The organism is Novosphingobium sp. (assembly GCF_965228995.1).
GTDB lineage: Bacteria > Pseudomonadota > Alphaproteobacteria > Sphingomonadales > Sphingomonadaceae > Novosphingobium.
In genome coordinates this window covers 3197783-3253311 of record NZ_OZ245852.1, presented here as the reverse complement: position 1 = coordinate 3253311, position 55529 = coordinate 3197783, and the positions used below count along the sequence as shown (strand labels likewise).

Annotated in this window: 58 protein-coding genes; 36 read left to right on the top strand and 22 right to left on the bottom strand. The window is 65.0% G+C overall.

Annotated features, from left to right (window positions below):
* The first annotated feature begins 14 nt into the window (after positions 1 to 14).
* The 5 genes from cysD to ACO056_RS14820 all read left to right on the top strand — a co-directional run bounded on the left by cysD (position 15) and on the right by ACO056_RS14820 (position 5273).
* Positions 15 to 959 (top strand): sulfate adenylyltransferase subunit CysD, encoded by a 945-nt coding sequence (cysD, locus tag ACO056_RS14840; RefSeq protein WP_421848066.1) that lies wholly within the window; start codon positions 15 to 17, stop codon positions 957 to 959.
* Positions 959 to 2884: a sulfate adenylyltransferase subunit CysN gene (cysN, locus tag ACO056_RS14835; RefSeq protein WP_421848064.1), complete on the top strand. Its 1926-nt coding sequence runs from the start codon at positions 959 to 961 to the stop codon at positions 2882 to 2884. The genes cysD and cysN overlap by 1 nt, the downstream gene beginning before the upstream one ends.
* A 157-nt stretch (positions 2885 to 3041) precedes the next feature.
* Positions 3042 to 3791: a 3'(2'),5'-bisphosphate nucleotidase CysQ gene (locus ACO056_RS14830; RefSeq protein WP_421848062.1), complete on the top strand. Its 750-nt coding sequence runs from the start codon at positions 3042 to 3044 to the stop codon at positions 3789 to 3791.
* A 34-nt stretch (positions 3792 to 3825) separates the two neighbouring features.
* Positions 3826 to 4311, top strand: coding sequence for a flavin reductase family protein (locus tag ACO056_RS14825; RefSeq protein ID WP_421848060.1), 486 nt, complete (start codon positions 3826 to 3828; stop codon positions 4309 to 4311).
* A gap of 266 nt (positions 4312 to 4577) precedes the next feature.
* Positions 4578 to 5273 (top strand): Crp/Fnr family transcriptional regulator, encoded by a 696-nt coding sequence (locus ACO056_RS14820; protein WP_421848058.1) that lies wholly within the window; start codon positions 4578 to 4580, stop codon positions 5271 to 5273.
* On the opposite strand, the gene ACO056_RS14815 is transcribed toward ACO056_RS14820, so the two are convergent.
* Both ACO056_RS14815 and ACO056_RS14810 read right to left on the bottom strand, forming a co-directional pair.
* Positions 5270 to 6274 (bottom strand): proline iminopeptidase-family hydrolase, encoded by a 1005-nt coding sequence (locus tag ACO056_RS14815; RefSeq protein ID WP_421848056.1) that lies wholly within the window; start codon positions 6272 to 6274, stop codon positions 5270 to 5272. The two genes, ACO056_RS14820 and ACO056_RS14815, sit on opposite strands and share 4 nt — an antisense overlap.
* Positions 6275 to 6446: 172 nt before the next feature.
* Complete coding sequence (locus tag ACO056_RS14810) at positions 6447 to 7133, bottom strand: OmpW/AlkL family protein (protein WP_421848054.1); 687 nt, start codon at positions 7131 to 7133, stop codon at positions 6447 to 6449.
* Positions 7134 to 7413: 280 nt separating this feature from the next.
* Here ACO056_RS14810 and ccoN point away from each other — a divergent pair, with 280 nt between their 5' ends.
* The 12 genes from ccoN (at position 7414) to ACO056_RS14750 (ending at position 20450) form a co-directional block, all read left to right on the top strand.
* Entirely contained in the window at positions 7414 to 9057 is a 1644-nt protein-coding gene (gene ccoN / locus ACO056_RS14805; protein WP_421848052.1) for a cytochrome-c oxidase, cbb3-type subunit I, read from the top strand.
* 24 nt (positions 9058 to 9081) lie between these two features.
* The gene (gene ccoO, locus ACO056_RS14800; RefSeq protein ID WP_421848050.1) at positions 9082 to 9831 is read left to right on the top strand and encodes a cytochrome-c oxidase, cbb3-type subunit II; all 750 of its coding nucleotides are present in this window, start codon (positions 9082 to 9084) and stop codon (positions 9829 to 9831) included.
* Entirely contained in the window at positions 9828 to 10016 is a 189-nt protein-coding gene (locus ACO056_RS14795; protein WP_421848048.1) for a cbb3-type cytochrome c oxidase subunit 3, read from the top strand. The genes ccoO and ACO056_RS14795 overlap by 4 nt, the downstream gene beginning before the upstream one ends.
* On the top strand, positions 10006 to 10950 hold the full coding sequence (ccoP, locus tag ACO056_RS14790) for a cytochrome-c oxidase, cbb3-type subunit III (protein WP_421848046.1): 945 nt from the start codon (positions 10006 to 10008) through the stop codon (positions 10948 to 10950). Before ACO056_RS14795 ends, ccoP begins: the two co-directional genes overlap by 11 nt.
* Positions 10951 to 10954: 4 nt before the next feature.
* The gene (ccoG, locus tag ACO056_RS14785; protein ID WP_421848044.1) at positions 10955 to 12424 is read left to right on the top strand and encodes a cytochrome c oxidase accessory protein CcoG; all 1470 of its coding nucleotides are present in this window, start codon (positions 10955 to 10957) and stop codon (positions 12422 to 12424) included.
* Positions 12424 to 12888, top strand: a complete 465-nt coding sequence (locus ACO056_RS14780; RefSeq protein WP_421848042.1) for a FixH family protein — start codon at positions 12424 to 12426, stop codon at positions 12886 to 12888. The genes ccoG and ACO056_RS14780 overlap by 1 nt, the downstream gene beginning before the upstream one ends.
* Positions 12885 to 15002, top strand: coding sequence for a heavy metal translocating P-type ATPase (locus ACO056_RS14775; protein WP_421848040.1), 2118 nt, complete (start codon positions 12885 to 12887; stop codon positions 15000 to 15002). Before ACO056_RS14780 ends, ACO056_RS14775 begins: the two co-directional genes overlap by 4 nt.
* A complete protein-coding gene (gene ccoS / locus ACO056_RS14770; RefSeq protein WP_421848038.1) occupies positions 14999 to 15148 on the top strand; it encodes a cbb3-type cytochrome oxidase assembly protein CcoS in 150 nt (49 codons plus the stop codon). Before ACO056_RS14775 ends, ccoS begins: the two co-directional genes overlap by 4 nt.
* The gene (locus ACO056_RS14765; protein WP_421848036.1) at positions 15145 to 15387 is read left to right on the top strand and encodes a hypothetical protein; all 243 of its coding nucleotides are present in this window, start codon (positions 15145 to 15147) and stop codon (positions 15385 to 15387) included. Before ccoS ends, ACO056_RS14765 begins: the two co-directional genes overlap by 4 nt.
* Positions 15384 to 16727: an oxygen-independent coproporphyrinogen III oxidase gene (hemN, locus tag ACO056_RS14760; RefSeq protein ID WP_421848034.1), complete on the top strand. Its 1344-nt coding sequence runs from the start codon at positions 15384 to 15386 to the stop codon at positions 16725 to 16727. Before ACO056_RS14765 ends, hemN begins: the two co-directional genes overlap by 4 nt.
* Before the next feature lie 237 nt (positions 16728 to 16964).
* Positions 16965 to 17576 (top strand): bifunctional 4-hydroxy-2-oxoglutarate aldolase/2-dehydro-3-deoxy-phosphogluconate aldolase, encoded by a 612-nt coding sequence (gene eda / locus ACO056_RS14755; protein WP_421848032.1) that lies wholly within the window; start codon positions 16965 to 16967, stop codon positions 17574 to 17576.
* Between the two features lie 81 nt (positions 17577 to 17657).
* Complete coding sequence (locus ACO056_RS14750) at positions 17658 to 20450, top strand: phosphoenolpyruvate carboxylase (RefSeq protein WP_421848030.1); 2793 nt, start codon at positions 17658 to 17660, stop codon at positions 20448 to 20450.
* Positions 20451 to 20458: 8 nt separating this feature from the next.
* Here the strand turns inward: ACO056_RS14750 and ACO056_RS14745 are convergent, their stop codons facing one another.
* The 6 genes from ACO056_RS14745 to pdeM form a co-directional block, all read right to left on the bottom strand.
* Positions 20459 to 20776, bottom strand: a complete 318-nt coding sequence (locus ACO056_RS14745; RefSeq protein WP_421848028.1) for a type II toxin-antitoxin system RelE/ParE family toxin — start codon at positions 20774 to 20776, stop codon at positions 20459 to 20461.
* Positions 20776 to 21042, bottom strand: a complete 267-nt coding sequence (locus ACO056_RS14740) for a type II toxin-antitoxin system ParD family antitoxin (RefSeq protein ID WP_421848026.1) — start codon at positions 21040 to 21042, stop codon at positions 20776 to 20778. The genes ACO056_RS14745 and ACO056_RS14740 overlap by 1 nt, the downstream gene beginning before the upstream one ends.
* A gap of 73 nt (positions 21043 to 21115) precedes the next feature.
* Complete coding sequence (locus ACO056_RS14735; RefSeq protein ID WP_421848024.1) at positions 21116 to 22216, bottom strand: potassium channel family protein; 1101 nt, start codon at positions 22214 to 22216, stop codon at positions 21116 to 21118.
* A gap of 8 nt (positions 22217 to 22224) precedes the next feature.
* Positions 22225 to 23643 (bottom strand): SLC13 family permease, encoded by a 1419-nt coding sequence (locus tag ACO056_RS14730; protein ID WP_421848022.1) that lies wholly within the window; start codon positions 23641 to 23643, stop codon positions 22225 to 22227.
* A 545-nt stretch (positions 23644 to 24188) separates the two neighbouring features.
* Positions 24189 to 24710, bottom strand: coding sequence for a translation initiation factor IF-3 (gene infC, locus ACO056_RS14725; protein WP_421848020.1), 522 nt, complete (start codon positions 24708 to 24710; stop codon positions 24189 to 24191).
* A 387-nt stretch (positions 24711 to 25097) separates the two neighbouring features.
* Positions 25098 to 25808, bottom strand: a complete 711-nt coding sequence (pdeM, locus tag ACO056_RS14720; RefSeq protein ID WP_421848018.1) for a ligase-associated DNA damage response endonuclease PdeM — start codon at positions 25806 to 25808, stop codon at positions 25098 to 25100.
* Positions 25809 to 25852: 44 nt separating this feature from the next.
* Between pdeM and hemF the strand changes: the two genes are divergently transcribed.
* From hemF to ACO056_RS14705, 3 genes are all read left to right on the top strand, one after another.
* On the top strand, positions 25853 to 26752 hold the full coding sequence (hemF, locus tag ACO056_RS14715) for an oxygen-dependent coproporphyrinogen oxidase (protein WP_421848016.1): 900 nt from the start codon (positions 25853 to 25855) through the stop codon (positions 26750 to 26752).
* A 381-nt stretch (positions 26753 to 27133) separates the two neighbouring features.
* Positions 27134 to 27319 carry a hypothetical protein gene (locus ACO056_RS14710; protein WP_421848014.1) on the top strand — a complete coding sequence of 62 codons (186 nt, stop codon included), beginning with the start codon at positions 27134 to 27136 and terminating at the stop codon, positions 27317 to 27319.
* 511 nt (positions 27320 to 27830) lie between these two features.
* Positions 27831 to 28919: an IS5 family transposase gene (locus ACO056_RS14705; protein WP_421855528.1), complete on the top strand. Its 1089-nt coding sequence runs from the start codon at positions 27831 to 27833 to the stop codon at positions 28917 to 28919.
* A gap of 314 nt (positions 28920 to 29233) precedes the next feature.
* Here ACO056_RS14705 and ACO056_RS14700 read toward each other — a convergent pair whose 3' ends face one another.
* Both ACO056_RS14700 and ACO056_RS14695 read right to left on the bottom strand, forming a co-directional pair.
* Positions 29234 to 30469 (bottom strand): glycosyltransferase family 87 protein, encoded by a 1236-nt coding sequence (locus tag ACO056_RS14700; protein ID WP_421848012.1) that lies wholly within the window; start codon positions 30467 to 30469, stop codon positions 29234 to 29236.
* A 23-nt stretch (positions 30470 to 30492) separates the two neighbouring features.
* Positions 30493 to 30618 (bottom strand): hypothetical protein, encoded by a 126-nt coding sequence (locus tag ACO056_RS14695; protein WP_421848010.1) that lies wholly within the window; start codon positions 30616 to 30618, stop codon positions 30493 to 30495.
* Positions 30619 to 30753: 135 nt separating this feature from the next.
* On the opposite strand from ACO056_RS14695, the gene ACO056_RS14690 reads away from it, so the two are divergent.
* From ACO056_RS14690 to ACO056_RS14680, 3 genes are all read left to right on the top strand, one after another.
* Positions 30754 to 32844 carry a RelA/SpoT family protein gene (locus ACO056_RS14690; RefSeq protein WP_421848008.1) on the top strand — a complete coding sequence of 697 codons (2091 nt, stop codon included), beginning with the start codon at positions 30754 to 30756 and terminating at the stop codon, positions 32842 to 32844.
* On the top strand, positions 32841 to 33257 hold the full coding sequence (locus ACO056_RS14685) for an ester cyclase (protein WP_421848006.1): 417 nt from the start codon (positions 32841 to 32843) through the stop codon (positions 33255 to 33257). The genes ACO056_RS14690 and ACO056_RS14685 overlap by 4 nt, the downstream gene beginning before the upstream one ends.
* 249 nt (positions 33258 to 33506) lie before the next feature.
* Positions 33507 to 33716: a hypothetical protein gene (locus tag ACO056_RS14680; protein WP_421848004.1), complete on the top strand. Its 210-nt coding sequence runs from the start codon at positions 33507 to 33509 to the stop codon at positions 33714 to 33716.
* A 65-nt stretch (positions 33717 to 33781) separates the two neighbouring features.
* Here ACO056_RS14680 and ACO056_RS14675 read toward each other — a convergent pair whose 3' ends face one another.
* Entirely contained in the window at positions 33782 to 33961 is a 180-nt protein-coding gene (locus ACO056_RS14675) for an SRPBCC family protein (RefSeq protein WP_421848002.1), read from the bottom strand.
* 119 nt (positions 33962 to 34080) lie between these two features.
* Here ACO056_RS14675 and ACO056_RS14670 point away from each other — a divergent pair, with 119 nt between their 5' ends.
* Positions 34081 to 35610 (top strand): M28 family peptidase, encoded by a 1530-nt coding sequence (locus tag ACO056_RS14670; protein WP_421848000.1) that lies wholly within the window; start codon positions 34081 to 34083, stop codon positions 35608 to 35610.
* Positions 35611 to 35631: 21 nt separating this feature from the next.
* Here ACO056_RS14670 and ACO056_RS14665 read toward each other — a convergent pair whose 3' ends face one another.
* The 6 genes from ACO056_RS14665 to ACO056_RS14640 all read right to left on the bottom strand — a co-directional run bounded on the left by ACO056_RS14665 (position 35632) and on the right by ACO056_RS14640 (position 41479).
* The gene (locus ACO056_RS14665; RefSeq protein ID WP_421847998.1) at positions 35632 to 36675 is read right to left on the bottom strand and encodes an RcnB family protein; all 1044 of its coding nucleotides are present in this window, start codon (positions 36673 to 36675) and stop codon (positions 35632 to 35634) included.
* 144 nt (positions 36676 to 36819) lie between these two features.
* The gene (gene ettA, locus ACO056_RS14660) at positions 36820 to 38493 is read right to left on the bottom strand and encodes an energy-dependent translational throttle protein EttA (protein ID WP_421847996.1); all 1674 of its coding nucleotides are present in this window, start codon (positions 38491 to 38493) and stop codon (positions 36820 to 36822) included.
* Positions 38494 to 38767: 274 nt separating this feature from the next.
* A complete protein-coding gene (locus tag ACO056_RS14655; RefSeq protein WP_421847994.1) occupies positions 38768 to 39559 on the bottom strand; it encodes a dienelactone hydrolase family protein in 792 nt (263 codons plus the stop codon).
* A gap of 54 nt (positions 39560 to 39613) precedes the next feature.
* Positions 39614 to 40864 (bottom strand): acetyl-CoA C-acetyltransferase, encoded by a 1251-nt coding sequence (locus tag ACO056_RS14650; protein ID WP_421847992.1) that lies wholly within the window; start codon positions 40862 to 40864, stop codon positions 39614 to 39616.
* A gap of 63 nt (positions 40865 to 40927) precedes the next feature.
* Positions 40928 to 41233: a type II toxin-antitoxin system RelE/ParE family toxin gene (locus ACO056_RS14645; RefSeq protein ID WP_421847990.1), complete on the bottom strand. Its 306-nt coding sequence runs from the start codon at positions 41231 to 41233 to the stop codon at positions 40928 to 40930.
* Entirely contained in the window at positions 41234 to 41479 is a 246-nt protein-coding gene (locus ACO056_RS14640; RefSeq protein ID WP_421847988.1) for a type II toxin-antitoxin system ParD family antitoxin, read from the bottom strand.
* Between the two features lie 198 nt (positions 41480 to 41677).
* On the opposite strand from ACO056_RS14640, the gene ACO056_RS14635 reads away from it, so the two are divergent.
* Entirely contained in the window at positions 41678 to 42877 is a 1200-nt protein-coding gene (locus ACO056_RS14635) for a M20 metallopeptidase family protein (protein ID WP_421847986.1), read from the top strand.
* A gap of 140 nt (positions 42878 to 43017) precedes the next feature.
* Complete coding sequence (locus tag ACO056_RS14630; RefSeq protein WP_421847984.1) at positions 43018 to 43800, top strand: tyrosine-protein phosphatase; 783 nt, start codon at positions 43018 to 43020, stop codon at positions 43798 to 43800.
* A 15-nt stretch (positions 43801 to 43815) separates the two neighbouring features.
* Here the strand turns inward: ACO056_RS14630 and ACO056_RS14625 are convergent, their stop codons facing one another.
* Positions 43816 to 45345, bottom strand: a complete 1530-nt coding sequence (locus tag ACO056_RS14625) for a DUF1963 domain-containing protein (RefSeq protein WP_421847982.1) — start codon at positions 45343 to 45345, stop codon at positions 43816 to 43818.
* 186 nt (positions 45346 to 45531) lie between these two features.
* Complete coding sequence (locus ACO056_RS14620) at positions 45532 to 46755, bottom strand: NADP-dependent isocitrate dehydrogenase (protein ID WP_421847980.1); 1224 nt, start codon at positions 46753 to 46755, stop codon at positions 45532 to 45534.
* Between the two features lie 199 nt (positions 46756 to 46954).
* On the opposite strand from ACO056_RS14620, the gene ACO056_RS14615 reads away from it, so the two are divergent.
* The 4 genes from ACO056_RS14615 to ACO056_RS14600 all read left to right on the top strand — a co-directional run bounded on the left by ACO056_RS14615 (position 46955) and on the right by ACO056_RS14600 (position 50886).
* Positions 46955 to 47722, top strand: coding sequence for a crotonase/enoyl-CoA hydratase family protein (locus ACO056_RS14615; RefSeq protein WP_421847978.1), 768 nt, complete (start codon positions 46955 to 46957; stop codon positions 47720 to 47722).
* Between the two features lie 485 nt (positions 47723 to 48207).
* Positions 48208 to 48540 carry a hypothetical protein gene (locus tag ACO056_RS14610; RefSeq protein ID WP_421847976.1) on the top strand — a complete coding sequence of 111 codons (333 nt, stop codon included), beginning with the start codon at positions 48208 to 48210 and terminating at the stop codon, positions 48538 to 48540.
* A 477-nt stretch (positions 48541 to 49017) separates the two neighbouring features.
* Positions 49018 to 50168, top strand: a protein-coding gene (locus ACO056_RS14605; protein ID WP_421846432.1) for an IS3 family transposase whose coding sequence is annotated in 2 segments (ribosomal slippage) — positions 49018 to 49270 and positions 49270 to 50168 — 1152 coding nt in all. Because the reading frame shifts where the segments join, the coding sequence is not laid out codon by codon here.
* A gap of 307 nt (positions 50169 to 50475) precedes the next feature.
* Positions 50476 to 50886 carry a hypothetical protein gene (locus ACO056_RS14600; protein WP_421847974.1) on the top strand — a complete coding sequence of 137 codons (411 nt, stop codon included), beginning with the start codon at positions 50476 to 50478 and terminating at the stop codon, positions 50884 to 50886.
* A gap of 63 nt (positions 50887 to 50949) precedes the next feature.
* Here ACO056_RS14600 and ACO056_RS14595 read toward each other — a convergent pair whose 3' ends face one another.
* A complete protein-coding gene (locus ACO056_RS14595; protein ID WP_421847972.1) occupies positions 50950 to 51165 on the bottom strand; it encodes a hypothetical protein in 216 nt (71 codons plus the stop codon).
* A 23-nt stretch (positions 51166 to 51188) separates the two neighbouring features.
* On the opposite strand from ACO056_RS14595, the gene ACO056_RS14590 reads away from it, so the two are divergent.
* Together ACO056_RS14590 and ACO056_RS14585 are read left to right on the top strand one after the other, a co-directional pair.
* Positions 51189 to 51920, top strand: a complete 732-nt coding sequence (locus tag ACO056_RS14590; RefSeq protein ID WP_421847970.1) for a hypothetical protein — start codon at positions 51189 to 51191, stop codon at positions 51918 to 51920.
* Between the two features lie 52 nt (positions 51921 to 51972).
* Entirely contained in the window at positions 51973 to 52194 is a 222-nt protein-coding gene (locus ACO056_RS14585; RefSeq protein WP_421847968.1) for a hypothetical protein, read from the top strand.
* Between the two features lie 190 nt (positions 52195 to 52384).
* Here ACO056_RS14585 and ACO056_RS14580 read toward each other — a convergent pair whose 3' ends face one another.
* Both ACO056_RS14580 and ACO056_RS14575 read right to left on the bottom strand, forming a co-directional pair.
* Positions 52385 to 52645 carry a hypothetical protein gene (locus ACO056_RS14580; RefSeq protein WP_421847966.1) on the bottom strand — a complete coding sequence of 87 codons (261 nt, stop codon included), beginning with the start codon at positions 52643 to 52645 and terminating at the stop codon, positions 52385 to 52387.
* A 183-nt stretch (positions 52646 to 52828) separates the two neighbouring features.
* Positions 52829 to 53086, bottom strand: a complete 258-nt coding sequence (locus tag ACO056_RS14575; protein WP_421855525.1) for a group I truncated hemoglobin — start codon at positions 53084 to 53086, stop codon at positions 52829 to 52831.
* Positions 53087 to 53123: 37 nt separating this feature from the next.
* On the opposite strand from ACO056_RS14575, the gene ACO056_RS14570 reads away from it, so the two are divergent.
* The 4 genes from ACO056_RS14570 to ACO056_RS14555 all read left to right on the top strand — a co-directional run bounded on the left by ACO056_RS14570 (position 53124) and on the right by ACO056_RS14555 (position 55431).
* Positions 53124 to 53462, top strand: a complete 339-nt coding sequence (locus ACO056_RS14570; protein ID WP_421847964.1) for a hypothetical protein — start codon at positions 53124 to 53126, stop codon at positions 53460 to 53462.
* Positions 53462 to 54151: a PRTRC system protein A gene (locus ACO056_RS14565; RefSeq protein ID WP_421847962.1), complete on the top strand. Its 690-nt coding sequence runs from the start codon at positions 53462 to 53464 to the stop codon at positions 54149 to 54151. Before ACO056_RS14570 ends, ACO056_RS14565 begins: the two co-directional genes overlap by 1 nt.
* The gene (locus ACO056_RS14560; RefSeq protein ID WP_421847960.1) at positions 54141 to 54938 is read left to right on the top strand and encodes a PRTRC system ThiF family protein; all 798 of its coding nucleotides are present in this window, start codon (positions 54141 to 54143) and stop codon (positions 54936 to 54938) included. Before ACO056_RS14565 ends, ACO056_RS14560 begins: the two co-directional genes overlap by 11 nt.
* 121 nt (positions 54939 to 55059) lie before the next feature.
* Positions 55060 to 55431, top strand: a complete 372-nt coding sequence (locus ACO056_RS14555) for a thermonuclease family protein (protein ID WP_421847958.1) — start codon at positions 55060 to 55062, stop codon at positions 55429 to 55431.
* Positions 55432 to 55529 lie beyond the last annotated feature (98 nt).

The following is a 55529-nucleotide window of genomic DNA, read 5'->3' as shown; positions in this document are numbered from 1 at the left end:
GCGCGAGAACGCAAGTGTCCGATCCTGTCAGCAAATCCACGCTCACCCATATCCAGCGGCTCGAAGCCGAGGCGATCCACATCATGCGCGAGGTGGTGGCCGAGGCGACCAATCCGGTGATGCTCTATTCGGTGGGCAAGGACAGCGCAGTGATGCTGCACCTCGCGCGAAAGGCGTTTTACCCGAGCCCGCCGCCGTTCCCGCTGCTCCATGTGGACACCACGTGGAAGTTTCAGGCGATGTACGAACTGCGCGAGCGGATGGCGAAGGAGAGCGGCATGGAGCTGCTCGTCTACCAGAACCCGGAAGCGGCGGAGCGGGGCATCAATCCGTTCGACCACGGCGCGCTCCACACCGATATGTGGAAGACCGAGGGGCTCAAGCAGGCGCTCGACAAATACGGCTTCGACGCGGCTTTCGGCGGCGCGCGGCGCGACGAGGAAAAGAGCCGCGCCAAGGAGCGCATCTTCAGCTTCCGCACCGCCAGCCATGGGTGGGACCCCAAGAACCAGCGCCCCGAACTGTGGAACATCTACAACGCGCGGAAAAACACCAGGGTTGGTGGAGGGGGCGAGAGCATCCGCGTGTTCCCGATCTCGAACTGGACCGAGCTCGATATCTGGCAGTACATCCGCCTCAACGATGTGCCGATCGTGCCGCTCTATTTCGCGGCGCCGCGCCCCACTTTCGAGTGGGAAGGCGGCCTGTTCATGGCCGACGACTTGCCGCGGCTTGAGAAGGTTCTGGGCTATCGTCCTGAAATCACCGAACGTTCGATCCGCTTCCGCACGCTGGGCTGCTTCCCGCTCACGGGCGCGGTCGAAAGCAAAGCGACCACGCTCAACGAAGTGATTCAGGAAACGCTGCTCACCACCACCAGCGAGCGGCAGGGCCGCGTGATCGACAAGGATGCCGGCGGCGCGGGCATGGAAGTCAAGAAGCAGCAGGGGTATTTCTGATGTCCGGTACTGACGTGATCTATCAGACCGAAGCCCTCATCGGCGAGGACATCGAGGCCTATCTCGATCTGCATCAGCACAAGTCGATGCTGCGTTTCATCACCTGCGGTAGCGTCGATGACGGCAAATCGACGCTGATCGGTCGGCTGCTCTATGATTCCAAGATGATCTTCGAGGATCAGCTGGCGGCGCTGGAAAGCGACAGCAAGAAGGTGGGCACCCAGGGGCAGGAAATCGATTTCGCCCTCCTCGTCGATGGCCTCGCGGCCGAGCGTGAGCAGGGCATCACCATCGACGTCGCCTACCGCTTCTTCAGCACCGAGAAGCGCAAGTTCATCGTGGCGGACTGCCCGGGGCACGAGCAGTATACCCGCAACATGGTGACCGGCGCCTCGACCGCCGATCTCGCCGTCATCCTGATCGACGCGCGCAAGGGCGTGCTCACGCAGACGCGGCGGCACAGCTACCTCTGCCATCTCATCGGCATCCGCCACATCGTGCTCGCGGTGAACAAGATGGACCTGATCGGCTATGATCAGGCACGCTACGATGCGATCGTGGCAGACTATGCCGCGTTTGCCGCCAGCATTGGCATCGAGCGCTTCACCGCGATGCCGATCTCGGGCTTCAAGGGCGACAACATCACCGCGCCGAGCGACAATACGCCGTGGTATTCCGGCCCGACGCTGATGGGCCATCTCGAGAGCGTGGACGTCAATACGGCGGCCGAAGCTGCGGGCGTTTTCCGCATGCCGGTGCAATGGGTGAACCGCCCGAACCTCGATTTTCGGGGCTTCTCCGGCCTGATATCCAACGGCACCGTGAAGCCGGGCGATGCGGTGCGCGTGCTGCCTTCGGGCAAGACGAGCACTGTCACACGCATCGTCACGCTTGATGGCGATCTGGATGAAGCCGTGGCGGGCCAGTCGGTCACGCTGTGCCTTGCCGACGAGATCGATTGCTCGCGCGGCGACGTGCTCGCGGCATCGGATGCGCCGCCGCAAGTGGCCGACCAGTTCGAGGCGAACCTCGTGTGGATGGCGGATGAGCCGCTGGTGCCGGGCCGTGCCTACTGGCTCAAGCTCGCGAGCCAGACCGTCTCGGTCACCGTTTCGCAGCCCAAGTGCACCATCAATGTCAACACGATGGAGCGGCTTGCGGCCAAGACGCTTGAGCTCAACGCCATTGGTCTCGCCGAGATCACCACCGATCGCGCCATCGTGTTCGAGCCTTATACCGAGAGCCGCACGCTCGGCGGGTTCATCCTGATCGACAAGATCAGCAACGCGACTGTCGCGGCGGGCATGCTCAACTTCAGCCTGCGGCGCGCGCAGAACGTGCACTGGCAGGCGCTCGACGTGACGCGTGAGGCACATGCGCGGATGAAGGGGCAGAGCCCCGCCGTGCTGTGGTTCACCGGCCTCTCGGGTTCGGGCAAGTCGACAATTGCCAATCTGGTCGAGAAGAAGCTCCATGCGCTCGGCAAGCACACGTTCCTCCTTGATGGCGACAATGTGCGCCACGGGCTCAACAAGGACCTGGGCTTCACCGAGGCTGATCGCATCGAAAACATCCGCCGCGTGGCAGAAGTGGCGAAGCTGATGACCGATGCGGGGCTCATCGTGCTCACCGCCTTCATCAGCCCGTTCCGCGCGGAACGCGACATGGTGCGTGCCCTGCTGCGAGACGGCGAGTTCTTCGAGATCTTCGTCGATACGCCGCTGGAGGAAGCCGAGCGGCGCGATGTGAAGGGCCTTTACAAGAAGGCCCGGAGCGGCGCGCTCAAGAACTTCACCGGGATCGACAGCCCCTACGAAGCGCCGGAAAAACCCGAAATCCGCGTGGACACTATGCGCGAAACCCCCGAAGAGGCGGCGGAGCGCATCGTGGCGCTGATCATCGGTGACTGGATGCCGGTGATTTGATGGCGCGATCAGAGGGGCGGGCGGAGTCCCCTCCTTTGATGCCCCCGCTTCGTTCGTGTCGAGCGAAGTCGAGACACCATGCGCGGTGGCTGGTGTCTCGACTTCGCTCGACACGAACGGGTAGGGTTGGTGTTGAGCATTTCTTGGCGGGGCGTTGATGGACGATATCGAACTGGCGCGGCATCTGGCAGCGGGCGCGGCGCGGATCCTGATGGATCTGCGTGCGGCTGGCACGCATGAGGGCCCAATCCTTGACCAGAAGGCGCTTGGGGCCGAGGGTGACCTGCGCGCCAATGCCTGGCTGATGGCGGAGATTGCTGCGCACCGGCCCGATGACGGCGTCCTTTCGGAAGAGACGCAGGATACCCCCGAGCGCCTCGGCAAGTCGCGCGTGTGGATCATCGATCCGCTTGATGGCACGCGCGAATATGGCGAGGGGCGCAGCGACTGGGCGGTGCATGTCGGCCTCGCGGTGGACGGCACCGCCGCGCTGGGGGCGGTTGCGCTGCCGGGAATGGACCTGCTGCTCGATAGCTGGGCGCCGCTGCCGCTGCCGGCGATGGCTGCGGTGCCGCGCCTGCTGGTCAGCCGTACGCGGCCTGCGCACGAGGCGGTCGAAGTCGCCAAGGTGCTGGGCGGCGAGCTTGTGCCGATGGGGTCTGCGGGCGCGAAGGCCATGGCCGTCGTGCGCGGGGAGGCGGAGATTTACCTCCATTCGGGCGGGCAGTACGAGTGGGACAACTGCGCACCGGTGGCGGTCGCAGCGGCGGCGGGCCTCCATGTCTCGCGCATCGACGGGTCGCCGCTCGTCTACAACAACCGCGATACGTACCTTCCGGACCTCCTTATCTGCCGGCGTGAATGGGCAAGCCGTGTCCTTGGGGCGGTGGCGGCAATCGAGGCTTGACCGGTTGCGGCTTTGCCGACACGTGGGAGGAGCAATGATCGATTCCCGCTTGTTCCGTGATGTTCTTGGCGCCTACCCCACCGGCGTCTGCGTGGTGACTGCGCTTGCCGAAGACGGCGAGCGGTACGGCCTCGTGGTCGGCTCGTTCACATCGATCTCGCTCGATCCCCCGCTCGTCGGTTTCTTCCCGGACAAGCGTTCGGGCACCTGGCCACGGATCGAGGCGACGGGGCGGTTCTGCGTCAATGTGCTCGGCTCGGACCAGCTTTCGCTGTGCCGCCGCTTTGCCGCGCGCAGCCAGGACAAGTTTGCCGAGCTTGCGCACGGGCAAAGCCCCGCCGGGCTCCCGGTGCTCGACAACGCGATCGCGTGGATCGATTGCACGATCGAGCGGGTGACCGAAGTGGGCGATCACTGGCTTGTGGTCGGCGCGGTGGAAGCGCTGGGCAAGAAGGGTGAGGGCAACCCGCTGCTGTTCTTCCGCGGGCAATATCACGACCTTGCGCTTCTGTCCGACTGAGCCCGTCCCCGACGGGGATTTTTCTACCAATTGGTAGATTATTTTCGCCAGACCGTGCTGGTTTGATCTCGGTCAAGGTTCGCCGCTTTCAGCGCTGCCAGAGGGATGGGGCGCGGAAGGACCGGCTGTCATTCCCCCTTCCGCCGATTTCTCCCCGACTTCGGGCGGCGAGCACGCCTCGCCGCCCACTTTTCGTGGTGTTTTGTAGCGGGTGAGGTTGGATGCACGATTGCCGCGGCCCTTTCCGGCTGGTAGACCCGGAGAGGATGAGCGCCTGTGATACTTGCATAGTCCGAAATCGGGCGATTTGCGCCGGTCTCGATCACCCCGAGATTACGGCCCTCAGCACCATGGGCCGCCGCCGCTCCGTTTCCGCCGGTGAACCGCTGATCTGGGAGGACGACGACTCGCTGCTCGTCGCCAACGTGATCGAAGGCGTGCTCAAGCTCACCACCAGCACTGCCGACGGGCGCGAGCAGATCGTGGGCGTGGCTTATCCTTCGGATTTCATCGGCCGCCCGTTTGGCCAGACAAGCGCCGCCAGCGTCGTCGCGCTCACCGACGCACGCGTCTGCGTGTTCGCGCGCAATGATTTCGACCGCTTCGCCCGCGAACATCCCGAGCTGGAGCACAAGCTGCTCGAACGCACGCTGGCCGAGCTTGACCGCACCCGGGCGTGGATGATGCTGCTCGGCCGCAAGAGCGCGCCCGAAAAGATCGCGACGTTTCTGCTCGATATGTCCGAACGCCTCGCGGACAATGGCTGCATGGCGCACACCGGCCCGGCGCGGCTGTTCACGCTGCCCTTCTCGCGCCAGCAGGTGGCGGACCTGCTGGGCCTGACGATCGAGACGGTGAGCCGCCAGTTCACCAAGCTCAAGGCTGATGGCGTGGTTGCGTTGCCCGGGCGGCGCGATGTCGAGATCCTCGACCGGGGCGCATTGGAAGTCCTGGCGGGTTAGCCGCCTTCGTTTCGGCGGCACCAATCGCGGATGACGGGCAGGTAGCTTTCCGGCTTGTCGCGCAGGATCGCATGCGCTGAACCGGCAATCGTGCGGTACTGCGCATGCGCCACGCGCCGGGCAAAGCCGGCGACGGTTTGCGGCCGCGCTTCGTCATATTCCCCGGCCACGAACAAAGTATGCCGCCCATCGAGGCGCGCCAGCAGCGGTTCGCCGTCGTAATCACGCAAAGTGCCGGTAGCGCGAAATTCGACCGGGCCCCACATGCCGTTATAGACCTTGTCGCCCGCATGGGCAGGCAGCGCGGCGCGATAGGCAGCCACGCGCGGATCGCCCGGCGTGCGCCAGACATGGCTGCCGAGATAGGCTTCGTCCGCCGCCGCGCATTGCTCGGCGCCGGGCGGTGATGCGCTCTCGCAGGCATCGAGCGTGGCGCGCCACTGTGCGGGAAGCGCGCGGCGCAGCGCGGCGGCATCGGCAATCCAGCTGCGAGTAGAAACCAGCGGGGACTGGATGATCAGCCCTGCGAGTGCCGCCGGACGGCGCGCTCCGTATTCCAGCGCGAGCGTTCCGCCCCAGCTGCCGCCGCCCAGATGCCAGCGTGCGACGCCCAGCGCGCGGCGGACCGCCTCGATTTCGTCGACAAAGCGCTCGACCCGCCAATTGCGGGGATCGCCGGGGGCATCGGAGCGGCCGCTGTCGAGCTGGTCGTAAAGGATCACCGCGCGCTCGTCCGCCAGCGCGGTGAGCGCAAGAAGGCCGGCATGGTCGCTGCCGGGGCCGCCGTGCAGGTAAACCAGCGGCAAGCGCGGACTGGAAAGGTCGCCGTTGACCCGGACATAGAGCCGCCCGCCTTCGACCGGGACCATGAGTTCGCGGTCGGGCGTGACACGCATGGGCAGGGCAGGCGGCGCTTCGGCGCGGACGGCAGGCGCGGCGAAAGTGGCAAGGCCGGCGCCAATAAAGCCGCGGCGGGTCCAGTTCGGAACAAAGTCGACCATGCGCGGCATGGTATCGGGGAGCGACCGGGAAGCAAGCGCCGTAAAAGCGGCTCAGCGACGGGCGGCAAGGCACGACCAAGGCCAGCCTGACACCCGCCGCCCCTCCGCTCGGGAGGTATGCAGGGCCGGTGCAGCAAGCGTCGGAGGCCTTGCGCACCGGCCGTGCAATCCTTCAGAACCGGTAGGATACGCCCGCGCTGAGGATCCAGGCGTTGATCTTGTGGCGCGTTGTCAGCGCCTCGACCCCGCCGGCAGTGGTGAAGTGCGCGGTGGTGTTTACCCAATACTTCTTGGCATCGAGGGTGAGCCCATAGCCCGACTTGCCGAGCGCGATGTCCACGCCGCCCTGGACCGCGGCGCCGACCTCGTTGGAGAGGTGGACGCGGGAAGCGCCCAGCGCTGCGGCGCCTGCACCGGGCCGCTCACCCAGCCAGAGGTAAAGCGCCGGGCCTGCGCCGATGTAGGGTTTGATTCCGCCAGCCAGCGGGAGGTGATACTTGATCGTGAGTGTCGCGGGGATCAGCACCGCGTGATCGACGATTCCCGCGCCTGCGAGCGGACCTGCGCCCGTGACATGGTGCGAGCTGGTGCAGCAGATCGTCTCGGCCGAAATGTTTTTCGTGAAGAAATATTCGACTGCGAGCGTCGGCACACCGTTGTTGCTCGCCTTGGTCTGCGAACCGGCGGGCAGGCCGATAAGATCCTTGTCGACGCGGCTGATCTTGCCATCGGGCAGGACGGCCGAACCGAGCACCTTGATCTGCCACTTGCCATCAGTGGAGCCGGCATGGGCGGGGGCAGCGACGAGCGCGGTGGAGGCGAGCGCCGCGCCAATGGCTGCAGCATACAGAGTTTTCATGAGCTGGGGCTCCTTCAAGCTGCGGATGTCCTACCCCTCGCAGGACGATGTTTGAGCCGCAGCACGCCTGATCCATGGCGTGATCACGCAGGTGCAACATTGATGGAGCGCAAATCACAGCAACTAAATATAACCGTTTCGGCAAAACAATATCGGCCGAGCAGGAAACACCTCGCGCAAATTGACACCGGTCAATGTTGCGGGGGCGAAGGGCGGGCAGGGACAGTTCAGGACTTGATCCAGCATCGGGTCCAGCAATCTGCTTGGAAGGGCGCTTCCCATGGACTCCGTACTCCCGCGCACCGGCCTATGGCTTGGCGCGTTGCTATTTGCGGTGATTGCCACCGCGCTGGCGGCCGACGTCGGCTTTGCCGTCCACATGATGATCTGCGGCCTCGCCGCGTTTATCGGTCTTGTCGTCACGGTGCGCGGCTGGGATCCGGCTGCGGCGATTCGCCCGGTTGATACAGGACGTTATGATGACGACCTGATCCGTCTCGGCGTGATCGCCACGGTGTTCTGGGGCATGGCAGGGTTCCTGGCGGGGCTCTACATCGCGCTCGAGCTGGCCTTCCCGCAGATGAATCTGGGGCTGCAGTGGATCAATTTCGGGAGGCTCCGGCCGCTCCATACCTCCGCTGTGATCTTTGCGTTCGGCGGCAATGCGCTGATCGCGACTTCGTTCTATGTCGTCCAGCGCACATGCCGGACGCGGCTCGCCTTTCCAGGCCTCGCGACGTTCGTGTTCTGGGGATACCAGCTTTTCATCGTGCTGGCGGCAACCGGCTATCTCATGGGGATCACGCAGGGCAAGGAGTATGCTGAACCAGAATGGTACGTAGACTTGTGGCTGACGGTGGTCTGGGTTTCCTATCTCGCGGTCTTCGTCGGCACGCTGCTGAAGCGCTCCGAGCCGCACATCTACGTCGCCAACTGGTTCTACCTCGCGTTCATCCTGACCGTGGCGATGCTCCACCTCGTCAACAACATCAACGTGCCGGTGAGCTGGTTCGGATCGCGCAGCTATCCGCTGTTCGGCGGGGTGCAGGGCGCGTTGGTCGAGTGGTGGTACGGTCACAACGCGGTGGGCTTCTTCCTCACCGCCGGCTTCCTAGCGATGATGTACTACTTCGTGCCCAAGCAGGCCGAACGCCCGGTCTATTCCTACCGGCTCTCGATCATCCATTTCTGGGCGCTGATCTTCCTCTACATCTGGGCGGGCCCGCACCACCTTCACTACACCGCGCTGCCTGATTGGGCGCAGACGCTGGGCATGGTCTTCTCGGTCATGCTGTGGATGCCGAGCTGGGGCGGGATGATCAACGGCCTGATGACGCTCAACGGCGCGTGGGACAAGATCCGCACCGACCCGATCCTGCGCATGATGGTCCTCGCGCTCGCCTTCTATGGCATGAGCACATTCGAGGGCCCGATGATGAGCATCAAGTCGGTCAACTCCTTGAGCCACTACACCGACTGGACCATCGGCCACGTGCATTCGGGCGCGCTGGGCTGGAACGGCATGATCACCTTCAGCTGCCTCTACTACCTCGCGCCGCGCCTGTGGGGCCGGGAACGCCTCTACAGCCTGCGCATGGTGAACTGGCACTTCTGGCTCGCGACGCTGGGGATCGTTTTCTACACCGCCTCGATGTGGGTGGCGGGGATCACGCAAGGGTTGATGTGGCGCGAATACGGGCCGGACGGCTACCTGGTGAACTCCTTCGCCGATACCGTCGCCGCGCTCCACCCGATGTACACGCTGCGGGTCTTTGGCGGGCTGCTCTACCTCTCGGGCGCCACGGTGATGACGATCAACATCACCCGCACCATCCTCGGCCACTACCGCCAGGAAGCGCCGCTGCATTCGGCCGCCTTCGATCCGGCGCGCGACGTGCCGCTCGTCCCCGCGACCGCCATCTGATCCGGCCTGACAGGAGATACCGACATGGCCACTTTCATGGAACGCCACCGCAAGCTGGAACGCAACGTCACCCTGCTGGCGGTGCTCGCCTTCGCAGCGGTGACGGTGGGCGGGATCGTCGAGATCGCGCCGCTGTTCTGGATCGATAACACCATCGAGAAGGTGCAGGGGATGCGCCCCTACACCCCGCTCGAGCAGGCCGGGCGCGACATCTATGTGCGCGAGGGCTGCTACGTCTGCCACAGCCAGATGATCCGCCCCTTCCGCGACGAGGTGGAGCGCTACGGTCACTACAGCCTCGCGGCGGAATCGATGTACGACCATCCCTTCCAGTGGGGCTCCAAGCGGACGGGCCCGGATCTGGCCCGCGTGGGCGGCAAGTATTCGGATGAATGGCACGTCCAGCACCTGACCGATCCCCGCTCGGTCGTGCCGGAATCGATCATGCCGACGTACGGCTTCCTCAAGGAGCAGGAGCTCAACCAGGGCGACATGGTGCCTGCGCTGCAGACGCTGGAGCGGGTCGGCGTGCCTTATACCAAGGACGAGATCGCCGCTGCCAACGATGACCTCAAGGCGCAGGCCGATCCCGATGCCGATCATGCCGCGCTTCTCAAGCACTACCCGGGTGCGACGGTGCGCGACTTTGACGGTGATCCGGGGCGGCTGACCGAAATGGATGCGCTCGTTGCCTATCTCCAGGTGCTCGGCACGATGGTCGATGTGAATGCGCCGGCGGCGCAGGAGCATCTCGCGAAGGAGAAGGGCCGGTGACCTTCCTCCAGCTTTCCACCCACTCGACTTACGACCTGCTGCGGCATCTGGCCGATAGCTGGGGCCTGATGATCATGGCGCTGGTGTTCCTCGCGCTGTGCCTCTGGCCGTTCCGCCCCGGCGGAAATGCCGCGAGCCGCGATGCGGCGCTCTCGATCTTCGAGGATGACAGCGATGACGCATGACAACACACATGCCGGAAAAGTGATCGATCACGCGACGGGCACGGCCAAGGTCGGGCACGAATGGGACGGGATCGAGGAACTCGATACGCCGCTGCCGCGCTGGTGGCTGTGGACCTTCTACGCGACGATTGTCTTCGCGCTGGTCTATGTTGTGCTCTATCCGGCGATCCCGATGCTCCATTCGGCCAGCACCGGCACCTTGGGCTGGACGAGCCGGGGCGCACTGGCGAGCGATCTGGCGCACGAAAAGGCCGAACATCAGGCAGTGCGCAACGCCATTGCCGCGACCCCGATCGAAGCGCTGGCCGCCGATCCGGCGCTGCAGCGCGCCGCCATCGAAGGCGGGCACGCGGCGTTCAAGGTGAACTGCGTGCAGTGCCACGGCGCGGGCGCGGCTGGCGCGAAAGGCTATCCCAACCTCAACGATGACGACTGGCTGTGGGGCGGTGATCTCGCCACCATCCAGCAGACCTTGATCAACGGGGTGCGCTATCCCGGCAACGACCAGACCCGCACCAGCCTGATGCCAAGCTTCGGGCGCGACGGGATCCTGACGGCCGCCCAGGTGCAGGATGTGGTGAGCTACGTGCGGGTGCTGAGCAAGCAGGATCCGGCAAGCGCGGGCTCTACGCGCGGGGCGCAGATTTTCGCCGATAACTGCGCGGTCTGCCACGGGGCAAACGGTGAGGGGAACCGCAGCGTCGGTGCGCCAAGGCTCAGCGACAAGATCTGGCTCTATGGCGGTGACCGGGCCTCGCTTGTGAGCACTGTCACCAATGCCCATGCCGGGGTCATGCCGGCCTGGACCGGGCGGCTCGATCCGGTGACGATCAAGATGCTCGCCGTCTACGTCCACTCACTGGGCGGCGGTGAGGCGACGCCTGCTCCTGCGGCATCTGCGCCTGCCGCTCCCACTGCGGGGGCGGCGCAGTAAGGCCATGAACGCGCTCGATCCCATCACTTCCGCGCCGCTCTATGCGAAGCGCACGGCGGTGTTTCCGAAGAAGGTCGACGGGCCGTTCCGCCGCTTCAAGTGGTTCGTCATGGTGGTGTGCCTCGCCGTCTATTGGGGCACGCCGTGGATCCGCTGGAACCGGGGGCCGCATGCCCCCGGCCAGGCGGTGCTGGTCGATCTGGCACACCGCCGGTTCTACATGTTCGCGATCGAGATCTGGCCGCAGGAGTTCTACTTCGTGGCGGGGCTCCTGATCATGGCGGGGATCGGGCTGTTCCTCGTCACCAGTGCGGTGGGGCGCGCGTGGTGCGGCTATGCCTGCCCGCAGACGGTGTGGACCGACCTTTACCAGCACGTCGACCGGCTGATCGACGGCGATCGCAATGCGCAGCTGCGGCTGAATGCCGCGCCCTGGACCCCGGCGAAGTTTGCCCGGCGCCTGTTCAAGTGGGGCATCTACCTCGGCATTGCCTTCGTCACCGGCGGCGCGTGGATCTTCTATTTCGCCGACGCGCCGACGCTGCAGCGCGAATTCTGGACCGGTACGGCAGCCCCGGTGGCCTATGCCTCTACCGGCATTCTCACGTTCACGACATTCTGGCTCGGCGGCTTCATGCGCGAGCAGGTGTGCATCTACATGTGCCCCTGGCCGCGCATCCAGACCGCGATGCTGGACGAAAACTCGCTCACCGTCACGTACAAGCACTGGCGGGGCGAGCCGCGTGGGTCCTTAAAGGAAGCGAAGGGCGCGGCCAGCCCGCTGGGCGACTGCATCGACTGCAAGCAGTGCGTGGCGGTGTGCCCGACCGGCATCGACATCCGCGAAGGGCCGCAGATCGGCTGCATCACCTGCGCGCTGTGCGTCGATGCTTGTGACCGGGCGATGGCTTCGGTCGGCCGCGCGCGGGGCCTCATCGACTATTGCACGCTCATCGATGCCGAGCGCGAGATCAAGGGCGAGCCGGCACGGCCAGTGGTGAAAGTGCTCTTCCGTCCGCGCCTGATCGCCTACTTTGCGGTGTGGGGCGGGATCGGCCTTGCGCTGCTGTTCATGCTGGGCGCGCGTGAGCGGCTGACGCTTTCGGTCGCGCGCGAGCGCAATCCGGAGTTCGTGCAGCTATCGGGCGGCGCGGTGCGCAATGCCTTCACGCTGGCGCTGCGCAATATGGAAGACCGCCCGCGCACCCTGCGGATTGCCGCCGAAGGGCTGCCGGGCGCGGCGCTCTATACGGACGAAATGGCGCCGGGCGCGGCGCGGGCGACGCTTGATGTGGCGGTTCCGGCGGACAGCACGGCCAAGGTGCGGCTCTATGCCGTAGTTCCCGCAGCACATGCGCGGCAGCAGGACTTCGTGCTGACCGCAACGCCGCTCGACAAGGAAGGTCGCACGCCCCGCCGCGAGACGCACTTCGCGGCGCCTGAACATGAACACGAAGAAGAGGAGCACGATTGATGGCACAGCTTTCGGCACGTCCCTTCACCGGGCGGCACATGGCGCTCGTGATGGCCGGCTTCTTCGGCGTGGTGATCGCGGTCAACATCCTGCTCGCCAACCTCGCAGTTTCGACCTTCAGCGGGACGGTGGTCGATAACTCCTACGTCGCGAGCCAGGAGTTCAATGGCTGGCTGGGCGCGGCGAAGGCCGACAAGGCGCTGGGGTGGCACATGGCACTGCGGCGCAGCGAGCCTGGCACTGTGCGCTTCACGCTCACCGATGCGAGCGGGCACCCGCTGACAGGTGCGGGCGTGCGCGCGCAGGCGGATCATCCGCTGGGGGCAAGGGCGCCGGTGGTGATGACCCCGCGTGAGGTGGCGCCGGGCATCTACGAGGCGGCGCTTCCGGCCGGGCGCTGGCATGTGGGCATGGAAGTGCGTTCACGCGGCCATGTCTGGCATGCCGAGGATGATGCGCTGTGAACGCGGCCTTGGTCCGCCTCGCGCCCGAGATCAGCCGGACCGTGCTGGCAGTGCCAAGCATGCACTGCGCCGGCTGCATGGGCAAAGTCGAGCGCGCGCTGGGCGCGGTGCCGGGTGTCGCATCGGCGCGGGCCAATCTCACCGCGCGGACCATTGCCGTTGATCATACCGGCGCGGTGGAAATCCCCGAGCTTGTCGCAGCGCTTGCCGGTGCAGGCTTTGCCGCGCAGCCGCGCGAAGATGCGCTGGAGCCGCCTTCCGCCTCGCGCGAATTGCTTGCGCCGCTAGCGGTGGCCGCCTTTGCCTGCATGAACGTGATGCTGCTCTCGGTCAGTGTGTGGTCGGGCGCGGATGGCAGCACGCGCGATCTGTTCCACTGGCTTTCGGCCGCCATCGGCGTGCCCGCGATCCTCTATGCCGGGCAGCCGTTCTTCCGCTCGGCGCTGGGCGCGCTGAAGCGGGGGCGCACCAATATGGACGTGCCGATCTCGATCGGCGTGACGCTGGCGACGGGCCTTTCCTGCTACGAGACGCTGACCGGCGGCAAGGAAGCCTGGTTCGACGGCACCTTGATGCTGCTGCTGTTCCTCCTCGCGGGCCGCGTGCTCGATGCGATGATGCGCGACCGGGCGCGGGCCGGGGTGGCCGCGCTGCTGCGGCAGGCGGCAAGCGGCGCCATGCTGGTCGGCGCGGACGGCGCGCTGCACTGGACCACGGCGGCAGCCCTTGCACCGGGCATGCTGATGCGCGTGGCGGCGGGCGAGCGGCTGGCGGCGGACGGCGCAATCGCCAGCGGCACAAGCCGGTTCGACCAATCCCTGCTGACGGGCGAAACCGCGCCGGTGCCGGCGGGCCTTGGCCAGCGCGTGCTGGCGGGCATGCTGAACCTCGATGCGCCGGTTGACGTGGTCGTCACGGCAGCCGGGCAGGGGACTGCGCTTGCCGAAATCGCGCAGGCGATGGAATCGGCGGGGCAGGCCAAGAGCACATTCGTGCGCATCGCCGACCGCGCCTCGCGTCTCTATGCGCCCGCGGTCCATACCCTTGCGGCGCTGAGCTTTGCCGGCTGGCTGATCGCCGGGGCGGGTTTCCATCAGGCGCTGGTGGTGGGCATCGCCGTCCTCATCATCACGTGCCCCTGCGCGCTGGGGCTGGCGGTGCCGGTGGCGCAAGTCGTCGCGGCGGGCGCGCTCCTGCGCCGGGGGATCATGGTCAAGGACGGCTCGGCCATCGAACGCCTCGCCAAAGTCGACCGCGTGCTGCTCGACAAGACCGGGACGCTGACGATGGGCCGCCCGGTTCCCGATACCGCAGTGCTGGACGCGCTGGGCGAGGAGGAAGCCGCCGTGGCACTCGCTCTCGCCAGCCACAGCCGCCACCCGCTTTCGCAGGCATTGGCGCTTGCTCTTGCCGCAAGGGGTGTGCGCGCAGCGAGTGTGGAAGAGGTACACGAAGCGGCGGGGCGAGGGGTTTCCGGCACTTGGCGCGGCCTTTCCGTTTCGCTCGGGCGGCCTTCGCAGAGCGGCGGCACGGCGGCGGCGCTGGCCATCGGTGCGGGGCCGGTGCGGGTGATCGGCTTTGCCGACCGCTTGCGGCCCGACGCGCGCGAAGCGCTGGCGGACCTTGCCGCGCTGGGCATCCAGGCGTCGATCCTCTCGGGCGACAATGCCGCCGCCGTCCGCATGACGGCGCGCGAGACGGGCCTCACCGGGCAGGCCGGCGCACAGCCGGGGGACAAGCTCGACGCGATCCGGCGGCTGCAGCGCACCGGCAAGTGCGTGCTGATGGTGGGTGACGGGATCAACGACGGCCCCGCGCTCGCCGCCGCCGACGCTTCGATCGCGCCGGGCAGCGCGAGCGATGTGGGGCGGCAGGCGGCAGACTTCGTGTTCACCGGCGATTCGCTGCTCGCCCTGCCGCGCGCGGTGCGCGCCAGCCGGCGGACGATGCGCGTGGTGCGCGAAAACTTCGCGGCGGCGATCCTCTACAATGCGTTTGCCGTGCCGCTCGCGATGGCGGGCCTCGTTACGCCGCTGATGGCAGCGATCGCCATGGCGACGTCCTCGCTGATCGTGGTGGGCAATTCGCTCCGTCTGGTGAGGGCTTCACAATGACCTCGATCCTGATCCTCATCCCCATCGCGCTCGGCATGGGACTTCTTGGTCTGGCAGCCTTTTTCTGGGCGCTGCGCGGCGGGCAGTTCAGCGATCTCGATGGCGCTGCGGCGCGTATCCTGATCGACGAGGACAAGCCGCTATGAAGCGCCTGTTCGCCCTGTTCAGCGCGCTGGCCGCGGTGCAGCTGGCGATTCCGGCGCAGGCAGCACACCCCACCATGATCGCGCTGTGCGGCGGCGGTGCGCCGATTCCGCTGCCCATGAAAAATCACGAACCGGACAAGCAGTGTTGCAAGATTTGCCATAGCGCAATGCGCAAGCGTTCGGCCGGTGGCACCTGTTGCGGAGAGAACGACGACGACGAAGAGGATTCCGGGCTATGAGCGGGCCATCCACAGCGGAGCAGTTTGCCGACTGGACTTACCATCCCGAGCTGCTCGCGCGGCCGGTGCCGCGCTACACCAGCTATCCCACGGCGGCGGAGTTCGTCGAGGAGAGCTTCGAGATGCGCCAGCGCATCTCGCTGGCCAGCCTGACCGGGCCGGTCTCGATCTACCTCCACATCCCCTATTGCGAAGAAATCTGCTGGTACTGCGGTTGCAACACCGGCGCTGCCAACAAACGCCACCGGCTGACCGCCTATCTCGAGGCGCTGCACCGCGAGATCGCGCTGGTGGCCGACATGCTTGATCCTTCGGTGCATATCGAGCACATCGCATTCGGCGGCGGTAGCCCTAATGCCGTGCCGCCAACCGAGTTCGTGCGGCTGATCGATGCGCTGGTGCTGGCCTTCCGCTTCGTGCGGCCGGCGCTTTCGGTCGAGCTCGATCCGCGCACCCTGACGCGCGATTGGCTGACTGCGATCCGCGGCATCGGTGTGACCCGGGTCAGCCTTGGCGTGCAGACGCTGAACCCGGCGGTGCAGGAGGCCATCGGGCGCGTCCAGCCGATCGAGATGATCGAACGCGCGGTCTCGGGCCTGCGCGCGGCGGGGGTCGGCTCGATCAACTTCGACCTCATGTACGGATTGCCGCATCAGGACGATGCCGTGCTCGCCGAAACGCTGGCGCAGAGCGTGGCGATGGGGCCTAACCGCATCGCGCTGTTCGGTTATGCGCACGTGCCGCACATGATCCCGCGCCAGCGCCGGATCGATGGATCGGACCTGCCAGACCAGCGCGGGCGTTTCCGCATGGCGGTGATGGGCGCGCGGCAGCTGATGGATGCGGGCTACCATGCGGTCGGCTTCGATCACTTCGCGCTGCCCGGCGATCCGCTCGCGCGGGCGGCGCTGAACGGGACGCTGCGGCGGAACTTTCAGGGCTTTACCGAGGACTCCGCAAGCGTGCTGATCGGTTTGGGTGCCTCGGCGATCAGTGAGCTGCCCGGGCTCAAGGTCCAGAACGAGAAGAACCCGGGGCGTTACCGCATGCTGATCGGCGCGGACAAACTCGCGGGACGCAAGGGCATCGAAACCGGCCCCGACGACGAGCGCCGCGCCGCGCTGATCGAGGCGCTGCTGTGCAAGGGTGCGGCGAAGATCGACGCCGATCTGCTCGGCCCCGCGCGGCAAAGGCTGGAGCCCTTCGCAGCGGCGGGGCTGGTCTCGCTGGATCGCGGCTGGCTGCGGCTGGAGCCGGGCGCGGCGCCTTATGCGCGGGCGATTGCTGCGGTGTTTGACGCCTATCGTACCGAGGAGCGCAGCTTCAGTTCGGCGATTTGAAGGGGCGCCAGCCTGCCCTGTCCCGCCCCGGACACCAACTCCGCTCATGCTGAGCTTGTCGAAGCATGTTGGCGCGGCCGTTGTGCATGATGCTTCGACAAGCTCAGCATGAGCGGTTGGGGGGCAGCCGCTTGGTCGTTGCCGAAGAATAGCTATGCGCATGCCCGATTGCAGGCTGCATGGCGCGGCCCCGCGCGTTAGGTCAGGGCACAACCCACACAGACCCAGCGAGTTCCCATGAAGCCCATCGAAACCATCATGCGCACGGCCCCGGTCATTCCGGTGCTGGTGATCGAGGACGTGGCCCACGCCGTGCCCGTGGCGCGCGCGCTGGTCGCGGGCGGCCTGCGCGTGCTCGAAGTCACGCTGCGCACCCCCGTCGCGCTCGATGTGATCCGGGCGATGCGCTCCGTCGAAGGCGCCATCGTCGGCGCGGGTACGGTGACCGACCCCGCCACGCTCAAGGCCTCGATCGATGCGGGCGCCGAGTTCATCGTCTCGCCCGGCCTCACTGAGCGGCTTGGCGGGGCGGCGGTATCTTCGGGCATTCCCTATCTGCCGGGCGTCGCCAATGCGGGTGATATCATGCGCGGGCTCGATCTGGGGCTGACGCACTTCAAGTTCTTCCCGGCCGCGACCTCGGGCGGTCTGCCCGCGCTCAAGGCGCTTGCGGCGCCGTTCCATCAGTGCCAGTTTTGCCCGACGGGAGGGATCACGCTGGAAAGCGCGCCGGAATGGCTGGGCTTTGGCCCGGTGCTATGCGTCGGCGGCTCCTGGGTGGTGGGTAAGGGTACGCCCGATGTGCTGGCAATCGAGGCGGCAGCGCGCGAGGCAGCAGCGCTGGCCTGATTCTCCGGGGCTTCTGGCCCTGACGCAGCCTGCAGGCGGTGGTCCTGCAGGCCGATCCACTTGGCAGGAGGTGCGGCGCGCATGGATACGGTCGATACGCTGAGGAACCGCCTGCAGGAACTTCATACGCGGACGGCGGAAACCCCGCTGTTCAATCCGGTGTTCCAGCTGAGCCACGATCTTTCGCGTCAGCTTGAAAGCGGTGCGCTCGATTTGTCGGCGATGGAGGGGCTCGTCGCGGCGCTGGAATGCGAAGGGCTGCAGGCCCGCGCCGCGCGGCTGCGCCATCTGATCGCGCCGACCGATCCGGCGGAGAACCTCGTGCGGCTGGCGGCGCTGCTCAACGAGGAGGACGGCTTCTCCGAGTTCCGCCGCCGCTGGGAACGGCCACTGCTCCACGCCGTGTTCACCGCGCACCCGACCTTCCTGTTGAGCCCCGCCGAATCCGATGCCGTTGCCGAGGCGGCGCTGGCCGAGGACCCGATGGCGGCGACGGTTTGCCAGGTGCCTGGCACCGGCCCCAAGGTGACGCTCGATTACGAGCATGCCGAAGCGTTGGCCGCCATCGAGCGCGCGGGCGCCGCGCGCGACCGGATCAACGCTGCACTGCTCGCTCATGCCCGCGCGCGCTGGCCGGGGCGCTGGCTCGATTTCCGTCCGCTGCCGTTCCGCTTCGCGAGCTGGGTCGGCTATGACATGGATGGCCGGACCGATATCTCGTGGTCCACATCGGTCGCCTATCGGCTGCAGGAGAAGGCGCGGCGGCTCGGAGGCTATGCGGCGCAGCTCGCGGCAGTGGTGCCGGATCACGCGCTGCTCGTGGGCCTGCGCGGCGCGGCGGCTCATGCGGCCGAGATGGCGGCGCTGTTCACCGGGCTCGGCGCGGAGCCGGAGGCGCTGGCCGCGGCGGCCAATGCCCTGACGGCGGAGCATCCTGACAAGCTGCTTTCGCTCGCCCCGGTGATCGCGGCGCTTGAGGCCGAGGCCAAGGGTGCCGAGGGCGAAGCCGCGATTGCGCTCGCCGTACTGGCAGGCGCGATGCGTGCGGACGGGCTCGGCATGGGCTGGATCCACTTCCGGGTGAACGCCTCGCAGCTGCTGAACGCGCTGCGGCGGCGCATCGATCCCGAAGGCACGCTCGATCTCGCCAGCAAAGGCGCGCTCTCAAAGCTGCGCGAGCTGCTGGCCGATGTGAAGCCGCTGCGCGCCAATTTTGCCGCGCTCGCCATCGAGACCTCGACCGCGATGCGCCAGTTCCTCGTGATGGCGCAGATCCTTCATCACATCGATGCCGATGCGCCAATCCGCATGCTGATCGCCGAATGCGAACAGCCGCAGACGGTGCTCGCCGCGCTCTATTTCGCGCGGTTGCTGGGCATCGAGGGCAAGGTTGACGTCTCTCCGCTGTTCGAGACCGAGGCTGCGCTCGAGCATGGCGGGCGGTTCCTCGAAGCGCTGCTCGCCGAGGAATCCTACAGCGATTACGTGCGGCTGCGCGGACGCCTATCGATCCAGACGGGCTTTTCGGATGCGGGGCGCTTCATGGGGCAGATCCCGGCGGCGCTAGCCATCGAGCGGCTGCAGGGCCGTCTCGCGGCGGCGATGAAGGCGGCGGGGCTGACCGATGTCGCCGCGCTGGTGTTCAACACCCACGGCGAAAGCATGGGCCGCGGCGCGCATCCTTCCGGCTTTGCCGATAGGCTGACCTGGCCGCTGAGCCGCTGGGCGCGTGGGCGCTTTGCCAAGGCCGAGATCGTGCTCGAGCCCGAAGCGAGCTTTCAGGGCGGCGATGGCTATCTCTTCTTCCGCAGCGACGAGCTTGCTCTCGCCACGCTGACGCGGATCATCGAGGCAGAAGAAGCGCTGCGCGGGGACAGCGAGCCTGATCCGTTCTACGATCGCACCGATCTCAGCCTCGATTTCTACCGCGCGATCCGGCGGGTGCAGCGCGAGCAGCTGGAAAGCCAGACTTATGCGCGCGCTGTCACCGCGTTCGGTCTCGGCATGCTCAAGAGCACCGGCAGCCGCGTTTCGCGCCGGCAATCGGATATCGCCAGCGACCGCACGATGAGCCTCCGGCAAATCCGCGCGATCCCCCACAACGCGATCCTGCAGCAGATCGGTTACCCTGTGAACGTGATCGCGGGCGCTGGCATCGCAGCGGGGGAGGAGACCGAGGCGGTTGCCGAATTGCTCGGCCGTTCGGCGCGCGGGCGGCAACTGGTGCGGCTGCTGCGCGCGGCCAATGGCCTCGCCTCGATCAAGACGGTGGCCTGCTTCGGCGAGCTGTTCAATTCGGCCTACTGGGCGAGCCGGCCCTATCGCGGCACCGAGACCGCGCTTGAGGATGCCTGCCTGGCGCTGGCGGAATACCTCACCAAGGACGACCGCGCCGGGGTGTTCCGGCGGCTCGCCTCACGCCTCCGGGTGGATTGGATGAAGCTCCACCGGCTGCTCGGCATGGTGCCGCAAGGGCAGGGCCTCGATGGTGGGCGCAACCCCGCGCAGGACGAGCAGCGCCGCACCATCGCGCTGCTGCAGGCGCTGCGGCTGGCGCTGCTGATGCACATGTTCCTCCGCGCCGTGCAAGTGCCCCCGTTCTCGCGCTCCAACGACGTGAGCCGCGAGGACGTGCTCGAAATGGTCCTCTCGCTGCGGGTGGATGAAGCGCTGGCGCAGCTGCGCCGGGCTTATCCGGTGGTCGAGCCCGGACTCGAGGACTTCCCGGTGAGCGAACCGACCGACTACCCCGACAACCGCGCCGAAGGCTACGGCGTGATCCGCACGCGGTTTATCGATCCGATCGAGCGCGCGCATGCGCTGAACCTGCGGATTTCAGCGGCGATTGCGAACCACTTCGGGGCGCATGGGTAGACCGGCATTCAGAGACGCGGCGGCTTGGTCCTGAACAGCATTTCCAGATCACGCGAGGCATGCAGTACGCGCGCGATGCCGATAGGTTGCGTCGACGGATCATAGACTATCAGGTAACCGAGAACTGGCCAGAACCGGACGTGCGCGTCCGTAAGGTCGTCGCGCCAGTGACCTGCGTTTGGCGTTGAACCCAGAAAGCTGAATGCCCTCTTGAATTGCCCAAGCACATGGCGCGCCACACGGACGTCTGCCTGGTCGATATAGTATTCACGGATCAGCTGGATATCCTGCTCCGCTTCGTGCGTGATCGCGTAGCGCGCCGCCACTAGTTGGAGTTTGCCTCAACCGCAGCCAGCTCGGCATCGAGCCTGTCCATGAAGGCTTCTCCGTCGATAACGCGTCCGGCGCGGAGCGAGGCCACTCCGGCCGCGATCTTTTCGCGCATCGACGCCTTGTGCAGTTCCTGCAATTGATCGCGCTCTTCCATAAGGCGCAGTGCTTCTCGCACGACTTCGCTGGCTGAATTGTAGCGTCCGGCTTTGACCTTGTTGTGGACCAGAGTTTCAAGCTCCGGCGTCAGACTTACATTCATGGGGCATTCCTTAGCGGTCCGAAGGATCCAATAACAGTTTTTGTCAAAGCTTGCTATCCAATCGCAATGCGCTTCACCCCACATACGTCCTTCCATGCTTCACCGGTTTCGCCGGCATCCCGAAGATCGCGCCTGCCGATAGCCGCGTCCCCCGCACCACCAGCACCAGTGTATCGCCCGGCTCGATGTTGACGTCCTCGCCGGGGTGCTGGATCGACTGGCCGTTTACGCGGTCGATCTGGACGATGAAGAAGGCGCCGGCGCTGCGGCGTTCGGCTTCGCCGACGGTCGCGCCCGTCAGCGCGCCCTTGGGGACGGCGGTGACGACTTCGACGTCGAGGCCGAGATCGTGGAGGAAACGGCGCGCGTCCGCCATGTGTTCGGCGTCCTGGATGCGGCTGTCGGTCGCGGGATAGAGGATCAGTTCGACAATGCGTTCCGCGCCGATGTGGGTGGGGAGCACGACTTTGTCGGCGCCTGCGTGGAACAGCTTGCGCTCGGTGGTCGGCGCCTCCCCGCGCGCGATGATCTGGACGGCTGGGTTGAGGCTGCGCGCCGAGAGCGTGATAAACACGTTGGCAGCATCATCGGGCAGCACCGAGGCGAGCACGCGGGCGTGCATGATCCCGGCGGCGCGCAGCGTTTCCTCCTGCGTCGCTTCTCCCACCATCACGAGCCAGCCGGCAGCGCGGGCTTCCTCGGCCTTTTCGGGGCTGCGTTCGATGATCACGAACGGGTGGCGCGCGTCGGTCAGCGCCCTGGCAAGCTGGAGCCCGATGCGGCCCATGCCGCAAATCACGGCGTGGTCTTTCAGGCGGTCGATCTCGGTCTGCATCTTGCCTACCCCCAGGAGTTGGCGGAACTGGAACAGGGTGAATACCTGCACGAGCGCGGAGGTCAGCACGATCATGCCGGTGCAGCCGAGCACGATGGTGGCGGTGGTCCACAAGCGCAGGAAGGACGTGTCGATCGGGCGGACTTCGCCGTAGCCGACCGAGAAGATGGTGAGCAGCACCATATAGGCGGCATCGCCCACCGGCCAGCCGCAGGCGATGTAACCGAGTGTGGAGACCGCAAAGACGATCCCGACATAAAGCAGCGTGCCCGTGAGCAGCCGCAGCGGCGAGCCGAGCACGCGGCCCGCGCCCTGGGTGAAGGCGGAAGGCTGGTCCATCCCCGCGCTCAGCTTCCGGCCAGCCGCATCAGACCGGCGATGCCCCAGACCACGCCGACGATGAGGAGCACGCCGGCAAGATCGAGCATGAACCCGGCACGCAGCACGCGCGGCATGGCAATGTGGCCGGTGCCCCAGGCCAGCGCGTTGGGCCCGGTGCCGGCAGGGAGCATGAAGCCCCAGCTGGCCGCCAGTGCAGCGGGGAGGGCGAGCAGGATCGGATCGGCTCCCAGCGCGCCGCACAGCGCGGCAACGACGGGCATGATCCCGCTGGCAGCGGCGATGTTGCTGGCAAATTCGGTAACGATGACGACAAAGCCGACCAGCACCAGCGCCACCACCGGCAGAGGCACGGTGCGCAGCGGGAGCATCGCGGTGCCGAGCCAATCGCTCAACCCCGAGGCGTCCATCCCCATGGCGAGGCTGAGGCCGCCGCCGAACATGAGGATCACGTCCCAGGGAATGCGGTTCGCTTCCTTCCACGTCAGCATCGCGCGGCCGGTGCCATCGGGGAAGACGAAGAGCGTGAGGCCAGCGATGGCCGCGATGGTGCCATCGGTCAGCCCGCCTTTTGGGAACAGGCCTTCAGTAAGCGGGAGCGTGACCCAGGCCAGAACAGTGAGGAGGAATAGCGGAACGAGGCGGCGTTCGGGTACCGTCCAGTGCACCGAATGCTCGATGGCATCGCGCGCGGCGGCGGGATCAAAGCTGCCCGGGCCGATCTTGTGGACCCGCGCGATAATGAACGCGGCGAGCGGCACGCCGATGATGACGATGGGCAGGCCGAACGCGGACCATTCGATGAAGGTGATCTTCACGCCGAGGGTGCGGTCCAGCAGCCCGGCCGCGATGGCATTGGTGGGGGTGCCGACAATGGTGCCATAGCCGCCGAGCGTGGCGGCGAAAGCGACGCCCATCGGGAGCGCGCCTGCCATGCCGTCCGTCTCGCCCGGTTTCACCCCGCCCGAGGTGAGGATGGCGAGCGCCATCGGCATCATGATCAGCGCGGTCGAGGTGTTCGAGATGAACATCGAGATCGAGGCGGTGGCGGCCATGACCGCGAGGAGCAGGCGCACCGGGCTGGTCCCGGCATGGGCCAGCATGGTGAGCGCAAGGCGGCGATGGAGACCGGTGCGTTCGATGGCAAGCGCAAGGAATGCGCCGCCGACGAAGAGGAACATGATCGGCGAGTAATAGGCCGCCGCGGTCTTATTCGCATCGACCACGCCGGTGAGCGGGAGAACGATGAAGGGAAGCATGGCGGTGGCAGACAGCGGCATCGCCTCGGTCATCCACCAGACCGCCATCCACCAGACCAGTCCGGCGGTGTGCCACGCGGAGGGCGGCATGCCCGCAGGCGCTGCAAGGAGCAGCGTGGCGAGAAGGCCGAGCGGTCCGGTGATGAGAGCGATGGCGCGTGCGTTCATGTGCCGTAACGCGCGCAAGTTGACACAGTTGACACTGTCCTGAGGATTAACTCGGATCGATCAGTGCGGGACTTTTGATCGATCGGGCCGATTAATCCGCAATACGCTGTAGTGAATTCGCCCATGTGCCCCGCCGTTCTGCCCTGAGGCCTGCATAGGGCATGGGGGGCGGGGTAGGAAAATGGTTTTACTGGGCTTCGTTGCTTTGCGGCGGCGGGGAGGGAGGGTTTCGCGCGGAGGCGCGGAGAAGGGAGGAAGGGGGTTTCGCGCAGAGGCGCAGAGGCGCGGAGAGGTCGCGCTGTTGGCGAAGCCGATCTCTTATTGGGCTGGTTGCGGTGATGTGGAAGGCCTGCTGCGCGCGGGGCCTCTTTGCGCCTCTGCGCCTCTGCGCGAACAAAACATCGTCTCTGCGCACTCTGCGCGAAACTTTTGAATGGGGTGCGTGCCCCTCCACCACCGTGAGGGTGGTCCCTCTCCCAGCATCGGGGAGGAACTGTGGTGGCGCCCCCTCCCGCGCAGGGGAGGGGTTCGCCTTGCCGCCGCCGTTACTTCGGCGCGAGGACCATTAGCATCTGGCGGCCTTCCATGCGGGGGAAGGCTTCGACCTTGGCGATTTCGGTGACATCATCCTGCACCTTGCGCAGGAGATTCATGCCGATCTGCTGGTGCGAAAGCTCGCGGCCGCGGAAGCGGAGGGTGATCTTGACCTTGTCGCCTTCCTCGATGAACTTCACCACGCTCCGCATCTTGGTGTCGTAATCGTGGTCATCGATGTTCGGACGCATCTTGATCTCCTTGATCTCCTGCGTCTTCTGGCTCTTGCGGGCGAGGTTGGCCTTCTTCTGCGCTTCGTAGCGGAACTTGCCGACATCGAGGAACTTGCAGACCGGCGGATCGGCGTTGGGCGAGACTTCGACCAGATCGAGGCCGACTTCGGCTGCCTGATCGATCGCTTCGCGGGTGTACATGACGCCCAGATTCTCGCCGTTCTCATCAATCACGCGCACCTTGGGCGAACTGATGAGCTGGTTGTAGCGGGGGCCGGTCTTTACAGGGGGCGCCATCATGCGCCGGGGTGGGGGGGCTATAGTGCTTGCTCCTGATGTTTCAAAAATGGGGGAGGGCTATGCGCCGGCCCCCGCGCGCTCATATCACAATGCGGCGGCAGATAAAGCGGGAAGGTTGGTTTGGGGTTAAGCGGTTTTGGGAGGGCGGTTTGATCCGGTTTTACGCGGGGGATGGGAATGGGGAAGAAAGCAGGGTTCACGCGGAGACGCGGAGGCGCGGAGAAGGAAGAAGCAAGCAGGGTTCACGCGGAGACGCAAAGGCGCAGAGCAATGAGGAGATAGAACCGAAGGCGGCTGCGCCGCAGGCTTTTCCTATTCTTCTCCGCGCCTCCGCGTCTCCGCGTGAAACATGTCTTTTACGCTCCCCTACCCGTATCGGGGAGCAACTCAGGCGCTCCGCCAGAGGGGGAAGCGGGCGAGTTTGCCGGCGGCGGGGATCAGCGCATCGATTGCGCGGGCGGGCTGGAGGGCGCCGAGGATGGCGGGATCGGCGGCATTGAGGCCGCCGGTAAGGGCACCGAACGCGGGCAGGATCAGGCGGCGTTCGCTGGCGACGGCGCAAGGACGCGCGACGCGGCGGCCGCGCGCGGTGACGGCGAACTTGGGATGGAAGTGGCCGGAAAGCTCGGGCCCGGTTTCGCCGGGGCGGGCTTCGTGGCGCAAGGCGATGCCGCGCACGGTGAGTTCGGGCAGGCCCTGCGCCTCGGCGGCGGCGTCCCTGGTATCGTGCCCAAGGTCATGATTCCCGGTGATCCACACCCAGTCCACCGCGCGCATCAGCGCATCGAGCATGCCTGCGGCGTGGGGTTCGAGCCGGGCGGGGCCGTGGCTGTCGTGGAAATTGTCGCCGAGGCAGAGGACACGGCGCGCGCCGGTCTCGCGGATCGCTTCGGCGACTCGGCCAAGGGTTTCGCGGCTATCATAAGGAGGGAGCATCTGGCCGCGCGCCGCGTACCAGCTGGCCTTCTCGAGGTGGAGATCGGCGACGATCAGTGCGCGTTCCTCAGCCCAGTAGAGCGCGCGCGACGGGGCGAGCGCAAATTCCTGCCCGGCAAAGGCGAAAGGGGCGCCAAATCGGTTGAACATAACGGGAACCATGTACGGGCCTTGCCGGATTGCGTTTGGCTTGGCAAGACTTGCGCATGAGCACTGCACAAGAGGCCCACAAGGCCGTCGCCAAAGAGGATTGGAGCGCGGAAACTGGCCGCGCCCGCGCATGGTTCGAAAGCCTGCGGGACCGGATCTGCGCGGAGTTCGAGGCGATCGAGCGCGAGGCGGGGAGCGACGCCAGCTTCACTTACACGCCGTGGAAGCGCGAGCATCACGGCGAGCCGGTGCCTGATGGCGGCGGCGGCGTGCAGGGGCTGATGAAGGGCAAGGTGTTCGAGAAGGTCGGCGTCAACGTCTCGACCGTGGGCGGTGCCTTCAGCCCGGATTTTGCGAAGACGATGCACGGTGCCGACCCGGAGAACCCGGCGTTCACCGCGACGGGGATCAGTCTGGTGGCGCATATGGCGAACCCGCATGTGCCCGCGGTCCACATGAACACCCGCTTTTTGACAACGCGCAAGGCGTGGTTCGGCGGCGGCGGCGATCTCAATCCGCCGATCCCCTATGACGAGGACACGGCCGATTTCCACGCCAGCTACAAAGCGGCCTGCGATGCGCATGATCCGGCCTATTATGGCAGGTTCAAGGCCTGGGCGGACGAGTATTTCTACATTCCCCACCGCAAGGTGCACCGGGGCGTGGGCGGCATTTTCTATGACCACCTAGAATGCCCGGACGAGGCGGGGTTCGAGGCGAACTTTGCCTTTACCCGCGATGTGGGCGATGCGTTTCTGAATGTGTACCCGGCGCTGGTGCGGCGGCGGATGAACATGGAATGGAACGCGGACGACAAGCTCAAGCAGCTGATCTGGCGTGGGCGCTATGCGGAGTTCAATCTGGTCTATGACCGGGGCACGCTGTTCGGCCTCAAGACGGGCGGGAATATCGACGCGATCCTGATGAGCCTGCCGCCTGAGGCGGTTTGGGAATAGGGTTCACGCGGAGTCGCGGAGTCGCGGAGAAGGGATGAAGTGGGTTTCGCGCTGAGACGCGAAAACACGAAGGTGCCCTTTCCGCCGGCGGCTTCGTTCAACCCTGCGGCCGCTCCTTGTAGGCAAGGCGGAGTCACCAAAAGCTAGATATCCTTCTTTCTTCGCTGGAAAGATATGGACCGCTCATAGCGATTTGACGCCAGTTCGCCGCAAAGCTGTCAGCTGGGCGTACTCGTTTGGTATAAACCACCTAAACAAAAAGAGATGCCAAACTACCTAGCGCATTAGGTTCATTTTGGTAGGAAGTCGATAGTAACACTAACAAATATCGGAGCCGCGGGTGTTCGCGACGATCCAAAAACAAATGAGAGGACGCGAAAGGTGGCCAAAGATAACACCAATGCGGAGACGTTGGCGGTCTATCCAGTCATTGCTAACGAGCTTGAAGCCTTGACTGCACAAGCGGCAGAGTGCGGTGATTTGCTTCTTGCAGCACGCATACAAGCTGCTCACGATCTGGTAATCGAGCGGATCGCAACGCAAAAAATAATGTCACCATTAGACTGAAACGGATTTTTTGTTTCGTGATGATGAATTCCAGAATGACGTAAGACCTTAGTGTATATCCGTATTATCTCGTATCTGATACTATGTCGGAATTGGATTAAGCTGCCTCTGAATTTCCGATGCAGGGGCTACCGTGAATCAGAACGAAATGCTTCAACTGCGCGCCCGAAAGCTGATGGCTTATGCAAATGGCCTGTTGGCGGTCGCGCGGGATCTGGAACGGCTTGCCGTGGCGCCTTCGCTACAGGCGAATGAAAATGACGATGAGGCGCCGCTGTTCGACAACGCAGACTTGTTGGAATTAGCCCGCAAAGACTACCGTGATAGGCGACGACGCGAAAAAGTGTTTGACCCCGCAATATTCGGCGAACCGTCTTGGGACCTTCTACTGGACCTTTTTATCTCTGCCAAAGAAGGCAAGCATGTTTCTGTTACAAGTGGACACCTCGAAAAACTCTGGCCTTTGAGTGGCGGATTTGATTCACTTCGCCGACGAGTGGCGGAGGTGGTGATGGCGGGGCAGCCAGGTTTCTTCGATCTTTCGGACCGATATGATGCTTTGAGCGCGGCGGGTGATCCGCTTGAGCGGCTCGCGGCGGTCGTCGACTTTGAGGTGTTCCGCGGACCGTTGATAGCAGCGCTGCGACGGAGCGCTCGCGGCAAGGGCGGTCGCCCGCCGTTCGATCCGGTGCTCATGTTCAAGGTCCTGGTGCTGCAGGCGCTTTACTCGTTGTCGGACGAGGCAGCCGAGTTCCAGATCAAGGATCGCCTCTCGTTCCAGCGCTTCCTGGGGCTTGGGCTCGATGGCACGGTGCCCGATGCGACGACCGTGTGGCTGTTCCGCGAGCGCCTGGTGCAGGCCAAGGCGATCGACAAGCTCTTCGCCCGCTTTGATGCGGCGCTGACCGACCGGGGCTATCTCGCCATGGGCGGACAGATCATCGACGCCACGGTTGTGCCGGCACCCAAGCAGCGCAACACCGAGGACGAGAAGGCGGCGATCAGGGAAGGCCGGATCCCGGAGCGCTGGAAGGCAAAGCCTGCCATGCTACGCCAGAAAGATCGCGATGCGCGCTGGAGCGTGAAGTACACCAAGGCCAAGGTGAAGGAGGGCGCCGATCCCAAGGCGTTCAAACCGGTCGACCTCGCCATCCCGATGTTCGGCTACAAGAACCACATCGGCATCGACCGGGCGCATGGGCTGATCCGCACTTGGGACACCAGCGCCGCCAATGCCCATGATGGCGCGAGGCTGCCCGACGTGGTCAGCAGCAACAACACTGGCTCGGGCGTATGGGCCGATACCGCCTACCGATCGAAGAAGAACGAGGCGTTCCTCGCCAAGTGCATGTTCACCAGCCACATCCATCAGAAAAAGCCGCCACGCCGGCCGATGCCCGAGCGCATCGCCAGAGCCAATGCCAAACGCTCCGCCATACGCTCGGCGGTCGAGCATGTGTTCGCCGGCCAGAAACACCGGATGGGCCTGATCGTCCGCACTATCGGAATCGCGCGGGCTCGCATCAAGATCGGCATGGCGAACCTGGCCTATAACTTCCAACGCCTCGCCTGGCTTGAAGGGCGTACTGCGCCCGCATGACGCGAAAACCGGCCCCGGAAGGGCAGTCCAGCACGGAAGTCAGCGATAAAGACCAGGAGAACGGTGCTCCGCACGCTCAAATCTGGCCTCTCTTCGCCTCCACGCCGAAATCAGCCGGTTCTTCGAAGTGTCCAAGTGCATGTATTGCATCAAACGTGCCGCTCACAACTGCCTTGAGGTGGATCGCCTTGCTTGAAGACATGGGGCTTGTCAGGCGCGTGAGCGATCAAAAGGACCGTCGCAGGACATGGCTGGTTCTGACTGTCGAAGCGTATGGCAAAATGGTAAAGTATTTTTCGCACGAGACGACCGCACTAGTCGATGAAAGCGCTATCAAATTCGGATAAGCTCGGCGACTTCTTGGCTGGCAACCAGGTGCTCCACACCAGCCAGAACAGCACCGCCGCCGCGAGCGGCATCAGGTTCAGCCCCAGCGGCAGCGCGGCGGCGCGGGTGGCGAGGGGGGCGAGCCAGATCAGCACCAGCAGGGATTTCTCCCAGGGCCGCCAGCCCATGCTGCGGCCCATGCCGATGAGGAAGAACACCGGCATGGCGAGGAACGGCAGATCGTAGCTGAACAGGTAGGGCGAGGCGAGCGCGGTGGCGGCGAGGAGCATGGCGCCGGCGGCTTCGTCTGACGGGGCGCGGCGCCAGTAGAGGCAGGCGAGCGCGCCGGTGACGAGCGTGATGGCGGCTTGCCCTGCCATGGCGGCGGTCGGGCCGAACAGGACGTGCAGGGCCGCATAGGGCGTGCACATGCGCAGGAAGAACTCGCCCGAAGTCTGGCTCATCAGGATCTGGCTGACTTCGAAGCTCTGCGGATAGGCACGCCAGGTATCGAGGCCGAAGACGGTGAGCGAGGCGAGGCAGAGCAGCGCGGCCGAAGCGGCGGCGGCGGCGATGGCGGTCCATTTGCGCCCGGCGGCGAGCCAGAAGGGGACGAGCAGCGCAAGGTGCGGCTTGATCACGAGCAGGCCGAACAATGCGCCCGAAAGCGCCTGCGAGCGGCGCAGGGTGAGGACCGCGGCGATCAGGATGGCGCCGGTGATGAAGCCGTTCTGCGCGTGGCTCGCGGCAAGGTAAGCGGCAGGGAAGGCAAGCACGGCGAGGGTGCCCGCCCAGTCCCTGGTGCCGCCGGTATCCGGCAGCGCGCGGCGGGCGACGAGGAACCAGATGGCCCATCCCGCCAGCGCCCAGACCACCCATGCCACCGCATAAGGCATAAGGCCGAGCGGCGCGGCGAGAAACAGGAACGGCGGCGGATTGACATAGGCGACCATCTGGCCGGTGCCGGCGGCCATCTGCGCGGCATGTTCGGCGGCCAGATCGTAGACGCGCGGCGCGGGGCCGGAGAGGAGCAGGCGGCCCGTGCCCCAGAAGGCGAGGAAATCGCTGCCCACGGTGCCGGTCGCCTCGCGGAACACCTTCACCATCATCGGGATGTAGGCGACCAGCACCATCGCGGCATAGACGCGCACGCGGGCGGCATCGAGCCAGGTGAGGGTGCGCAGATTGGCCTTGAGCCTGTCGCTGAAGTCTGACTTGGCCATTTCCTCTACCATCCCGCCTGCTTTCAATTCCCGTTCGTGTCGAGCGAAGTCGAGACACTGCGCGCGGCGACTGGTGTCTCGACTTCGCTCGACACGAACGGGGTGGGATAATGTCCGTTTCTCACGAACGGATCTTGGGGGGAGGTCATGTCTGGCGGTGCGTCCCTCATCGGCCCCTTAAGTGCCGCTGCGGGCTCGCTATGGCAACACAGGCGTGAAAGATTTGCGCATCGGCGGCATTTTCCCTTGTCGGGGGCGCCGGGCAAAGGCCATCTAGGGTTGAGATGCTGCGTCAGTACGAACTTGTCGAACGCGTGCTCGCCTATGATCCGGATGCGGATGAGGCGATGCTTAACCGCGCCTATGTCTATACCGTGCAGAAACACGGCTCGCAAAAGCGCGCCTCGGGCGATCCGTACTTCTCGCATCCGGTCGAAGTCGCGGGCCTGATGACCGAGCTGAAGCTCGATCAGGAAACGATCATTACCGCGCTGCTCCACGATACGGTGGAGGATACGCTGGCCACTGTGGAGGAAGTCGAGCGCCTGTTCGGCCCTGAAGTTGCGCGGCTGGTCGATGGGGTGACCAAGCTCTCCAAGATCGAGACGATGAGCGACAAGGAGCGCGCGGCGGAAAACCTGCGCAAGTTCCTGCTCGCGATGTCCGAGGACTTGCGCGTGCTGCTGGTGAAGCTGGCGGACCGGCTCCACAACATGCGCACGCTCCACTACATCAAGAGCGAGGAAAAGCGCCGCCGCATCGCGCGCGAGACGATGGAGATCTACGCGCCGCTGGCCGAACGCGTGGGCATGTACGAATACATGCGCGAGATGCAGCTGCTGGCGTTCGAGCAGCTCGAGCCGGAGGCTTATGCCACGATCACCGGGCGGCTGACCGCGATCCGCAACGACGAGGGCGCGCAAGTCGATTCCATTGCGCTCGCGATCAAGCAGACGCTGGCGGAAGCGGGGCTGAAAGTGGAGGTTTCGGGGCGCGAGAAGCACCCGTTCTCGATCTGGCGCAAGATGGCGGAGCGCCACGTGAGCTTCGAGCAGATCACCGACATCATGGCCTTTCGCGTGCTGACCGATAGCGCGGAGGACTGCTACATCGCGCTCGGGCTGCTGCACCGGACTTGGCAGATGATTCCGGGGCGGTTCAAGGACTACATCTCGACCCCGAAGATGAACGGCTACAAGGGCCTGCACACTTCGCTGATCTACAACAACGCGATGCGCGTGGAAGTGCAGATCAAGACGCACGAGATGCACCGGATCAACGAATTCGGCCTTGCCGCGCACTGGGCCTACAAGCAGGGCGCGCTGCCCGATGGGCAAGTCGGCTGGGTGCGCGATCTGGTCGAGATTCTCGAGGCGAGCCACGATCCGGACGAGCTGCTCGAAAACACCAAGATGGCGATCTATCAGGACCGCATCTTCGCGTTTACCCCCAAGGGCGCGCTGTATCAGTTGCCCAAGGGCGCGACGCCGATCGATTTTGCCTTTGCCGTGCACACCAATCTCGGCGCGCAGGCGGTGGGGGCGAAGATCAACGGGCGGCACGTGCCGCTGCGCACGCCGCTGGGCAACGGCGATGTGGTCGAGATCATCAAGAGCCGCAGCAGCGAACCGCAGCTTTCGTGGCTCGCCTTCGTGGTGACGGGCAAGGCGCGCGCCGCGATCCGCCGCGCAGTGCGCCAGAAGGAGCGCGCCGAAATCGCCGAGATCGGGCGCAAGCTCTATGACGAAATTGCCGAGCGGCTGCCGAGCAAGATCGGCAAGAAGGCGTTGGCGGACGCGATCAAGCGGCTGAAATACACCAATGAGGAAGAGCTGATGGTCGCCATCGGCAGCGCCAAGATCGACGACCGGCAGGTGATGGAAGCACTGGTGCCGGGAAGCGCCAAGAACCTGCCGCAAAGCGAGAACTGGCCGAGCCAGCAGCGCGCGATTGCGGTGCGCGGCCTGACCCCGGGCATGGCCTTCAAGCTGGCCGATTGCTGCCATCCGGTGCCGGGCGACCGTATTGTCGGCCTGAGGCGCTTGGGCAAAGGCGTCGAAGTCCACGCGATCGACTGCCTGAGCCTTGCCAATGGCATCGATGCCGACTGGATCGACCTTTCATGGGACGCGCGCACCGATGGCGCGGTCGGCCGGATCCGCGCGGAGCTATACAACCGGCCGGGTACGCTCGCCGAAATGGCTGGTGTTTTTGCCAAAAACCACGCCAATGTGGTTAATCTCGAAATGACCCAGCGCGAGAACCCGTTCCATACCTATGAAGTGGATCTCGAGGTGCGCGATCTGGCGCATCTGACGCGTATCGTCAGCGCATTGCGGGCAAGCGATGCCGTGGCGCAGGCGGATCGGATTTGACTCCGACGCGGCTGATCGAACGGTTCTACCATGAGGTGTGGAACCTGGCTGACGAAGCGGTGGCGCGCGAGATCCTTGCACCCGATTTCCGGTTTCGCGGCTCGCTGGGGCCGGAGAAGCGCGGGGTGGACGGGTTCATCGACTACACGCGCCAGATTCACGCGGCGCTGGGCGGCTATACCTGCACGATCTTTGAGATCATCGAACAGGGCGAGCGCGCTGCGGTGCGGCTGCGCTTTGCGGGGGTGCACCGGGGGCCGTTCTTTGGCGTGGAGGCAACCGGGCGGGAGATCGCGTGGCCAGGTGCGGCGTTCTTCCGCTTTGCGGACGGTCGGATCGCCGAGCTGTGGGTGTTGGGCGATGTTGAGGCGGTGAAGGCGCAATTGGGGGCGGCGGTCGGCGCTGGGCTTTAGGGCTGGCGGGCAAGTTTGGACGTCGGTTTTCGCCCACGCTCTTCCGCTTCGTCATTGCGAGCGTAGCGAAGCAATCCAGAGCCGCGCAGAACCGCTCTGGATTGCTTCGCTGCGCTCGCAATGACGAAGGGTGATGGTGATACGCTTCGGGCACTTACCGGTTCGGGAAGGCACTCCGGCGAGTGAGTATATTTAAACGACGGTTTCCGCCGACTTGTAGACCTTCCCGCGGCTTGATAAGGCGTCGGCATGCCGGTGGTAGAAGCTTTTGACCACGTAGACGCCTTGGAACCGCTGTTTATGGCGGAGTTCGAGTTTTTGCCCCGCATCGGCGAATATCTCTCAATCGATACCCCGCCCGGCTATTTCAGGTATTACAAGGTCGTTGAGCTTTGGCACCGGCAAGACAAAGAAGGTGGTGCTTTCCGCGCATGCTTACGCCTTGAAGAGGACGATTGAAGAACGTCTCCTCCCCACCCATTCTCAGCCTCGCCCCTTACGGCTGAAATCACCCACGCAGCCCATCAGTCTCCAGCCAGCGCCGCATCCAGCGCATTGTGGAAGTGCTGGACGCGGGCTTCCTCATCGCTGAGCCAGACGGACTGGAAGCCGCTGGATGCCATGCCCTGCTGGACGCGGGCGAGGAGGGAGATGTCGTCGTGGGTGAAGCTGTCGCGCGGGGGCTGCGGGCTGGCTTTCGGCATCGGCACTCCCGGCGCTGGGCTGCGATAGGGCAAGTATGGACGCGATGCGTGTGGACAGAACTAGCCATTCTCTTAGGCTGCAGGCATGAGCCGATGATGGGCGCGAAGGAACGAGAGGAATGGCAATGCGCGGGGCGGGTCTGAAGAGGCTGGGGCTGGCGGCTGCCGCCTTGTTGGCGTTGCCGGGCGGTGCGGCACGGGCCGAGGGGCCGGCACCTGATGCGCAGACGCGCGCGTGGTGGGCGCTGACGCGGGAGCTTTCGTCCGATGCGATGGAGGGGCGCGATACCGGGTCGCGGGGCTATGACCGTGCGGCGGCGATCGTGGCGAAGCGGTTTGCGGCGGCCGGGCTCAAGCCGGTCGGTACGGGCGGAGGCTGGTTCCAGCCGATCACGTTCGAGGATCTGCGGCTGGATGAGGCGCGTTCGCGGTTGCTGATTGGCGGGCAGCGGCTGCGCTTCAACCGCGATGTGCAGCTTTCGCCCTCTGCGGCGACGCCCAAGGCGCTCATGGCACCCGCGACATTCCGCGGGTATTGCAGCGCGGCCGAGATTGCCGAGGTGAAGGGGCAGGTGGTGGTCTGCTATGGTCGCCCGGCGCCGGCACGGGTCAAGGGGTTCGACCGGGCGAAGGCCCTGCGCGAGGCGGGTGCGGCAGGGATGCTGCTGATTGCCGCGCCGGGGCTGCCGGGCGAGCCGATCCGCTGGCCTTTCGCCTATTCACGCAGCGTCACGCCGCTCGAAGACAGCGTGAAAGCGGCTGGCGGCGCGTCGTTCTTGCAAGGCACGCTCAATCCTGACGCGCTGGCGCGGCTGACCGCGCAGGCGGGTGAAATCCTGCGCAGCGGCGCGGCGGGCGCAGACTTGCCGCGAGCGGAATTGGGCCAGGCGAGCGCGGCGCTGACGGTGACGCGGCGGGTGACGCGCTCTGCCAATGTGCTGGGGCTGCTGCCGGGCACCGATCCGGCGCTGGCGGATCAGGCCATCGTGATCGCGGCGCACCTTGATGGCTATGGCCGGGGCGAGCCGGTGGCGGGCGGTGCGATCTACAACGGCACGCTCGACGATGCGGCCTATGTCGCGTTGCTGGAGCAATTTGCCGCGATGCGCGCGGGCAAGGGGCTGAAGCGGCCGGTGCTTTTCGCGGTGTTCACCGGCGAGGAGAAGGGGCTGTGGGGCTCGCGCTGGTTCGTGAAGCATCCGACCGTGCCGATCGCCAGCCTTGCGGCGGTGATCAACCTCGATCAGGTGCGGCCGCTCTATCCGCTGAAGCTGCTGACGGTGCATGGCCTCAAGGAAAGTTCGCTGGGCGATCTGGTGCGGCAAGTGGCCACGGCGCGCGGGATTGCGGTACAGGAGGACCCGGAACCGGAGCGCGATCTGCTGCGCCGGTCGGACAACTGGCCGCTGATGGAAGCGGGCGTGCCTGGGGCGAGCTTCGTCTTTGCGACCTATGATGCGGCTTCGCGCGCGGCGTATCGGGATTGGTACGAGCGGCGCTATCACCACCCGGCGGACGATCTTTCGACGCCGCTTGATTGGCAGGCGGCGGCCGATTTCAACCGCTTCTTCACGGCCCTGACGGAGGCGGCAGCCGAAGTGCCGGAGCGCATGGCGTGGGCGCCGGGAGCCAGACCGGGGACGCGCTAGGCGCGCCCCCGGCAAGCCCGGTCAGTAGAAGATGTCGTAGATCACGTCGACCACTTCGCCCGAATAGACATCCACGAGCAGTGCGTCGTCATAGTAGCGGACCCAGCGATAGGGGCCGTCTGCCGGGGGCAGGCGATAGGCCCAGGGATCGGCGATCCAGTAGCGCTGATCGTAGAACGGAGCGCCGATGACCACGCCGATGCCGAGGCGGCTGTAGGAGTAATCCCGCCACGGCGCCGAGTAGAACCCGAGGCTGAAGATCGAGCGGTGCTGGTTGCGCCAGCCGTACCAGTTGTACCGATTGTCGCGCCGCCAGCCATCACGGTCCCACGAGCGCCCGCCGTTGTTGTAGCCCCGGCTGTTGCCGCGCCAGCCTTCGCGGTCGCGGTCGCGATCACGGTTCCAGTTCTGCTGGTTGTTCGAGCCCCAGCCGCTGCGGTTCCACTGGCCGTTGCCATCGCGGTGCCATTGGGCGCTGCGGTCGCCGTCGCGGCCATCGCGGTTCTGGCCGTCGCGGTTCTGCCCATCGCGGTTCTGGCCGTCGCGGTCACGGCCCTGCCAGCCATTGTTGCCGCGATTGGGATCGACATAGGTGGGGTTGCGGGTGCCCCATGCGGGAGGCTGGGTACGCGGCTGCTGAACCTGGCCGCCCTGTCCCTGTCCCCAGGCCGGACGACCATAGGCGGGCTGGCCAACGGGGTTGCCCGCGCCGCCGCGATCACCGCGGTCACCGCCGCCGCCGTTCTGCCACGCGGGTCGGCCGTTCCAGCCGCCGGGGTTGGCGGGCTGTGCCGGGCGTGCGGGCTGGCCGCCGTTGGAAGACCACGCCGGGCGGCCCTGCCATGCAGGGGCGGAGCTGGCGGCAGGGGCGCGGTTCTGCCAGGCGGGAGCCTGAGCAGGTGCCGGAGCGGGGGCAGGGGCGGAACGCTCCATGCGTCCGCCACCGCGCTCACCGTGATCGCGCTGTTCCTGCGCGTTGGCAGTGGCAGGCAATAACGCCGCCGTGCCGAGGAGGACGGCAAGAAGGGCGGAAGCGCTGGTTTGCAATACGGACTTGGTGGCCATGGTCCTGGCTCCGGTTACATGGGGCAGCGACTCGCTCGCGGCCTCCCATATGTCCGGTCTATAACACGCGCCCTGTCCTATGGCTGAACCATGACAGTGGTTTCAGTTCATGTTGGGGATTGCCAACATGAACGGATCGGATCATCAGCGTGTCAGCTTCTTGTAGGCGAGGCGCGTCGGGCGGTCGGCTGCATCGCCGAGGCGGCGGCGCTTGTCTTCCTCGTAGGCTTCGAAGTTGCCTTCAAACCATTCGACGTGGCTGTCACCCTCGAACGCGAGGATGTGGGTGGCGAGGCGATCAAGGAAGAAGCGGTCGTGGCTGATGACCACGGCGCAGCCAGCGAAGTTCTCGATGGCTTCTTCGAGCGCGCGCAGGGTTTCGACGTCGAGATCGTTGGTCGGTTCGTCGAGCAGGAGGACGTTGCCGCCCTGCTTGAGCATCTTGGCGATGTGCACGCGGTTGCGTTCACCGCCCGAGAGCTTGCCGACGTTCTTTTGCTGGTCCTGGCCCTTGAAGTTGAACGCGCCGACATAAGCGCGCGTGCTCATGTCCTGCTTGTTGACCTTCATGTAATCGAGCCCGTCGGAGATTTCCTCCCAGACGTTCTTCTTGGGATCGAGGTGGTCGCGGCTCTGGTCGACATAGCCGAGACGGACGGTCTGGCCGATCTCGATCGTGCCGCTGTCGGGCTTTTCCTGGCCGGTGATGAGCTTGAACAGCGTGGACTTGCCCGCTCCGTTGGGCCCGATCACGCCGACAATGCCGCCGGGGGGAAGCAGGAACGAGAGGTTCTCGAACAACAGCTTGTCACCATAGGCCTTCGAGATGTTTTTGGCCTCGATCACCTTGCCGCCAAGGCGCTCTGGCACCTGGATGACGATCTGGGCCTTGTTGATCACGCGGTTTTCGGTCGATTCCACCAGCTGGTCGAACGCCTTGATGCGGGCCTTGCTCTTGGTCTGGCGGCCCTTGGTGCCGGCGCGGATCCAGTCGAGCTCGTCCTTGATCGCCTTCTGCTTGCTGGTGTCCTCCCGCTCTTCCTGCTCGAGCCGCTTGGCCTTGGCTTCGAGGTAGGTCGAGTAGTTGCCCTCGTAAGGGAAGTACTTGCCGCGATCGAGTTCAAGGATCCAGCCGACGACGTTATCGAGGAAGTAGCGGTCGTGGGTGATCATCAGCACCGCGCCGGCATATTCCTTGAGGTGGTTTTCCAGCCAGTTGACGCTTTCGGCATCGAGGTGGTTGGTCGGCTCGTCGAGCAGCAGGATCGAGGGCTTCTGGATCAGCAGACGGGTGAGCGCGATGCGGCGCTTTTCACCGCCGGAGAGGTTGTCCACCGGCCAATCGCCGGGCGGGCAGCGCAGGGCCTCCATCGCGATTTCGAGCTGGTTGTCGAGCGTCCAGCCGTCGACCGCGTCGATCTTGTCCTGAAGTTCGGCCATCTCGGCGCCGAGCGCGTCGAAATCGGCGTCCTCCTCGCCCATCTCCATGCCGATCTGGTTGAAGCGCTCGACCATGTCCGCCGTGGCGCGCGCGCCGTCCTTGACGTTTTCGAGCACGGTCTTGGTGTTGTCGAGCTGCGGCTCCTGCTCAAGGTAGCCTACCGTGATGTTCTCGCCCGGCCAGGCCTCGCCCGTATAGTCCTTGTCGATGCCGGCCATGATCTTGATCAGCGTGGACTTGCCCGCGCCGTTGGGGCCAACGATGCCGATCTTGGCGCCCTGATAGAATTGCAGGCTGATATTGCTCAGCACCGGCTTGGGCGCGCCGGGGAAGGTCTTGGTCATGTTCTTCATGACGTAGGCGTACTGGGCGGCCATCGGTGGTCCTTGATATGCAAAACTTGAGGGTTGCGGCGCGCTCTACAGGGGCGCGGGGCCATGGGCAAGCGGCGGCGCTTGGAAGAAGAAGGGGTTTCGCGCAGAGGCGCAGAGGCGCGGAGAGCAAGAAGGAAGATGGTTCGCGCGGTGAGCGCAAAGACCGCAAAGAATGCGAGAGTGTCTGCGGCGCAGCCGCCTTCCAGTCCCTTTCTTCCTATCTCTGCGCCTCTGCGCCTCTGCGCGAACCTGTTCGGCTTCAAAGCGGTGAGCCGCTTCAGGCCGCCGTACGCTGCTTGAAGAAGGCGATGACGTCCGCTTCGACTTGCTTCGTGGCGCTGCCCGGTTCGTCGATCAGGTGCCAGGTCAGCACCGAATGCGGGGCGATGGGCGCGTTCGGATTAGCATCGGCATCGGGCAGCTCGACCGTTACGCAGCGCTCGCCGAAGCTGTCCTTGAGCATGGCAAAGCGCGCATCGGGGACGAAGCCGTCGCTCGGGAAGCGCAGGGCCATGAGGTGCAAGTCTTCCTCAGCGAACCGGCGCTTGGCACAGGCGATCTCCGCCTCGCTCGCATCGATCCGCGCGGCGCCCTTTTTGCCCAGCGGGAGTGAGGGCTGCGAGAGGACGGGGGCGACAACCGCGGGCTCGGTCATCATCGCGAGGGCGAAGCCGCCGGTGAAGCACATGCCCACCGCGCCGACCCCGCGCCCGCCGCATGTCGCATGGGCATGGCGGGCGAGCGCGCGCAGCCAATCGACGATGGGGCTCGACTTGCCATTGGCCCAGACATTGAATTCGCGGCGCACGCAGATTGCCCAGAGCATCTGGCCGACGGTGTAGGCCTTGGTTGGCTTGCGTCCGTCCTCACCGAACAGGCTGGGGCAATAGACGGTCATCCCCTGCGCGGCGACGCGATCAGCGAAGCGCAGCACTTGCGGGTGGAGATTGGGCATTTCGTGCATGACGATGACCGCGGGGCCGCTGCCCTTGCGCCAGACGCGGCGCGTAAAGGGGCCATCGGTGAAATCGAAGGCTTCGTAGCCTGCGAAGGCTTCGGGATTCTTCATGCGCTCCCCTCTCCGGGCCCTCTCCCCTGAAGGGGAGAGGGCTTACTAGTCGGATCAGAGGCGTTCGATGATGATTGCAGGGGCCATGCCGCCCGCTGCGCACATCGTGACGAGGCCGTAGCGGCCGCCCGAGCGTTCGAGTTCATCGAGGGCGGTGCCGATGAGGATCGAGCCGGTCGCGCCGATTGGATGGCCGAGCGCCATGGCGCCGCCGTTGATGTTCACCTTGGCGCGATCGAGTTCGAGATCGCGGATGAACTTTTCGGCGACGACGGCGAAAGCCTCGTTGATTTCCCAGACGTCGATGTCGTCCTTGGTGAGGCCCGCCTTGGCGAGCACTTTCTTCGCGGCGGGGACCGGGGCGTTGAGCATCAGCGTGGGATCATCGCCCTGGTTGGCATAAGCGACGATGCGGGCGCGCGGCTTGAGGCCGTGCTTCTCCGCATAGGCGGGGGAGGTGATGAGGAGCGCGGCGGCGCCATCGACCACGCCCGAGGAATTGCCGGCGTGGTGGACGGGCTTGATGTCCACGTCCGGATAGCGGCGGTTGATCTGCTTGCGGAAGGTGACGCCGCCGCCAAGGTCGAAGTCCATCATCCCGGCGAAGGCGGGCTTGAGGCTGGCGAGCCCTTCGGCGGTGGTTTCGGGGCGGGGGAATTCCTCGTGGTCCAGAGCGACGGAGCCATCCTCGTTCAGCACGGGAATCAGCGACTTGTCGAAGCGGCCTTCCTTGATCGCCATGTCAGCGCGCTGCTGGCTGACGAGGGCGAGCGCATCGAGTGCTTCGCGGCTGATGCCTTCGATGGTGGCGATGGCATCGCCGCAGATGCCCTGGTGCGACTGCGGGTGGATCTCGTCGAGCGCCTTGTTGCCCGAGCCCATCAGGCGCGGCGGGAAGCCGGCGTTGGCTTCGGCGGCGGCGTTGGCGGCGGTAAAGCTCATCATCTCGGTGCCGCCGGCGATGACGCAGTCTTCCATGCCCGACATGACGGTGGCCGCGGCAAGGTTCACCGAAGTGATGCCGCCGCCGCAGAAGCGGTCGAGCGTGGTGCCGCTGGCGGTGATGTTGTAGCCGGCTGCCAGCGCGGCCATGCGGCCGAGATCGCCGCCCTGCTTGCCGACTTGCGACGAGGTCGACCAGATGATGTCGTCAACCGTGCCGGTATCGAGATGGTTACGCTCGGCAATGGCCTTCATGACCGTGGCGGCGAGGTGCTGCGGGTGCAGGTGCGACAGCGCGCCCTTGCCCGGCTTGCCCACCCCGCGCGGGGTGCGGACGGCATCGATGATATAGGCTTCAGCCATTGTGACTCTCCCAAGTGCGTTAATCGAGCGATTAAACCGCCGCGCGTGCCTGCGCAAGGGGGATCAGTGCGGATCGAAGTGAGTGGTGATGTCGCGGCTGCCGTGGAGGATGTTGATGATCTCGACGGTGCTTTCGAGGTAGCGGAAGAAGATGACGTAGCCTTCTGCAGGCGTGCTACGCACTTCGGCGCCCAGTTCGGGGCGGGCGGTGCCGAGCGTGGCGTCGAGCCTGGCGAGCTTCCCGCATTTGGCGCGGAGTTTGGCAACGAAGGCGGCGCCGATCTTGCGGTCACCAGACTCGCGGGTGATGTAGTGAATGATCAACCTTAGATCGTCGGTCGCCTCGTCGTTATAGGTAACCCGGCGCACTCAGAAGCCCTCGGCAGCGAGCTTTGCCAATTCCCCCTCAAGGTAGGAGTCGACTTCCTCTTCGGTGTGCGTACCGCCTCGAGCAAGCGAAGCCTGGATCGTCTCGCGCAGGGAAATCAGCTTCGCCTCGCGCTCCTCGACGAGGCGCAGGCCTTCGCGGACGACTTCGCTGGCCGAGCTGTAGCGGCCGGCCTTGACGACCGAGTCGACGAAGCTTTCCCAGCGCTCTCCGATGGATACGTTCATGGCGGTGCTCCTGTGCGGGTTATGTGTGCAATATGGTGCGATAACAGCAAATGCGCAATTTGTGTTATCCCTTACGCAAAACCGCTATGGCGCTGGTGCGGCACGGCTTGCCCTTTGTTCACGCCCTCGCCCCAACTGGCCCCTCGACTTCGTTCGGAACCAACGGGATAAGAGTAGCGTGTGAAGAAGGAGCCTCCGATGCTGCATGCCGACCTCTTGGAGCAGGCGCGAACCCTCGAGCCGCAGATCACCGCGCTCAGGCGTGCGATCCATGCGGAGCCGGAGCTGGGCCTGCACACGCCGCTTACCGCGAGCAAGGTGCGCGCGGCGCTGGCGCATCTGCCGCTGACCTGGCGCGAGGGGCCGTCGACGACCGGGCTGGTTGCCACGCTCAAGGGCGGCGCTGGTGCGCGCAGGCGCGTGCTGCTGCGCGGCGACATGGACGCGCTGGAAATGCCCGAGGAGACGGGCCTCGCGTTTGCCTCGCAGTTTGCCGGGCGGATGCACGCCTGCGGGCACGATGCGCATACCGCGATGCTGGCCGGGGCGGCGGAACTGCTCTGCGCGCGAGCGGACAAGCTGGCAGGCGAAGTGCAGTTCATGTTTCAGCCGGGCGAGGAAGGGCATCACGGCGCGCGCTTCATGATTGATGACGGGCTGCTGGAACCCAAGGCGGACGCCGCCTTTGCGCTCCATATCATGCCCAACAGCCCGCACGGGATCGTGGCGGGGCGGGCCGGGCCGCTGCTCGCTTCGGCGGACCGCTTCGAGATCACGATCAAGGGCGATGGCGGGCACGCCTCGATGCCGCACGATACGCTCGATCCGGTGCCGGTCGCTTGCGAGATCGTCAGCGCGATCCAGACGATGGTGACGCGCAAGTTTTCGGTGGCCGATCCTGTGGTGGCGACGGTCTCCAAGATCGAGGCGGGCACGGCCTACAACGTGATCCCGGACAGCGCCCACCTGCTCGGCACCTTGCGCACGCTTTCACCCGGCGCGCGGGCGCGGCTGCATGAAGCGCTGCCCAAGCTGGTGAGCCATATCGCGGCAGCGCACGGGCTGACCGCTGAAACGGCGATCATTCCGGGCTTTCCGGTGACGATCTGCGATCCGCGCGCAGTCGATCTGGGCGCGAAAGTGGCGGAGGAGATTGCCGGAGAAGGTAAATTTCTCCGGCTGTCGCACCCGATCATGGGGGCGGAGGACTTCTCCTACGTGCTGGAGCAGACGCCCGGCGCGATGTTCTTCCTCGGCGTCGCGCCGCAGGGGGCTGACTGGAAGAGCTGCTGCTCGATCCATTCGACGCGGATGATGCTGGATGAAAGCGTGATGCCGCTGGGCGCTGCGGTGCTGGCCGGGTGTGCGGAGCGGTTTCTGACGGAAGGCTTTGCCTGAGGGTCGCACCGCTGTGCGGCCAGTCTCGACTTTGCTCGACACGAACGGATCCTTGGGCGAGTCCATCTGATTGCGTGCGGTGCAATGCTGCAGTCTTGAAGGGCTGGCATCGCTGGCGGTGATCTGACAGGGATAACGCAATGCAAGACCGGGTTCTGCCGCTGGACGGCATTCACAATTTTCGCGACTATGGCGGCTATCAGGCGCGCGGCGGCTTGGTGCGTAAGGGGCATCTGTGGCGTTCGGGCCATCACTTCGGGGCGACTCCGGATGACCTCGATGTGGTGCACCGGATCGGCATTGCGCGGGTGATCGACTTGCGCGGCGATAGCGAGCGCGCGCAGTTTCCCTGCCTGCGCCATGAAGAGTGGGCGGGGCAGGTGGTTTACTACCCCGGCGAGACGGCGGGCGATCATGGCAGGGCCGTGCACGACGAGGCCGCTGCGGGCGTACGCACGGCGGACGATGCGCGGGCCGCGATGGTCAAGCTTTATGACAAGCTGCCGTTCCGCCCGGTGCTGGTGGGCACGTTCCGGCTCTATCTGCAGACGTTGGCCGAAGATCATGGGCCGAGCCTGCTGCACTGCTTTGCCGGCAAGGACCGCACCGGCGTGGGCGCTGCGATTGTCCACCGGCTGCTGGGTGTGCATCCTGACGACGTGATGGCGGATTACCTCCTGACGAACACGGCTGGCAATTCCGAAGCGAGGATCGCGGCGGCGGCGACCAATGTGCGCGCGAGCTTTGGTCCGATGATGACGGACGATGCGCTGCGCACGATCATGTCGGTGCAGCCGGAGTTTCTGGACAGCGCCTTCGCTGCGATGGAGCGCGAGCACGGGACGTTCGAGGCCTATGCCGAGGCGGTGCTGGGCGCGGATGCGGCGCTGGTGGCGCGGTTGGAGGAGCGGCTGGTGGTGTGAGGGGTTTTGGCGGCTTCAGCCGCCCGCCCTTGTCATCACCACAGCCTCAAACCGCCGATCCGCCAGGTCTTCCGGCGTGATCCACCATTGCAGCGCGCCGCCGCCGAAGTGGTGGCCGATGGCGGGGTTGTCGGGCAGTTCGAGCAGCAGCAGATGCGTCGCGGCGAGGTCCGCATCGCCGGAGGCCTGGGCGAGGAGGCGTGCGGGCGGCGGGGCGATCACGCCGTCCGGAGTGCGCCGCGCCAAGGCGTGGCGGTAGGCCACGCGCGCGGTGACCTCTTCGGGGAACTTGGCGGCCTCTTCGGGCGAGGCGTGGAGCGTCGTCTCGATCGCGGCCTCGACGGCTGCGGGGATCACCCGTTCGGCCAGCGCGCGGTGGGTCGCGAGCCAGTCCCAGAAAGCCTTGCGCACCGCCGGGGCGATGGGGGCGAGCGCGGGGTTGCCGAGCGCGTGATCGAACCAGGCCTGCGCTTCCTCGCGCACGGCCTTGAGCTGGGCGGCGCGCTCGGTTTCGTCGAGGCCGGGGTAGGGATCGTGGAGCGCGGTGCGCGATGCGCGGTCCGCCTCGTGGACCAGCGCGGCCGCGGCGATTTGCACGGCGATCCAGTCTTGCGGGTAACCGTACCAGCACGGTTCGAAGGCTTGCCCGTCTGCCCCATGGAAATCGGCGATTGCGAGCGCGGGGGCGAGGTCGTTCTGGCCTTGCGCATCGAGCAGCGCCCGCGCGGTAGCGGCATTGTGCGGCCAGCCAGGGCCTTCGCTTTCCGTAAGGGCGATCAGCCTTGGCGTTATGGGCCAGCGCGGCAGAATCTGCGTGCCATGCGCCGGCGTGAGCGCCCAGGGCCAGGCGAGCGCGGCTTCGTCGCCATAGGCCATGGCGAGGCCCGGCGGAACATCGAGCGCGTGCCACGGCGTGCCGGCGTACCCTTGCGCGTGGATCACGCGGAACGTCTCTCCGGGGCCCCAATCGAGATCGAGGAACAATGCGAGCGCGCCTTCGGGCGGAAGCAGGCCGAGGCTGGCTTCGGGCGGGACTTCGGACAGATCGAGCTGAAAGAGGAAATGCAGCGGTTTGCCGGTGGCGGGGTTTACCGGCCATTCCGCGGCGCCGGGAAGCACCGGGCTGCCACCCAGCCAGCTGCGTGCCTGCGGCGCGCGGTGCGGCGGGAAATGCTGCCTGAGGACAATCGCCTGCCGCGCGGCGAGAGCTATCGGGGAAGGCTGCGCGGGGGTCGCGGCTTCCGGCTCGGGCTGCGCTGGCTCTTCGGGGGCGGCGTAATCGGCGGCGGGCAGCGCGAGAGCGGCCTCGGCCTCAGCCAGCGTGGCGGCGGAGATGAGGCGGCTGCGGCCGGTCTTCTGCGGCAGGCCATCGGCTTCCGGCTCAGGCTCGGCGGCTGCTTCCGCGGCCTTCCGGCGCTTGGCCTTTTTCGGCCTGACGGGTTTTGGTTCGCGCTGCGCACGTTGGCGCAGCCAGAACCAGATCAGCACGATCATGCCGAGCGCGCTGATAATGAACATGGCGAAAATTGCGACGAGGGCCGACACGCGTTCACCTTTCCGGTGTTACGCTGCTTTATTCCGCCCAAATCTGCAAGAAATGGTTAAATTGGACTGAAGGGCCGGGTGAGGGTTTGGCACCCGGCGTTGATGGGTTGCCGCTCTGGATTGCTTCACTGCGTTCGCAATGACGAAGTGAGGGGCGGGGGCGGGTGTGATCCCGCCCCCGCCGGATCAGGCCTCGGCGGCCATTGCGGCTTCGAGGTTTTCGACGATCGCTTCGAAGAACTGCTCGGTGGTCATCCACGGCTGGCTGGGGCCGATGAGGATGGCGAGGTCCTTGGTCATCTTGCCGCTCTCGACCGTCTCGATGCAGACGCGTTCGAGCGTTTCGGCGAACTTCACCACGTCCGGCGTTTCATCGAACTTGCCGCGGTAGATGAGGCCGCGCGTCCACGCGAAGATCGATGCGATCGGGTTGGTCGAGGTCTGCTTGCCCTGCTGGTGCTGGCGGTAGTGGCGCGTCACGGTGCCGTGCGCGGCCTCGGCCTCGATCGTCTTGCCATCGGGCGACATCAGCACCGAGGTCATCAGGCCGAGCGAGCCGAACCCTTGCGCGACGGTATCGGACTGCACGTCACCATCGTAGTTCTTGCAGGCCCAGACGAACTTGCCCGACCACTTGAGCGCCGAGGCGACCATGTCGTCGATCAGGCGGTGTTCGTAGACGATATCGGCGGCCTTGAACTTCTCGGCAAAGCCTTCGGTTTCGAACACTTCCTGGAACAGGTCCTTGAAGCGGCCGTCATAGGCCTTGAGGATGGTGTTCTTGGTCGAGAGATAGACCGGCCAGCCCAGCGCGAGGCCATAGTTGAACGAGGCGCGGGCGAAATCGCGGATCGAATCGTCGAGGTTGTACATCGCCATGGCGACGCCCGCGCTCGGGAAGTCGAACACGTCGAGATCGATCTTCTGGCCATCATCGCCGTCCCACACGAGGCGCAGCTTGCCCGGGCCCGGGATCAGCGTGTCGGTCGCCTTGTACTGATCGCCGAAGGCGTGGCGGCCGACGACGATGGGATCGGTCCAGCCCGGCACGAGCCGCGGCACGTTCTGGATCACGATGGGTTCGCGGAAGACGACGCCGCCGAGGATGTTGCGGATCGTGCCGTTGGGCGACTTCCACATCTTCTTGAGCTTGAATTCCTCGACCCGCTGCTCGTCCGGCGTGATCGTGGCGCACTTCACGCCGACGCCGTACTGCTTGATCGCATTGGCCGAATCGATGGTGATCTGGTCGTTCGTTTCGTCACGCTTCTCGACCGAGAGATCGTAGTATTTCAAATCGATATCGAGATAGGGGAGGATCAGGCGTTCGCGAATCCACTGCCAGATGATCCGCGTCATTTCATCGCCGTCGAGCTCGACGACAGGATTCTTCACCTTGATCTTTGCCATGGTTTTGCGTGCCTTCCCCGGGGAGGTGATTCAAAGAAATTTGGCGTTCCTTAGCAGGCGCTTGCCGCCGCGCAAGCGGGGGACTTTCACCAAAGGGCATGTGCGTGCGCGATTCGGATGCTTTGGCTCTGGACAGGGACAGGGGGCCAGCACTAGACGTTTAACCAAGCGATTAAGCGCCCACCATAGGAGAGATGCCGTGAGCGAAGCCCCCGAAGTCCTGACTGAAGTGGACGGCAACGTCCTGATCGTCACGATCAACCGGCCCGAGGCCAAGAATGCGATGACCAAGGCAGCAGCCGAGGGCATTGCCGCCGCGATGGACCGCCTCGATGCCGAGACCGATCTGCGCTGCGCGATCCTGACCGGCGCTGGCGGCACGTTCTGCTCAGGGATGGACCTCAAGGGCTTCCTGCGCGGCGAGCGGCCGAGCGTGCCGGGCCGGGGTTTCGGCGGGCTTTCACAGTGGACGCCGAAGAAGCCGATCATCGCGGCGGTCGATGGCTATGCGCTGGCGGGCGGTATGGAACTGGCGCTTTCGTGCGACCTGATCGTTGCCAGCAAGGGTTCGAAGTTCGGCATTCCCGAAGCGAAGCGCGGCCTTGCGGCGGCGGCTGGCGGCCTCATCAAGCTGCCCCGCCAGATCCCGCCGCGCATCGCGATGGAACTCGCGCTGACGGGCGATTTCATCGATGCCGAGCGCGCCTATGCGCTGGGCTTCATCAATGAACTGACCGAAGGCCCCTCGCTCGAGGCCGCCAAGGCGCTTGCCGCGCGCGTCGCTGCCAATGGCCCGCTGGCGCTGATTGCCTCCAAGGCGATCGTGCGCGATTCGCACGAGTGGACCGAGGCAGAGATGTGGGACAAGCAGGAGGCTTACATTGCCCCCGTGTTCACCTCATCTGACGCGCGCGAAGGCGCGCTGGCCTTTGCCGAGAAGCGCAAGCCCAACTGGCAGGGCAAGTAAGGCTTCGGGAACTGCCGCCGGATCGGTGTGAAAACCGGTCTGGCGGATATGCGACAGGCAACAAAAAACCCCGCCGCGGCGGGGTTTTTCTTGGCGATGGTGGGCGTAGCAAGGATTGAACTTGCGACCCCTACGATGTCAACGCAACGCTTATAGGGGAAACTGGCGGATTTCCGCCATTTGGAATTAGCCGTCGACGGGAACAGGCCTAGAACAAACCTGACTTTTGCGCGAGTCTCACGCAAAACTCACGCAAGTCTGGACCGATTGATTTCGCCGTCCCGGAGACCGACACTATGCCTCGCCGCCGCCTTTACGTTGTCGATCTCGATACCGGACGCGAGATCCGAAGCGTCGACGTGGAAGGGTGGCCGGCAGCCAAGATCACTGCGCTTGGGCGGCAACTCTGGGCCCAGTGCGGAGAAAATCTTGTCTTGCGCGACAGCGCGCTGGATCGGGAGTGATGCGGGATGGGTTGCAGCGCAATGACCAACTACTTCATCAAGCTTCGTGGCCGGCGCGGTGAGGCAATCTGTTTGGAGTGTCGGCAGGTCAAATTCCTAGATGGGACTGTACCCGAGCGAAATCGTTGCCACGACAACGTCGATCGTTGGGTCGCCGAAAACGAAGGCGCTGTGGCCGTGAGGGGCTGGTTGATCAACGATGCAACAGTGGATCTACATTCGGTTGTGCGCAATCAAGGCCAGACCTTTGACATCACCCATCGGGATTCATCGTGGTTCTTGCCGCTTGAGGGTGGGGAAGCTGAATTCGCAATGCTTATCAATGAAGGATGTGCTCAATTTCCTTGGGCGTAGCTCGATCTTGATCGGTGAGGAAGAGATCAACGGGGCCAGCGCGCTGTCTCAGGCAACACGCCAGCCCCTGAGCTCGCGTCTTCACTTTCGAGCCTCGTTCCTGTTTGCTCGTTCATGCGCCGCGCCGCCATACCAAGAACTGGGGATAGACAGCTGGTTGATCCTGGCCTGACGAAAGATGACCAGCATCACAGCGTCGACGAGCGCAGACTACATCATCGACATCACGCGCCTGCAGGCAGCTGCCCGTGGATAATCGGGTGCCAAATGCGTTGAGGGGCCTTGTCTTCGATTCTGTGCACAGAATTGCAGTTTGTCGCGAAAATCTATTTGCAGAGCGACGTTGAGGACTTGAAAAGCCCGATTTTCAGCGCGCCGCTGCGCAGTAGCATGCACGCTAAGGCGACGAAGCGATTGACGTGCTCCCCTGAAATGTGACCGCTTTTTGGTAGAGTCTGGCGCAAGGAGTCGGACGATATGAAGCGAAGCAGGTTCAACGAAGAGCAGATCATAGCGATCTTGAAGGAGCAGGAGGGCGGATTGCCGACGGCGGAGGTTTGCCGCCGCCACGGGATCAGCTCGGCGACGTTCTACAAGTGGAAGTCGAAGTTCGGCGGGCTGGAGGTGTCCGAGGCCCGGCGGTTGCGAACGCTCGAGGAGGAGAACTCCCGGCTGAAGAAGCTCTTGGCCGAGGCGATGCTCGACAATGCCGTGTTGAAGGATCTGGCATCAAAAAAATGGTAACGCCCGGCGCCAAGCGGGAAGCCGTCGCCCATGCCCGGGAGCATCACGGGGTGAGCGAGCGTCGGGCGTGTGCATTGGTTGGCGTGAGCCGCAGGGTGATCCGTTACGAGCCGACACGGCCGGATGACGGCACGCTGCGGCAACGGTTGCGCGAGCTGGCGGCGGAGCGTCGCCGGTTCGGCTATCGCCGCCTGGGCTATCTGCTGGCGCGGGAGGGCATCGCACCCAATCACAAGAAGCTGCTGCGCATCTACCGGGAGGAAGGGCTGCGCGTGCGCCGTCGTGGCGGGCGCAAGCGCGCTCTGGGCACACGCAGGCCAATGGTGTTGCCCGATGGCCCGAACCAGCGCTGGTCGCTCGACTTCGTCTCTGACAGCCTGATCTGCGGTCGGCGCTTCCGCATCCTGTGCGTGGTCGATGACTACACACGCGAGTGCCTGGCGCTGGTGGCCGATACATCACTGTCGGGTGCACGGGTGGCCCGGGAACTGACCGGCCTGATGGGCATCCGGGGGAAGCCGCATACGGTGGTCAGCGACAATGGCACCGAGCTGACCTCGTCGGCCATCCTGCGCTGGTCGCAGGAGCGCCGGGTCGAGTGGCACTACATCGCGCCGGGCAAGCCGATGCAGAACGGCTTCGTCGAGAGCTTCAACGGGCGCCTGCGCGACGAATGTCTCAACGAGACGCTGTTTACCTCGCTAGCTCATGCCCGGTTCGTGCTCGCTGCCTGGCGGCACGATTACAATACGGTCAGGCCACACTCCAAACTGGGCGGGAAGACCCCCGCCGAGATCGCCGGCCAACGTGTCTGGGGGCATGCCCCCAGACACGTTGCCATCCCCTCAAACACCCATCATGAAGGAGCGAGACTCTACCTCTGACTGGTAACAATCAGGGGAGCACGTCACGATCTGTCGGTACGACGGACCGAATCGACAAGTCGCTGTTTACCCTCTTGTGTTTAAATTCTGGAGAGGCACGATGGGGTTGTGGTCGGGTCTCGGGGTACCCTCTGCCACGTGCCGGCCATAAAAAAGCCGGCCGAGGTTGCCCCCAGCCGGCCCGTTCGATCAACCGATGCCAGAAGCCCGGCGTCTCTCACTGGTTGCACTTCGATTGTTGTCGAAGACAGCGGGAACGTCAAGGATGAAGGCACCGGTTGGTCTCCAAAGTAAGGACGACCGACACATGACCAACGCTATCGACCCGCGCCCTCGGCGCATCAACCTCGATCACAACAGCCCGCGAGCGCATTCCATCCGGGCCCGCAACGATTACACCGACACCTTGAAGGCACACGGGGTGGAGGAGCGGGGCTATATGGACTGCACCGAGGGCATCTACACCGGCCTATTCGGACGCAAGTCGCACGAAATCCGGCAAGCGCGAGGGCTCGGACCGCGTACGAACGTTCGCGACCACTTGCCGGAAGTTGAGCTTATCCTTGTCGCCGCGGCTGAAGCGCTGGGCGCCGAGCGCATTCGCCATGAAAAGCGGGTGGGCAATGGCGATTGCGCTCTGGCCAGCTACCTATCGGCGTCCAATTTGCGGAAGGCGGTAGAGGCAGATCGGCAGTCGCGCAGCCCGGCGAACGACTGAGCGCGTGGCCAAGCAAATCGTGGAGTGTTCAGCCTCGAAAACATTGAACACTCCACTTCGGCCTCAAGACAGCCCGAGTAATTTGCCAAGCCGTAATGCAGCATCTTCGTCAGAAACCCTCGCTAAAATCGAGGCCTCTCCATCAACTTCTTCAACAAGAAAATAACCACTCGTGTCGGTCGGCGGCGGATCAATGTATTGTGCTAGTCGATTCGTCAGAGGTTTTAACGACAGCGACTTGCCGCGCTCTGCGTCTAAGCTGAGATAAAGGCTGGCCATTGTCTATCTCCCTGGGGGTAACCATGATTCAAGAGAAGACCCACAATGTCCGACAGAACCCGGGCTTGTCCGCCAACCGCCTTGCTGACTTTATGGCGGCAAGCGAGCAGACGCGACGCAGCATCCTTCGAAGCTGCAAATTCATGCCGAGAGCGAGGGTCATTCAGCACCAAGAGGCCAAAGAATCCATAGCCCGGTATGTGTCAAGTGCAGATTTTTCGGCCACCGATCTTGAAACCAGGATCGAAATCCTGCGCAATGGCCTGCATGGAAGCGATTTTGACAACGAGGTTGCCGAGCACAACGCCGATTACATTGAGCGCTTCATGGAGAAGTTGCCGGCGCTCCCAGCGCGGGTGCAGGAAGTGCTGCAAGCCGGGAAAATGCCAAGCCTTGACATCCATGGGGTCAATCTGACGTTTAGCCCAGATCTACTCCTGAAGCGCGTCAACCAGCGCAATAGTCCCAAGCTCGGTGTCGCTTTTTTCCGGTATGCCAAGAACAAGCCTCTTTCAGACGAGGTGGCCTGTTGGCAGGGCGCAATCTCGTTTGGCTATCTCGATACCAGGGTCAAGCAAGGGCTTGGCGACGTTGATCCTGAGAAAGAAATGTGCGTCGCTGTCGATATGTGGACTGGGAAAGTCCATCAAGCGCCCAGCAATGCCGTCTATCGGTTCAATGAAGTGAAGGCCGCCTGTGCTGGGATTGCCGAGCGCTGGGATCAGATTCAACCGCCAGACGGTGCTGTGATCTAAAGGCAGATGCACCCTGCAGGCAATGATTCCATTTCCAACCGCGGAAGCCCAAGTGACCGATTCCCTCCACAACCGCCTGCGCGACCTCTACGACAAGATGCGGGAATTCCCCGAAGCCAGCCGCTGCGAGCATGGCACGCACTTGAAGCCCTCAGCGTTCGCCGCGTTCCTTGATCTGCGCCAGCTGGTGGAGAAGGAAGTGCTGCCAGCGCTGTATCGCATCGAGGAAGCGCGCAACGCTACTTCCCGGCCGTCGCCCACATCACCGCGCTGACGATCTCGCCGATCAAGGCGCCGGCAATCTCAGCAGGCGGATCGAGCCGATGTTCTTGCGGATCAAGGCGCACAGACCCTGCCATCAGATCACAGCTGACGGTGGGCTTGGTCCCAGCGGTAAGGCATAGATCAGGGGGACGGTGAGCAGATCCCTTGTCGAGCAATCTGCTCACACGCCCTGGATCACGTCAGCACTTCTTGAAGCGGCCCTTTGCATCGCGGCACGGAGCACGCTTTACCGTACCTGCCTTGGCTTGCGTGGCAGGCGGTGTCGCCATGGTCGGCTTCGCGGCCGGGGTAGGCTTTGCAGCGGGAGCAGGCTTCGCTGCGGCAGCCGGCGGGCACTTGATGAACTTGCCCTTTGTATCCTTGCAAGGTGCCGCGCTCGCCATGCCGGGCATAGCGAGAACGACGGACGCAAGCAGAGCAATGATGAGTTTCTTGTTCATGGCATCTTCTCCATGCCGAAGGTCGGCACACCAATAGGTGCATGCATCGACATGCAGGGGGCATTTCCACCGGATGAGCGATAATTAACCATTCAAGGTCAGCTCTGGCCGTATCGCCTCGCAGAACGCCCCGTTGATCCTGCTTATCGTGGCGCGTACACCCTGTGCCAACAGAGCAGACGATCAGCGCTCGGTCACCGCCCGGTCCATCGGCGCCAGCTTCGCCAGCAGCCGGTTCTGCGCTGCAAACGAAACGTGTCCTTCGCGCATTGCCTGCTGCAGGTGTTCGACAAGCGCGTTGAGATCGGCGCGCGTCGTACCCAAGCCCTTGTGGGCCGCCTTCATGTCGCGCCCGGAATAGCCGCACCCCGCGTTCAGGATGTAGCAGACCTGCTCGAACAGTGTGCGCCGCAACCGCACCATGTCGTGCTCAGCAAAGATTGCCTTGATCCGAGGGTCTGCAACGCTGAGATCGAGCGTGCGGTCGGTGACCCGCGCCGAAGCGCGCCGCTACATCGAGCAGACGTTTCAGCGCGAAGTGCTCGGCATCCTGGGCGGCAAGCCCAAGGCGCTGAACGTCGCATCGATGGCGCAGTTCGAAGCTGCGGTGTTTGACTCCTGGTCGACGCACCCGAACGCCGGGCAGGATCAGAGCGTCACCGGCAAAGGCGGCCTCGTCCGCCTCTGGGATGATCTCGCCGCGCGCGGTGCGAAGGTCTTCCCGGTCTCCCGCCTCAAGCCCTTCCATCCCCACCAGAACCGCCCCGCCGCGCCCCAGCCGGTCACCGTGGCACAGCTGATCGCAAAGGCCTCGTGATGAACATCTTCCCCCTTGTTGCCCCGCTTCTCGCCGATGATCAGACCGCCGCCGCAGTGCTCGATGCGGTGCCCTGCTACCCGGTCCCGCCCAGCGGTAGCTCACCCGCCATCGATGCGCTGCGCGCCAGCCGGGCAGGGCACGGCTTCATCGTCGGCCGCGACGGCATGATGCTGATCCTGCGCCGGCCTTGGCTCGCGCTCGACTACCGCGTGACCGAAGGGCCGGAATGCCATGCGCCCTATGGCGACGTCGGTGCTGATGACATCAAGCTCAGGTGCGGGCTGATCCCGGGCGACCTGCTTGAAGAAGCGACCGACCAATTCCACGCCGCCTTGCCGAACGAGGCGGCCGCGTTCGTGCTCTGGAATGAAAGGACCGGCGAGTTCGCGCTGGAGTTCCCGGCGATCGATGAGGCGACGCCGTCACGCCTCGTCTACCGGACGCCGCAACCCGGGCCCGATCTGCACGTCGTCGTCGACATGCACAGCCACGGCCGGGGCGGGGCTTTTTTCAGCGCGACCGACAACGCCGACGATGCCCATGCCACCAAGATCGCGATGGTGCTGGGTCACGTCGACCAGCCTGAGAACGTCCAGATCGTCACCCGGCTCTGCGCCAGCGGCATGTTCATTTCGCTGAAGCGCTTTCCGTTCGATGTGACGGAGGAGCCGGCCGATGCAGCCTGAGCGCCACTTCCTCCCCGCAAAGCTTCAGGACGGTCCGATCCGGCTGCTGCTGGTAGGCTGCGGCGGCAACGGGGCCCAGATGCTCATGGGGCTGGCCTCGCTCGATACCGCGCTGCGCGCCATTTCCAGCCGCTCGCTGCAGGTTACCGTCGTCGATGACGACACGGTGAGCGAGGCTAACCTCGGCCGCCAGCCGTTCTATCGCTGCGATCTCGGCGCATCGAAGGCGCACACCTTGGTCGAGCGCGTCAACCTCGCTCATGGGCTGGACTGGACGGCGGTGCATGGGCGCGCGCCGGGTGCGGTCGACGTCCACACGTTCGACGTGCTCGTCACTTGCGTCGATACCGCAGCAGCCCGCCGCGCGATCGGCGCGGCCATCGCCGCCAATCCCGAGCGCTACGACCGAGATCCGCCGCGCTACTGGATGGATCTCGGCAACCGCGCCACCGACGGCCAGTTCCTGGTCGGCCAGCCGCCACGGGCAGGCGATCGCGCTGATCTAGTCCGCCTGCCCACGGTGCTCGAATACTTTCCCGAGCTGGCAGCCGAAGGCGCTGCCGAGGACGACGCACCCAGCTGCTCGGTCGCCGAAGCGCTCGAGCGCCAGTCCCTCTTCATCAACCGCGTCGTCGCCAGCCACGCCCTGGCTCTGCTGTTCGAGCTGCTCGGCCGCGGCTCGATCGGCCACGCCGGCGCCTTCATCAATCTGGCGAGCGGGCAGGCCGTGCCAATCCCCTTGCCACCCAACCCCAACACCACCGCGCAGGAGGCGCAAGCAGCATGAAGGAGCTGGGAGAGACCATCGCATGGCTGCTCGTCGTTACTGCGCTCATGTTCGTCTATGAGCCTGCTATCCTCGGCCGATCGGCCGCAGCCGTCGTTCAAGCATTTCACGGAGGCCACTCTTGATCCTCGCTCTCGCCTATGCCGCAGCCGCGCTCTGCATGTCGCCCTCCGTCCACGACGGCGATACGATTCGCTGCGGCGCCGAACGCATACGCATCGCTGATATCGATGCGCCCGAGTTGCCCGGCTCCCCCCGCTGCGAACCCACGCGGATCCGTGAGCTGGCCTATAGCCACAATCCGGCCTGGTGCGACTATCAGCGCGGAGAGCAGGCCCGGGCTGCGTTGGCAGACTTCTTGCGCACCGGGCCTGTGATGATCCGCCGCCTCGGCTTCGATCACTACGGCCGCACTCTCGCGCTTGTTTCGGTCAATAGCCGCGACGCCGGCGCCTACCTGCTTAGGGCTGGTCTGGCTCGGAGGTGGAATTGAGCACGAAAGCCATCACTAACTTCGCATTGTGTCCGAGCGATCCTTGTCATCGACCAGCCGGGCCTCATCGAACCCGACGAGGCCGCGGTAGCTCGATC

Coding starts and splice junctions, on each gene's coding strand:
- cysN (WP_421848064.1), top strand. CDS start 959: ATGTCCGGTACTGACGTGATCTATCAGACCGAAGCCCTCATCGGCGAG.
- ACO056_RS14830 (WP_421848062.1), top strand. CDS start 3,042: ATGGACGATATCGAACTGGCGCGGCATCTGGCAGCGGGCGCGGCGCGG.
- ACO056_RS14825 (WP_421848060.1), top strand. CDS start 3,826: ATGATCGATTCCCGCTTGTTCCGTGATGTTCTTGGCGCCTACCCCACC.
- ACO056_RS14820 (WP_421848058.1), top strand. CDS start 4,578: ATGAGCGCCTGTGATACTTGCATAGTCCGAAATCGGGCGATTTGCGCC.
- ACO056_RS14815 (WP_421848056.1), bottom strand. CDS start 6,274: ATGGTCGACTTTGTTCCGAACTGGACCCGCCGCGGCTTTATTGGCGCC.
- ACO056_RS14810 (WP_421848054.1), bottom strand. CDS start 7,133: ATGAAAACTCTGTATGCTGCAGCCATTGGCGCGGCGCTCGCCTCCACC.
- ccoN (WP_421848052.1), top strand. CDS start 7,414: ATGGACTCCGTACTCCCGCGCACCGGCCTATGGCTTGGCGCGTTGCTA.
- ccoO (WP_421848050.1), top strand. CDS start 9,082: ATGGCCACTTTCATGGAACGCCACCGCAAGCTGGAACGCAACGTCACC.
- ccoP (WP_421848046.1), top strand. CDS start 10,006: ATGACGCATGACAACACACATGCCGGAAAAGTGATCGATCACGCGACG.
- ccoG (WP_421848044.1), top strand. CDS start 10,955: ATGAACGCGCTCGATCCCATCACTTCCGCGCCGCTCTATGCGAAGCGC.
- ACO056_RS14780 (WP_421848042.1), top strand. CDS start 12,424: ATGGCACAGCTTTCGGCACGTCCCTTCACCGGGCGGCACATGGCGCTC.
- ccoS (WP_421848038.1), top strand. CDS start 14,999: ATGACCTCGATCCTGATCCTCATCCCCATCGCGCTCGGCATGGGACTT.
- ACO056_RS14765 (WP_421848036.1), top strand. CDS start 15,145: ATGAAGCGCCTGTTCGCCCTGTTCAGCGCGCTGGCCGCGGTGCAGCTG.
- hemN (WP_421848034.1), top strand. CDS start 15,384: ATGAGCGGGCCATCCACAGCGGAGCAGTTTGCCGACTGGACTTACCAT.
- eda (WP_421848032.1), top strand. CDS start 16,965: ATGAAGCCCATCGAAACCATCATGCGCACGGCCCCGGTCATTCCGGTG.
- ACO056_RS14750 (WP_421848030.1), top strand. CDS start 17,658: ATGGATACGGTCGATACGCTGAGGAACCGCCTGCAGGAACTTCATACG.
- ACO056_RS14740 (WP_421848026.1), bottom strand. CDS start 21,042: ATGAATGTAAGTCTGACGCCGGAGCTTGAAACTCTGGTCCACAACAAG.
- ACO056_RS14735 (WP_421848024.1), bottom strand. CDS start 22,216: ATGGACCAGCCTTCCGCCTTCACCCAGGGCGCGGGCCGCGTGCTCGGC.
- ACO056_RS14730 (WP_421848022.1), bottom strand. CDS start 23,643: ATGAACGCACGCGCCATCGCTCTCATCACCGGACCGCTCGGCCTTCTC.
- infC (WP_421848020.1), bottom strand. CDS start 24,710: ATGATGGCGCCCCCTGTAAAGACCGGCCCCCGCTACAACCAGCTCATC.
- pdeM (WP_421848018.1), bottom strand. CDS start 25,808: ATGGTTCCCGTTATGTTCAACCGATTTGGCGCCCCTTTCGCCTTTGCC.
- hemF (WP_421848016.1), top strand. CDS start 25,853: ATGAGCACTGCACAAGAGGCCCACAAGGCCGTCGCCAAAGAGGATTGG.
- ACO056_RS14705 (WP_421855528.1), top strand. CDS start 27,831: ATGGCGGGGCAGCCAGGTTTCTTCGATCTTTCGGACCGATATGATGCT.
- ACO056_RS14700 (WP_421848012.1), bottom strand. CDS start 30,469: ATGGCCAAGTCAGACTTCAGCGACAGGCTCAAGGCCAATCTGCGCACC.
- ACO056_RS14695 (WP_421848010.1), bottom strand. CDS start 30,618: ATGACCTCCCCCCAAGATCCGTTCGTGAGAAACGGACATTATCCCACC.
- ACO056_RS14690 (WP_421848008.1), top strand. CDS start 30,754: ATGCTGCGTCAGTACGAACTTGTCGAACGCGTGCTCGCCTATGATCCG.
- ACO056_RS14680 (WP_421848004.1), top strand. CDS start 33,507: ATGCCGGTGGTAGAAGCTTTTGACCACGTAGACGCCTTGGAACCGCTG.
- ACO056_RS14675 (WP_421848002.1), bottom strand. CDS start 33,961: ATGCCGAAAGCCAGCCCGCAGCCCCCGCGCGACAGCTTCACCCACGAC.
- ACO056_RS14670 (WP_421848000.1), top strand. CDS start 34,081: ATGGCAATGCGCGGGGCGGGTCTGAAGAGGCTGGGGCTGGCGGCTGCC.
- ACO056_RS14665 (WP_421847998.1), bottom strand. CDS start 36,675: ATGGCCACCAAGTCCGTATTGCAAACCAGCGCTTCCGCCCTTCTTGCC.
- ettA (WP_421847996.1), bottom strand. CDS start 38,493: ATGGCCGCCCAGTACGCCTACGTCATGAAGAACATGACCAAGACCTTC.
- ACO056_RS14655 (WP_421847994.1), bottom strand. CDS start 39,559: ATGAAGAATCCCGAAGCCTTCGCAGGCTACGAAGCCTTCGATTTCACC.
- ACO056_RS14650 (WP_421847992.1), bottom strand. CDS start 40,864: ATGGCTGAAGCCTATATCATCGATGCCGTCCGCACCCCGCGCGGGGTG.
- ACO056_RS14640 (WP_421847988.1), bottom strand. CDS start 41,479: ATGAACGTATCCATCGGAGAGCGCTGGGAAAGCTTCGTCGACTCGGTC.
- ACO056_RS14635 (WP_421847986.1), top strand. CDS start 41,678: ATGCTGCATGCCGACCTCTTGGAGCAGGCGCGAACCCTCGAGCCGCAG.
- ACO056_RS14630 (WP_421847984.1), top strand. CDS start 43,018: ATGCAAGACCGGGTTCTGCCGCTGGACGGCATTCACAATTTTCGCGAC.
- ACO056_RS14620 (WP_421847980.1), bottom strand. CDS start 46,755: ATGGCAAAGATCAAGGTGAAGAATCCTGTCGTCGAGCTCGACGGCGAT.
- ACO056_RS14610 (WP_421847976.1), top strand. CDS start 48,208: ATGACCAACTACTTCATCAAGCTTCGTGGCCGGCGCGGTGAGGCAATC.
- ACO056_RS14600 (WP_421847974.1), top strand. CDS start 50,476: ATGACCAACGCTATCGACCCGCGCCCTCGGCGCATCAACCTCGATCAC.
- ACO056_RS14595 (WP_421847972.1), bottom strand. CDS start 51,165: ATGGCCAGCCTTTATCTCAGCTTAGACGCAGAGCGCGGCAAGTCGCTG.
- ACO056_RS14590 (WP_421847970.1), top strand. CDS start 51,189: ATGATTCAAGAGAAGACCCACAATGTCCGACAGAACCCGGGCTTGTCC.
- ACO056_RS14580 (WP_421847966.1), bottom strand. CDS start 52,645: ATGAACAAGAAACTCATCATTGCTCTGCTTGCGTCCGTCGTTCTCGCT.
- ACO056_RS14565 (WP_421847962.1), top strand. CDS start 53,462: ATGAACATCTTCCCCCTTGTTGCCCCGCTTCTCGCCGATGATCAGACC.
- ACO056_RS14560 (WP_421847960.1), top strand. CDS start 54,141: ATGCAGCCTGAGCGCCACTTCCTCCCCGCAAAGCTTCAGGACGGTCCG.